A 56,217-nucleotide genomic window follows, 5' to 3' on the forward strand; every position below is an offset into this window, starting at 1 on the left:
GCGCGCAACATGATTCAGACGTTCCCCGTGGACGTCGGTGGTGAGACTCCGGTGGACGTGGGTTTCGTCGGTGTGGTGCCCGTCATCGGCGACGCGTCCGTTCCCATCCGATCGCTCGGACCGGACCTCGGCGAGCACACCGCCGAAGTACTGCGGGAACTGTTGGGACGCACCGAGAGCGAGCACGACGCATGACACGGATTCTGGTCACCCTGCCGATTCCCGAACCACGTATGGAGATTCTGCGCCGCGCCGCCGACGTCGACGTGATCGCGCTCGATCACGTCGCGCTGGCGGAGCGATGCGCCTCCGGCGACTACGACGTGGTGGTGGCCCAGCTCCGGGACCGGTTCGACAGCGCACTGCTCGCCGGTGCGCGGCTGCGTGGGATCTCCAACTACGCGGTGGGTGTCGACAACATCGACGTCGGCGCCGCCACCGTCCGAGGCATCGTCGTCGGGAACACTCCGGGCGTCCTGACGGACTCCACGGCGGACATCGCTCTCCTGCTGATGCTGGCCACCGCGCGTCGGGCGCTCGAGGCGGACCGGACGGTGCGCGCCGGTGAGTTCACCGGATGGGCACCGGACCTGATGCTCGGCACGGACGTGTCCGGACGGGTGCTGGGACTGGCAGGATTCGGGCGCATCGCCCGCGCGACGGCGCGGCGCGCTCTCGGATTCGGTATGACGGTGCGGTTCTGCCCACGGCCCCCGTCCGACAGGCCCGTCGACGATGCGGAGCTCGACGAGTTCGGCGGTCGCGTCGAGCACGTCTCGTGGGACGAGTTGGTGGCGACGAGCGACTTCCTGTCCCTGCACGTTCCGCTGACCGAGGCGACGTACCACCTCGTCGATGCTCGGGTTCTCGGCGCGATGAAGACCTCCGCGATTCTGGTGAACACCGCGCGCGGGCCGGTGGTCGACGAGTCCGCTCTGGTGGAGGCGTTGCGGGACGGCGTGATCGCCGGTGCGGGGCTCGACGTCTACGAGGACGAACCGGCCACGGCACCCGGCCTGTCGGAGCTGGCCAACACCGTGCTGCTGCCGCACGTCGGGAGCGCGACGGTGTCGGTGCGGAGCGAGATGGCGCGTCTGTGCGCGGAGAACGCCGTCGCGATGGCCGCCGGCACGATGCCGCCCCACGCCGTCAATCCGGAGGCATGGGCGGACCTGTGAGAACTAGGTCGCGAGTGCGGCGTTGACCGCGTTCTCCGTTCGGGTCGGATCGTCCACCGTCAGGACGAGTCGATCGAACCGTCCGGTGCCGTCGAGCTCGATCACAATGTTGCGCACCGGGTCCCCGACGTTCCAGAACACTTTCTCGCCGTCACGATGGAAGGTGCCGGCGTACTTTCCCGGTATCGAGAGGCCCGGAGCCCTGATGCCCCTGGGCTCACGCCGTACACCGGTGTCGACGGTGGCGCCCTTCACCTCGGACAGCGGAATGTCGAGTCGGCGCGTGAAGCTCCAGAGCTTGTCGAGGCCGCGTGGTTCGACGACCAGTCGGCCGTCGACGATGGTCACGGTGTTCATGCTGTGCCCTTTCTCTCGATGCAGGCGCGCGTGAGTATCGCGTCGCCCAGTGCCCGTGCGTCGATGTTCTCGGCAACCAACTTCTCGCGGATCTCCTGCCTCACCGAGGGATCGGAGGGGGCCAGATCCATGAGAGCGACGAGAAGCAGAGGCATCGTGGAGTGCGTCGAGCGCAGTGCGGTGAGGAACAGTCCGCGCTTGCTTCCGAACGCGTTGTAGAGGCTCGCCCGTCGGATGCCGACGGCGTCGAGGATCTGATCGACGGACGCGCCGGTGTAACCGTGACGGACGAACGTGTCGACGGCGGCCGCGAGCACAGTGTCCGTGTCGAACTCGCGCGGTCTCGGCATGCACCCATTCTAGACTGATCAGTCAATAATGGCGAGCGCCCGCACGGCATCGACGAACGCGTCCACGTCGCGCGCAGTGTGCGCGAACGACGTCACGAGACGCACGACCCCCGGCTCCCACCGGTCGTCGTAGAACGTGAATCCGCGGTCGTGCAGTGCCTGTGTCAGAGCAGCGGGGAAGCGGAAGTAGGACATGTTCGCCGACGCGTCGCCCACGACCTCGATGCCCCCGATCTGTCGGAGCCCGTCTCGGAGCCGCGCGGCCATCGCGTTGGCGTTCCGCGCATGACGCATCCAGAGGTCGTTCTCCAGGTACGCGACCAGTTGCGCGCTCTGGAACCGCATCTTGGACGTCAGCTGGCCACCGCGCTTGTGTCGGAACGCCAGTTCGGTGGACAACGAGGGATCGAACGACACGATGGCCTCGGCGGTCATCGTGCCGTTCTTCGTCGCGCCGAAGGACAGGATGTCCACGCCTGCTCGCCAGGTCATCTCGGCCGGCGTGCACTCGAGGGCCACGAGCGCGTTGGCGAACCGGGCGCCGTCCATGTGCACGCGGAGTCCGGCATCGTGCGCGATGGTCGACACCTCACGCACCTCGTCCAGGGTGTGGACGCTGCCCGTCTCGGTGACCTGCGTGAGGCTCACCACCGACGGCTGGACACTGTGGACGTCGCCGCGTCGTCGCACGACCGCGGCGCGCAGTGCGGTGGGATCCATCGTCGAACGGGGGCCGTCCACGAGGACGATCTTGGCGCCGTCGGTGAAGAACTCCGGAGCGCCGGCCTCGTCGTTGGTGATGTGGCCGTCGGGATGAGTGAGGATGCTGCCCCACGGCGGTGTACACGCGGCCAGCGCCAGTCCGTTGGCCGCCGAACCGGTTCCGACAACGAACACGTCGACGGGACGCTCGAAGACGTCGGCCATCAGCGTCGTGAGACGAGCGGACGTCGGATCGTTGCCGTACGGGGCTGCGAGCCCGGTCGATGCCTCCGCCATGGCCGCGAGGATCTCCGGGGCGGTGCCCGCGGCGTTGTCGCTGAGATATCCGGTGAGTGGGGCAGTGGTGCTCGTGGCCATACCCCCATGGTGGCAGAACCTCGACCGGCTACCGCAGCTCCGCCGCCAGCCGAGGGAGCAGCGCGAGGGGATTGGCGCGTTCCACCCGTGCCCGGCCGTCGCCGTCGAACACGTCGGACAGGCCGGGGGCCGGGTCGTCCGTGTCCGAGGCGGAGTAGGTGAGTCCGCTGAAGGGCCAGTCGGTTCCGAAGACGATGTGGTCGACGTCGGTCACTTCGAGCACCGATCGCAGCGACGACGCCGAGGCGGACAGTGCGGTGTCGTAATGGAAGCGTCGCAGTGCACCCTCGAGGCCGAGCAGCGACACGGACGGGATCTGATCCGGTGCGACGGCGCGGGGCGCATTCAGCCGCGTGGCGAGGTACGGCAGGCAACCACCCGCGTGAGCGAGGACGAAGCGGATGTTCGGATACCGGTCGAGGGTGCCGGCCGCGATCATCTCGACCGCGGTCCGTGTGGTCTCGAACGGGAACTCGAGGAGGAAGCTCGGAAGCGGCAGTGGGGGAGCCGAACCCGCGGGGAGCTCGCCGGGGTGCACGAAGACGAGCGCGGACCGCGCGTCGAGCAACGCCATGATCGGCTCGAAGCGTGGGTCACCGAGGTAGATGCCGTCGTACGACGACAGCAGTGCCACCCCGTCCATTCCCAGCACGTCCAGGCCGTACGCGATCTCGGCGAGGGACGCCGGCACGTCCGGAAGTGGCACGGTGACCAGGGAGCCGAAACGAGTGGGATGCAGTCGAACCTGGTCGGCCGCGTAGTCGTTGCAGGAGCGCGCGAGGCGCACCGCCTCGAGGCCGCGCACGAACCGCACTCCGGGGTCGGAGATCGAGAGCACCTGGGCCGCGATGCCGAACTCGTCCATGAACGCGAGAGCGGACTCCGGCGACCACGCGGGCAGCGGTAGGCCGCCCGGAACCAGAAGCCCGGCGCGCAGCACGGCCTCCCGATACATCGGCGGGATCATGTGCGCGTGTAGGTCCACTCGATACGCGCCTGTGGGAGCGGCCGAGGCCGTCGGTCCCGTGGCCGCGAGCAGCCCCGTGCCGAGCACGCCTCCGCCGATCAGAGTCTGCAGAGCCTGTCGTCGTGTCGCCATCGTCGTTCCCCCCGTGTGCGGAAGCCGTCCCCCCGGCTCTGCGGCAACGTAACAGGCGTCGGTGCCACTCCTGATGTTTTCATCGGAATTCGGGACCGGTCACGAGTCGACGTGGTCCTGCGTGTCGTCCAGTCGGCCGGCAGCTGCGCGTCGACGAAGGACCTCGCGGTGTCCGAACGTCGCACGGAGAATCTGCTCCCGGTCGGCCACGGTGCTGCCGACGGCGCCCGCCACGGTGCCGAGTGATGCCGAGAGCCAGGCCAGGCGAACGTAATCGGAGAGGTTCGCCGCACGCCCGATCTGTTCGGACAGGAACGACGGAGAGATCACCACCGCGGCCGCCGCGCCGACCACCGCGAACAGGACCGCGTACATGACGGCCACCCCGGACACGACCGTACCGAGGGTGGCGAGGTTGTACATCGTGCGATCGAACCCACGCTCGCGTCGAGCGCGCCTCTCCCACAGTCCGTTCGGCACGATGAGCCATGTCGTCACGGCCACGAGGGCGGTGGCGGACACCGCTGACAGACGCACGATCGACATCGAGGCCGCCATCTGCCAGATGCTCGAGTAGAAGAGGCCGAACGCGGACGTCGCGGTCGCCGCGGCGAGTGCGCCGGACAACGTCGGCATCAACCGCCACGGGCGGTTGGTGCGGATCATGCCCGCGACCACTCGCGCTCGTCCCGCCAGGGCGGGCGCCACCAGGGCGTCGTGGCCGGAGACGGTGGACCAGTGCGCGAGACCCGTGGCGGGATCGGGCCTGTCGACACCGGTGGCGTCGCGTAGCGCTTCCAGCGCGGCCAGCGTGACGGCGCGCGCCCGCGGCGCGACTCGGTGGGTCCCGAACGACGGAACGTAGACGACCACCATCGACGGCCCGACGATCTCGGCGAGTACGGGGCGGGACCGCACGCGCCGCGGTATCTCGGACACGCACACGGTGAGGATGTCCTCGCTGCCCCCGGTATGGCCGAGCAGGGACGCCCAGGTGTCCAGGTCGGGGCTGCCGCTCTGTACCGGTGGCAACGGGATCGCGACCTGGTCGACGGTGAGCACGTCGCCGTCGCGCGTGGCCGATCCGTCGAGATCGGCCGCGACGGAGTCGGCGACGGCGGCGGCGAAGCCGGGATCGGACGCGACTCTGACGACGGGCATCCTGGTCGGCTACCCGTGTCGGTCGTTCGGAAACGGCGCGGCGGCGACTCCAGCCCTTGCGTCGCGGCCTCTCTCGCGCGAGACCGCGCTCGCTAGCGTTCGGCCCGAAGTAGTTCCACGTCGGAGACCAGGCGGATGTGATCGGCCATCGCACGTCCGGCTTCCACGGTGTCCTCGCGCCGGATGGCCTCGGCGATACGCCGATGACCTTCGAGAGACGATCGTGGGCGATCCGATTGCGACAGCGACTCGATGCGGGTCTCGCGAATCAGTTCGGCGATCTCGCCCATCAACCGGGCGAGGAGCGGGGAATGCGCCGCGGCCGTCACGGCCCGGTGGAACAGTTCGTCCCCCGACACTCCTCGCTCACCGCCGGAGATCTCCGCCTCCATGACGTCCAGGGCGTGGTCGATGGCGCGCATCTCGTCGTCACTGCGCCGGGCCGCGGCCAGTTCGGCCAGTTTGACCTCGAGTGCCTCACGCGCCTCGATGACCTCGGGAAGGCGATCGGCGTGCTCGCGGAGCGCCCGAATGGCCATGTCGCCCACCGGTCTACGAACCAGTACTGCTCCGTCGCCGTGCCGCACGGACAGGATGCCCTGCACCTCGAGAGCCACCAGGGCCTGGCTGAGGGACGCGCGACTGACGCCGAGCTGGCCGGCGAGTTCGCGCTCGGCCGGCAATCGTTCGCCGACCTGCATGTCGCGCGCCGCGATGTGGTCGCACAACTGCTCGACGATCACCTCGTACAACCGCGGGCGGTTCACCGGACGGATCTGGTCGGCCACTGGGTCACCCGTTCTCTGCGTCACTCGTGCTCTGCTCCACTCACCCACAGAGTAGCGCCACCACGGCGTCGTTACTCCGCCCACAGTGAGGGTTGACAGTGACTCAGTTCACTGCCAGAGTCATCGGTGTCTCAGTGGCTAGTCCACTTCGCCACTGACGCTCTCGGGCAGACGCCCGCGAGACACTCACACGGACCGGAGACCATCGATGTCGACCGAGTTGATACCCATTCTCGCGCTGGTCGTCATGTTCCTCGCAGCCACGGTGCTGCCGGTGAACATGGGCGCCCTGGGCTTCGTCGCAGCGTTCCTCGTCGGCACGCTCGCCGTCGGCATGGACACGGACCAGATCATCGGGGGATTCCCGAGCAGTCTCTTCCTCACCCTCGTCGGCATCACGTATCTCTTCGCGATCGCCCAGAACAACGGCACCGTCGACCTCCTGGTCCGTGGCGCCGTACGACTCGTCGGGGGGAGGGTCGCGCTCATTCCGTGGGTGATGTTCGGTATCACCGGCGTTCTCACGGCGATCGGGGCACTGGGCCCCGCAGCCGTGGCGATCGTGGCACCCATCGCCCTCGGCTTCGCGGCGCGCTACAAGATCAATGCGCTGCTCATGGGCATGATGGTCATCCACGGTGCCCAGGCGGGCGGGTTCTCGCCGATCAGCATCTACGGAGTCACCGTCAACCGCATCGCGGCCGACGCCGGGCTCACCAACAGTCCGCTGACTCTGTTCCTCGGAAGTCTGCTGTTCAACGCGGCCATCGGAGCACTGCTCTTCACGTTCCTGGGCGGACGGTCGCTCATCGGGCGCAGCGTCCACGACGACGACGGTCTCAGGCCGGACGGCGATCCGGGTTCCGTGGGCGGCGGCACCACGCGGACGACCGTGATGCGCGGTTTCGGTGCGACGACGACCAAGCGTCCGTCCCAGACTGTCACCGTGGAGAACGCGCCTCCGCTGGCCACGGCGGTCAAGGCGATCACGCCCGATCAGATTCTCACCCTCGTGGGACTCGTGTCGCTGGCAGTCCTGTCGCTGATCCTCGATCTCGACGTGGGCTTCGTGTCCATGACGGTCGCGGTGGTGCTGGCACTGGCGTCGCCGAAGGCGCAGAAGGGTGCGATCAACCAGATCAGTTGGTCCACCGTCCTTCTGATCGGAGGAATTCTGACCTTCGTCGGGGTGCTGCAGGAAGCGGGCACGGTCGAGTACGTCGGTAACGCCGTCGCCGGCATCGGCATCCCGCTGCTCGTCGCCGTCCTGCTCTGCTACATCGGTGCGATCGTGTCCGCCTTCGCATCCTCCACCGCGATCCTGGGCGTCACCATTCCGCTGGCAGTGCCGTTCCTGCTGGCAGGTGAGGTGGGTGCCGTCGGCGTGATCGTCGCGCTCGCCATCTCGTCCACCATCGTCGACGTCAGCCCGTTCTCGACGAACGGCGCGTTGGTGCTCGCCAACGCGCAGGGCGTCGATCGCGACGTCTTCTACCGGCAGATTCTGAAGTACAGCGCGCTGGTCGTGGCCATCGGACCACTGGTGGCCTGGGCCGTGCTCGTCGTCCCCGGCTGGATGTAACCGCTCCGCCGACGCTCCGTTGACATCACGTGGGCGTCGTGGTCTCCTTAATTGGCTAGGCCACTAGGTCACCGAACCAAAGCCACGCTCTCCGACAGGATCGAGAAACGCCATGCCTCTCAACACCACGGGCAGGACCGGCCCCCTCGACGGCACCGTCGTCGTCGATCTCACCCGCGCCCTCGCAGGACCGCACGCCGCGATGATGCTCGGCGATCTCGGTGCGGACGTCATCAAGATCGAATCGCCCAAGGGTGGTGACGACACCCGCGTGTGGGGCCCGCCCTTCGTCACACCGGAGCCGGGTGACGGTCACGCCGACCGCGAATCGACCTACTTCCTCTCCGCCAATCGGAACAAGCGGTCGATCGCCCTCGACCTCAAGACGGACGACGGTCGCGACGCCCTCGAGGCGATGATCGCCAAGGCCGACGTTCTGCTCGAGAACTTCCGCACCGGTGTTCTCGACCGGTTGGGATTCACGACCGAGCGACTGGCCGAGCTCAATCCCGGCCTGGTCGTGTTGTCCATCAGCGGTTTCGGCCACGACGGTCCGGAGGGCGGCCGCTCCGGCTACGACCAGATCGCACAGGGGGAGGCCGGCCTCATGTCCTTCACGGGCTCCGGGCCGGACGACGTCCAACGCGTGGGCGTTCCCATCGCCGACCTCCTGGCGGGCATGTACGGAGCTTTCGGAGTGCTCGCCGCACTTCGGGAACGAGATCGCACGGGGCGCGGAAAGGTGGTGCGCACCTCGCTTCTCGCGAGCGTCGTGGGAGTGCACGCCTTCCAGGGCACGAAGTGGACCGTCGCGGGGGAGATCGGACAGGCGCAGGGCAATCACCACCCCTCCATCTGCCCGTACGGGCTGTTCCCGACCTCCGACGGCGCGGTGCAGATCTCGGTGGGCAGCGAGGGTCTGTGGCATCGCTTCTGCGACGGCTTCGGCATCGATCCGGACCTCGAGGGCATGGCCACCAACCCGCAGCGCGTCGGTAGCCGGGACGACGTCGTCGAGCTGGTGTCGAAGATCTTCCGCACGTACGAGACCGAGCCGCTGCTCGCTCTTCTCGACGAGATCGGCGTCCCGGCCGGCAAGGTGCGCAACGTCCAGGAAGTCTACGAATGGGAGCAGACCCGGTCGCAGGGTCTTCTCGTCGACGTCGAGCACGAGACGCTCGGGAAGGTGACACTCCCCGGACCGCCGTTGCGCTTCTTCGACGCCGACGGAGCGGAGACCACCGAGACCCGGCATCTCGCTCCGCCCGTTCTGGGCGCCGACGAGAATCTGGTCCGCGCATGGTTGGCGGAGAGCGTCTGATGGCCGGCATCGGTGCCCTCGCTCTGCTCGACATCGTGGTCGACGCGGGAAGTTTCGAGTCGTGGGACTCCACCCCGCACGATCATCCGGTCGACGAGGCGTACACCGCGGAACTCGCGGCGGCGCGGGAGAAGACCGGACTCGACGAGTCGGTGATCACCGGTGTCGCCACCATCTCCGGTCGGCGGGTGGCGATCCTGTTGTGCGAGTTCCGTTTCCTCGGCGGTTCCATCGGGGTCGCGGCCGGGGAACGTCTGACGACGGCAGTACGCCGGGCGACCGCCGAGCGCCTTCCGCTGTTGGCGCTCCCGACGTCGGGCGGCACGCGAATGCAGGAGGGCACGGTGGCGTTCCTGCAGATGGTCAAGATCACGGCTGCGGTCACTGCCCACAAAGCGGCACATCTTCCGTACATCGTCTATCTCCGGCACCCCACCACGGGCGGAGTGTTCGCGTCCTGGGGATCGCTCGGTCACGTCACCATCGCCGAACCCGGTGCGCTGGTGGGGTTCCTCGGCCCGCGGGTGTACGAGGCCCTCTACGACACGCCGTTCCCGACGGGGGTGCAGACATCGGAGAACCTGCAGGCGCACGGACTCGTGGACGCGGTGAAGCGACCGGATCAACTCGGCGAGGTGGTGGATCGCGCTCTGCGCATCATGACGCTTCCGGCGGGGACACGCCCGCGGCCGGCGCCGGCGCCGGAGTGGTCGATCGACGACGTCCCGGCCTGGGACTCCATCGTGGCGTCCCGGCGGGCCGACCGCCCGGGTGTCCGCGAGCTGCTCTACAACGCGGCCTCGGACGTGCTGCCGCTCAACGGGACCGGGCAGGGTGAGACGGACCCCGGACTGATTCTCGCGCTGGTGCGTTTCGGCGACATGCCCTGTGTGCTGCTGGGGCAGGATCGCCGGGGCCAGACGCCGTTGACCCCGCTGGGTCCGGCAGCACTGCGTGAGGCGAGGCGGGGAATGCGCCTGGCTGCGGAACTACGACTGCCGTTGGTGACCGTGATCGACACCGCGGGCGCCGCGCTGTCGAAGGAGGCCGAGGAAGGTGGGCTCGGCGCGGAGATCGCGCGCTCCATCGCGGACATGGTCGATCTGGACACGCCGACCATCTCGGTACTGCTCGGCCAGGGCACCGGTGGTGGCGCCCTCGCGCTGGTTCCGGCGGACCGCGTCCTGGCTGCACAGCACGCGTGGCTCTCTCCGTTGCCACCCGAAGGTGCGAGCGCCATCGTGCATCGCGACACCGCTCATGCCCCCGACATGGCTGTGCGCCAGGGTGTCCGGTCGCTCGACCTCCGTGGCGCCGGCATCGTGGATCTGATCGTGCCGGAGTACCCCGACGCCGCCGACGAGGTCCAGCCGTTCTGCGATCGCGTGGGTTCGGTGCTGCACCGGGAGCTGGCCGATCTGCTGGCAGAAGATCCGGACATGCGCAGGATCGCCCGGGAGAAGCGCTTCGACCGGATCGGTTCCGCCATGACGGCGGTGTGACGAGGAACCCTGTCAGCGCCTCCGGAGGGAGCGCACGATCGTGGTGGCCGCCACGCCCGCCAGAACCCACGGACCGCCGACGATGATCGGATCGATCCACGCGTGGTGCATGTCGACGCGGGTGGTTCCCCGCCTCGACCGCATCCCGTGGTGGGTGATCTCGGTGCGGATCCCGGTCTGCGTGATCGGGTTGTCGGGGTGCACGGTGGTCAGCGAACGCAGGTGGGATTCGACGGCGTCCACGCGGTCGCCCGCCAGGAGTAGCAGCCAGTGCGCCGCCCGGCCCTCGCTGTAGCGATAAGCGAACCGGCGCACGGCGCCGGACACCCCGCGCAGAGGTGCCGTCGTGCCGAAGACCGGCGGAAGAGTTCCGTGTTCGATGGATCGTTCGCGGGGACGCAGCTCGGGTTGACGCTCCGGGAAGTCCCAGTGCGCACCGGTCGCGCCGGGGTCGAATCGTTCTCGCGGCACGGACGGACGGTCTGCGGGATCGAGGTCGACACCCCATCCGGGAATTCGTGCGCGCAACTCGTCGTGGTCGGGTACGGGTGGGTGATCGGCACGGTAGACCATGGGTGGTCCTCTCAGCTCGCGTTCGGCAGCACGATCGGCTTGATGCAGCCGTCGAGCTTGGACGAGAAGATGTGGTAACCGTCGGCGATGTGCTCCAACGGAATTCGATGGGTGATGATCTCGCTGGGCTTGATGTAGCCGTTACGAATGTGCGAGAACAAGCGTGGCCATTGGCGCTTGACGGGGCACTGGTTCATGCGCAGGGTCAGCCCCTTGTTCATCGCGTCGCCGAACTTGACCGCACTGAACATGGGCCCGTACGCGCCCACGACCGAGACCGTCCCGCCCTTGCGGACACTGTCGATGGCCCAATTGAGGGCGATGGGGGACCCGCCCTGGAGTGTGAACTTCGCGGCGGTGACGTGCTGGAGGAAGTTCCCGTCGGCTTCGGCGCCCACCGCGTCGATCACGCGGTCCGCACCGAGATGGTCGGTGGCCCTCTTCATGGTCACCACGAGGTCGTCGTGCTCCGCGAAGTTGATCGTCTCGGCGTGGGCGAAGGTGCGGGCCTTGGCGAGACGGTTCTCGAGGTGGTCGACGACGATCACCCTGCCGGCGCCCATCAGCCACGCAGACGTGGCGGCGAACAGCCCGACGGGACCGGCTCCGAACACCGCCACGGTGTCACCCTCGACGATGTCCGCGAGCTGCGCGCCGAAGTATCCGGTGGCGAGGGCATCGGTGCACAGAAGCGCGTCCTCGTCGTCCATCCAGTCCGGAATGATCGAGGGCCCGACGTCGGCGAACGGTACCCGGACGTACTGTGCCTGACCTCCGTCGTACCCGCCGCACGTGTGGGAGTACCCGTAGATGCCGCCGACGGCCGTCGCATTCGGATTGACGTTGTGGCAGTTGGAGTACAGGCCGCGTGCGCAGAAGAAACACGACCCGCAGTACACGTTGAACGGCACCATGACCCGATCGCCCGGTGTCAGGTTCCGGACCGACGGCCCGACCTCCTCGACCACGCCGATGAACTCGTGACCGAACGTCGTCCCGACCCTGGTGTCCGGCATCATGCCGTGATACAGGTGGAGATCGGATCCACAGATGGCCGCCATCTCGACCCGGACGACGGCGTCGTTCGGATGCTCGATGGTCGGCATGTCCTTGTTCTGCACTCGGACCTTGTACGGGCCTCGATAAGTCATGGCTTTCACGCGGTGCGATCTACCCGGCCCGCGTGCGGGGAAACACCGAACAGGTGGGTGAATCTCGATTCGGTGCCCGCCGATCACTCAGTCGTCGAGTTTGAAGCCGACCTTCAGCGTCACCTGGAAGTGCGCGACCGCGCCGTTCTCGATGTGTCCGCGGGTCTCGGTGACCTCGAACCAGTCGAGCTCCCGCAGTGTGCTGCTCGCGCGGGAGATGGCCTTGCGGATGGCGTCGTCGACACCCTCCGTCGAGGTTCCGACGATCTCGGTGACGCGGTAGACGTTGTCGCTCATGGTGTGCCCTTCACTCGGTGACAGTTCCCCGTCATCGTGCGTCCTCGGGTGTCGTCCGGTCCAGGGTTCCGATCATCGCGGTTCGACGCGGTCGAGCACCTGTGTCCGTTTCGGAAGTGGGTGGCTCGGGTAGAAGACGTGCGGCGGCAGCGGCGGCGCGTGCGTCGGCGTGGACGCCCGGTGAGGTTGAGACCACAGCCTGCCGATGGAACGGCCTTCCCGCACGGACCACGCGGGCGGGGAGGCCGTTTCCGTCTTCTATTCGGAGTCGGGCGGAGGTCGGATCTACTCAGTCCGAGACGGTGAGACCGTGCGCGTGCACGTAGGCGAGTGCCTGGACCGTGTCGATGCGAGCTCCGTCGAGCACGGCCGACGTCCAGAACGTGGCATCGGCGATGCTGCCCCGCAGATCCGCATCGTTCAACCGGAGCCCGGAGGTGCGGGCACCGCCGAAGTCGACACCGCGCAGCGTGGCCTTGCGGAGATCGGTCCCGACGAGGTTGGCGTCACGCAGGCGCGCCCCGGTGAGGTCGAGTCCGCGGAGGTCGAGACCGCCGAGCGAGGTGAGCATGAGATCGACCTCGTCGAAGACCGCGGGCGTGATGCGCGAGTCCGCGATGGCGGAACCGAGAAACGATGTACTGCGGAAGGTGCTGTGCCACAACCGGCTCCGCCGGAACTCGCAGTTGCGAAAGGCCGACCCGACGTGCGTCGAGTCCGTCAGATCCACGCCGGAGAAGTCGCAGTCGGTGAAGACGACACCGTGGGTGGTCAGACCGCCGAGGTCCGCGTCGATGAAGCTGCAGGACGTGTACGAACGCCTGTCCCACCGCTGGCCGTGTGCGTCGATCTCGTTGTAGTTCTCGTCCTCGAACGACCGGTCGGCGAATTCGTCCTCCACACGGGGGACTCTAGCGGGAAGGCCGGAGGCCGGTCGGGGTGTGGCGGGAAGGCCGGAGGCCGGTCGGAATGCAGGCGGTCAGGCGGTCGGGCGGGCGGTGGGGCCCATCCGCGGCACGCTGGCGGGGAGCACGGCGTCGACGAGAGCCGCCGCTCGCGGGTCCACGTCGGCATCGGTCCGGGCGATGAACGTCGTGGTGCTGGTGCACACGTCCTCGCCGTGCGACGTCAGATGGTTCTGGACCACCAGGATGTCGTTGCCCGCGAACTGGCGGATCGACAGCACCTGGAGAGTGGACACCAGCTGATCTCCCTGCATGACCGGGCGATGCAGAACGAAGCTCTGATCGGTCTGCATGACTGCCGTGATCTCGTACTCCACGAGGATGTGCGCGAAGAGATAGTCGATGGCGATGGATCCGACGACGCTCACGAAGGTCGCGGGCGCGACGAGTCCCTCGTATCCCAACTCGGCCGCAGCGGCCTCCTTGTGGTGCGCCGGATGTTCGTTCTGGATGGCGCGGGAGAGTTCGCGGATCTTCTCGCGGCCGACCTCGTAGTAGTCGGGGATGACGTAGGCGTGTCCGACCAGGCGGGAGCTGCGTTCGAACCGGTGATCGGGCTCGTGCGGAACGAGCGGGCGAGTCTCGTGAGCACTTGTCACGGAGTCGTCGGTCACCGAATTGCTGGTCACGTGGAGCCTTCCCCTGGGACGCGCCCACCCCCATCGGCACACGCGTATGTGAACAAATCCTACTTCGCGTGTGAATATCCACAAATGCGGCAGTCGAACCCCGTCGGTCGGGTGCGCGGGTGCGCGGGTGCGCGGGTGCGCGGGTGCGCGGGTGCGTGGTCGCCGCCGGCGTGCACGGTTCTCGTGAGGTGTGGGCGCGAGATCGGTCAGGGAACCTGAGTCGGTCGCATTCAGGTCAGGTGTCGGACCGGCCGCGCCGACTGTCGAGGTAGGCCCTCGCCCTGAGGGACCGCAACCATTCCGGACCGGGCCGGACACTGTCGGGAGTGCGCCGGATCGGGTCGAACGACAGGTCGCCACCGGACTGGTCGACCGAGCCGAGCGTCAGTTCGGCCAACGGGACGTACGCCCCGGTGCCCTCGGCCTGCTCGAACTCGAAGACCAGCGGCCTCGCACGTACAGCGTCGACGATGGAGTCCAGGGTGGGCAGCGGCGGCGCGGCGACGGCCCGCGCGCGGACCCACCACTGACCACCCTCGAACTGCAGCGGCATCAGCGTCGAGAAGGAGGCCGTCTCGAACGCGAGCACCGGGAGCGGAACGCACCGCGTCACGACCTCCCGCCCGGCGCTGGCAAGGAGGATGTCCCAGGCACCGTCGGCCCGGTCGGTCGGCGGGAGACGCAACGCGAGACCCGCGACGTCGGGAACCCGTCGGGGCAGCCCGAGCGCGGTGGACAGGCGCACCGTCACCTCGCACGTGCCCACAGGCAGTCCGGCGTCGCCCTCGGCGGTACGGCGCAGTGTGCCCGTCAGAACCTTCCCGTGGGGATGGAACAGCTTGGCGTGGCGCAGCGCCGACCCCAGCCCGAACGGCAGGGCGAGCGCGCGCACGGGCATCGACGTCTCGTTCACGCTCGGGGATTGCCCGGTGTGTGACGTGAGGAAACGTCGCCGCTCAGGCTCCGTCGTGGGCCTTCTGCAGGTCGGCGACCACGATCTTCGACATCGACAGCATGGCCTGCACGACGCGCTGGGACGCCGCCGGATCCGGGGTGCTCATCAGCTGCATCAGCTGGACCGGGACGATCTGCCAGGAGACCCCGAACTTGTCCTTGCACCAGGCGCACCGGCCCTCGGATCCACCGTCGGACGTGAGCGCGTTCCAGTAGCGGTCGACCTCTTCCTGCCCGTCGCAGCTGACAGCCATGGAGATCGCTTCGGTGAACGGGAACTGTGGCCCCCCGTTCAGGGCGTTGAATCGCTGACCGAAGAGCTCGAAGTCGACCATCATCGCGCGGCCCGGGGCGCCGGGTCCACCGTCCCCGTAGCGGCTGACGTTCAGTATCGCTCCCGTGCCGAACGTCGCGAGGTAGAACTCCGCGGCCTCCTCGGCCCGGTCGTCGAACCACAGTGTGGGGGTGATCTTCTGCATCGTGAGGTCCTTCGTCTTCGGATGGCGGAGCGAACTCGACCCGTCAGCCGTGTCGACTCCGGCCGACGGCGAAAGTCATCGCGCGATGCCGGCAGTCAGCAGTGTGGCCAGCTCCCGGTAGGCGGCGGCGTCGTCCAGACCCGTGCGACGGGCGAGGGCACGGCTCTGGATCGAGACCATCACCGACGCGGCGACGTCGGCGACGAACGCGGCGTGGACGTCCCGCACGTCGCCGGCGCGGACCCCGTCGTCGATGATGCCGCGGACTCGCTCGGCCGCGATGGCGGTGTTGCGTTCGTAGACGAGCCTCGACGGCTCGAAGTCGGCGAGGTCGGTCATGAACCGTTCCGACGCCGGCGCGAGTGCTTCACCGACCGCGCCCAGATACGCCGCGAGGCGCTCGCGGGTGCCCGTCGCGGCGTCGGAGGCCGCGTCCACGCGGACCGCTGCCGAGGTGAAGAAGTGCACCGCGGCGGAGCGGACGAGGTCGTCCTTGCTCGCGGCGAGGGTGTACAGCGTGCTCTTCGAGCACCGAAGGCGGCCGGCGATGTCGTTGAGAGTGAGGTGCGCGAAGCCTTCGGCCAGGAACAGGGCCACCACGGAATCGAAGAGCTGCGCGCGCCGCGCCGTCGCGTGAGCTGCTGTCATGGTGAGCGACAGTACTGCAGAACGCCATGCAGTACTGTCGTAGTACTGAGGGGCCCGCTGCAGTACTGGTGCCGCCTCATCCGATCCGCGACCGAGACGAGGACCCATGGCTGTCGAACGACTGCTGCCGAACGACGACGCACGTGACCTTCTCCAGTTGACCCGCGACATCGCGGACAAGGTCCTCGACCCCATCGTCGACGAACACGAGAAGGCCGAGACCTATCCCGACGGCGTCTTCGCCACGCTCGGCGAGGCGGGGCTGCTCAGCCTGCCGTATCCGGAGGAGTGGGGCGGCGGCGGTCAGTCCTACGAGGTCTATCTGCAGGTGCTCGAGGAACTGGCGTCGCGCTGGGCCGCGGTGGCCGTCGCCGTGAGCGTGCACGGGCTCTCGTGCCACCCGCTGATGTCCTTCGGGTCGGAGGACCAGAAGTCGCGGTGGCTGCCGGACATGCTCGGTGGGCGCACGATCGGCGCCTACAGCCTCTCGGAGCCACAGGCCGGCAGCGACGCGGCCGCCCTCTCCTGCAAGGCCGTGGCCGGTCCGGAGGGGTACACCGTCACCGGGTCGAAGGCCTGGATCACGCACGGCGGCAAGGCGGACTTCTACACGCTATTCGCGCGCACCGGCGAGGGCTCGCGGGGCATCTCCTGCTTCCTCGTGCCCGCCGACCTCGAGGGGCTCTCCTTCGGAGCTCCGGAGGAGAAGATGGGGCTGCACGCGATACCCACGACGGCCGCCCACTACGACGGCGCGGTGCTGTCGGCCGATCGCCGCATCGGCGAGGAGGGGCAGGGGCTCGGCATCGCGTTCAGTGCCCTCGACGCCGGGAGGCTGGGCATCGCCGCCGTCGCCGTCGGCATCGCCCAGGCCGCGCTCGACGATGCCGTGGCCTATGCGCAGGAGCGAACGACGTTCGGCCGCAAGATCATCGATCATCAAGGGCTCGGGTTCGTGCTGGCCGACATGGCAGCGGCGGTGGACTCGGCCCGGGCGACGTACATCGACGCGGCACGCCGCAAGGATGCCGGACTGCCGTTCTCACGTCAGGCCTCCGTGGCCAAGCTCGTGGCGACGGACGCGGCGATGAAGGTGACGACCGACGGCGTGCAGGTGTTCGGAGGCTACGGGTACACCCGAGACTTCCGGGTCGAGCGGTACATGCGCGACGCCAAGATCACGCAGATCTTCGAGGGCACCAACCAGATCCAGCGTCTGGTGATCAGCCGGTCGCTGGCCTGACCCCCCGTGCGCACTATGCGCATCCAGCGGTACGCACAGGGCGCACGGGGCGATAGCCTCCCGCTATGAGCTCGTTCACCGGAATCCCGGAGGCCGCCCTCGATTTCTACGAGGATCTCGAGGTCGACAACAGCAAGACCTGGTGGGCCGAACACAAGCACGTCTACGACGAATCGGTCCGCGCGCCCATGACCGCGCTCACGGAGTTACTGGCCGAGGAGTTCGGGACGGCCAAGCTCTTCCGGCCGCACCGCGACGTCCGCTTCTCCAAGGACAAGGTGCCGTACAAGACGCACCAGGGTGCCTACGTGCAGGTGGCCCCGTCCACGGGGTGGTACGTGCAGGTCGACGCCTCCGGCCTCATGGTCGCCGGCGGGTTCTACGCGTCCACGTCCGACTCCATCGCCCAGTTCCGCGCCGTCGTCGACGACGAGGTCCGCGGGTCGGAGCTCGCGCGAATCGTGGCCGATCTCGAGAGCCGCGGCTACGACCGCGGCGGTGACCGGCTGAAGACCTCGCCGCGCGGCTACGACGCGGATCATCCCCGCATCGATCTGCTGCGCCACAAGTCCCTGACGGCAGGACGGTCCTTCGGCTGCCCGCCGTGGCTCGACACAGCAGAGTGCGCCGATCACATCCGTGGCGCCTGGCGTGATCTCACACCACTTCTCGAATGGTGCCGTCAGGTACTGGCCTGACGTGCCAGCACGGCCAACTGGAGTTCCATCAGCAGTCGCGCGGCGGGATCCGACAGGTCCGTCTCGGTGATCTCCTCGGCCCGTCGGACCCGATAGCGCAACGTGTTCGGGTGCACGTGCAGGTCGGCCGCGGCCCGGCGCACGTCGGACGGGTGCCGCAGATACGTCGCGATGCTCTCGCGTAGCGACGAGGACGTGCGTGCGTCGTACTCGACGAGCGCCGCCATGCGCGGATCGTGCAGCGAGGGGTGCGCGAGGAGCAGATCGACGATCTCACCGAGCAGCACGGACGTCCGCGAATCGGCGAGTGTGGTCACCCTGTCGTCTGCTCCGGCGGTCCCGTCCAGGACGCGATCGACCTCGCGGCGAGCGGCGGCGACCTCGGACAGGGCGGCCACCGGCGAAGCCACCGCGGCCCGCAACCGGATCCCCGTGCGTCCCTCGATGCCCTCGAGCAACCGGCGAGTCCACGACGGCACCGAGGCCTCCGCGCGGGTCCGTGGAACGAGGACGTAGATGCGGTCGCCGAGAGTGGTGACCAGGGACAGTCGGTGAAAGGAACTGGCGTGCAGTCGGATCGCGCCGGACAGATCGGCCATCGTGGCCGACGAGGGGGCATCGGGCGCGGCGCCGTCCACCGCGGCGAGACCGATCACCGCCGCCGGCCCGTCCGTCGGGATGGACAGCGCCGCGGCGAGTGAGGGCACGTCGACCCCACCGCCACGAGCGCCGAGCAGTCGCTGGATCTGCACCGCCTCGTTAGTGGGTGCCTCGAGGATGCGCGTGATCAACCGTGCCGCCACCGCGGCCGCGCCCTGCAGCACGCTCGGAGCATCGTCGGTGAGCCGGCGACGACCTTCCTGGATCCACAGCGTGCCGACCAGTCGTGGTGTGCCCGAACCATCCTGGGTGGCAGTCGTTCTGATGCCGGCGACCAGTCGCCGTCGGATACCCAGATCGGAGTGCGCCGGCACCTCGACGACCTCGTCGGAACGGCGGACCGCGTCGTAGACACCCCACTGCTCGAGTCGCCGGAGATACTCCGCGGGGCCTTCTCGTCCGAGAATGGACAGGGTCCGCAGCTCGTCCGCCTGATCGTCCGACGCCGAGTACGCCAACACGTGCGACCGCTGGTCCTCGATGCTCACCATCCCGCGCGTGAGCACCGCGACGGTGTGCGCCAGCCCGAAGAGATCGGTGTCCGCGCCCACCAGTCCCGCCAGTTCGGACGGTTCCGCGGACGACGGTTGAGGTGTGGTGATCGACGGCGAGGAATGGTCGAGCACGCCGCGCACCATCGACAGGAGGCGGTCCCAGCGGGTCTGCGTGTGCACCGCGACGAGAGCGACGCCGGCCGTGCGAGCCGCGTGCTGCATCAGCGAGGACGCGGCGGCGATCTTCGACATCACCGCGGTGGGTCGAAGGTCGCTGCTCCGCGTCGCCAGGTCGTCGAACCACGCAACGGCGTCCGCTTCCCGCACACCCGCCAGCAGATAGAGGTCCGCCGCGGCGGCGGTCGTGTAGAGCTCGGCGGCCAGATCGTCGGCGTCGACGAGCGTCACCGACCCGATCGGCACGTCCGACCCTGCCGGTGCCACGAGCACCTCGACGAAGGCGGAGTGCAGCGCACGCACGATCGAGTCGAGGGTCGACGAGGTGCGGGTCATGCCGTGCACTCTAAATGTCCTTCGTCCGATCGGACAGGGGTCGGTGTGTTTCTTTGGACGCTGGGCCGAATATCGAGGATGCCGCGTCCGCTTGGCTGAACCCACCGACCCGGCACGAAGACCCGACACCGAGGACCGACATGGACGCCGTCACCGCAGTACCCACCCCCCTGAACGAGCCGGTGCACACGTACGCACCCGGCAGCGCCGAGCGAGCGCGGCTCACGCACCATCTGGACCGACTCGCCGCCACGCCCACCGAGATCACCCAGGTCATCGGCGGAAACCACCGCGACGCGACGGGCTCACGCGAGAACGTCGTGCAACCGCACCGGCACGCGTCCGTCATCGGATCGTTCGCGAATGCCACCCACCAGGACGTGCGCGACGCCATCGACGCGGCGACCGCCGCCGCACCTGCGTGGCGATCGCTGCCCTTCGACGAGCGCGCCGCAGTCTTCCTCCGCGCCGCCGATCTCCTCGCCGGGCCGTGGCGCGAGACCATCGCGGCTGCCACCATGCTGGGGCAGTCGAAGAGCGCGTACCAGGCCGAGATCGACGCACCCTGCGAGCTGATCGACTTCTGGCGCTTCAACGTCTCGTTCGCCCGACAGATCATGGCCGAACAACCGATCTCCGCGCCCGGCGTCTGGAACCGCGTCGAATACCGCCCCCTCGAGGGCTTCGTCTACGCCATCACCCCGTTCAACTTCACCGCCATCGCGGGAAACCTCCCCACGGCGCCGGCGCTCATGGGCAACACCGTGCTGTGGAAGCCGTCGCCCACCCAGGCCGTCGCCGCGTACCTGACGATGCAGCTTCTCGAGGCCGCCGGACTGCCCCCCGGCGTCATCAACCTCGTGCTCGGTGACGGCCCCCTCGTCTCCGAGGTCGCACTCGCCGATCGTCGTCTCGCCGGCATCCACTTCACCGGCTCCACACCGACGTTCCAGCGGCTGTGGCGCGAGGTGGGCGAGAACATCGCCGGCTACGACACCTACCCGCGACTGGTCGGTGAGACCGGTGGCAAGGACTTCGTCGTCGCCCACAGTTCCGCCGACCCGGACGTGCTCACCACGGCGCTGATCCGCGGTGCCTTCGACTTCCAGGGTCAGAAGTGCTCCGCGGCGTCGAGGGCCTTCGTGCCGTCGTCGGTGTGGAAGAGGATGGGGGACAAGCTCGTCGACACCGCGTCGTCGCTGCGTTACGGCGACGTCACCGATCTGTCGAACTTCGGTGGGGCGGTCATCGACCGGAAGGCCTTCGACCGCAACGCGGCTGCACTCGAGCGCGCGAAGTCCACCCCGGGCATCACCATCGCCGCCGGCGGCACCTGCGACGATTCCGTCGGCTACTTCGTGGACCCGACGATCCTGCTCGGTGACGACGCGGGCGACGAGGCGTTCCACACCGAGTACTTCGGCCCGATCCTCGCCGTGCACGTCTACGACGACTCGAAGCCCGGTGCGTTCGAGAACACGCTCGCCATGGTCGACAGCGGGTCGAAGTACGCCCTGACCGGATCGATCATCGCCGACGATCGCGCCGCCGTCACGCAGGCCACCGAGGCCCTGCGCTTCGCCGCCGGCAACTTCTACGTCAACGACAAGCCGACCGGCGCCGTCGTCGGACAGCAGCCGTTCGGCGGTGCTCGCGCGTCGGGCACCAACGACAAGGCCGGATCACCGCAGAACCTGCTCCGGTGGGCCTCCGCGCGCACCATCAAGGAGACTTTCGTGCCGGCCGTGGACCACACCTACCCTCACCAGGGAGTCTGACCGATGGCCACCAACCCGCTCCGCCCCGTCCTGCTCGCCGCCGGGCGATCGCGCCGCCTCGAACGCGTCGTCGCGCGGTCCGTCCTGACCAGGTCGCTCGTCGAACGCTTCATCGCCGGGAGCACCGAACCGGAGGTGGTCGGTGCCGTCGCCGACCTGCTCGGGTCCGGCCGCGTCGTCAGCGTCGATCACCTGGGTGAGGACACCACCGACGCGGCGCAGGCCACCGCGACCGTCGACGCGTATCTGTCCCTACTGCAGGCATACTCACGCCTCCACACCCCACAGCCTCCAGCTTCCCCGTCCACTTCCGGCCGGCCTCCGGCCTGCCCGCCCACCTCCGTCCGGCCTCCGGCCTTCCCGCTGGAGATCTCGCTGAAGCTCTCGGCGCTAGGACAGTCGCTCCCCGACGACGGCCACGCCGTGGCCCTCGCCAACGCCCACAAGGTGTGCGCCGCCGCGGACGCCGCGGGAGTGTGGGTCACCGTCGACGCCGAGGACCACACCACCACCGACTCGACTCTCGCGATCGTGCGGGAGCTCCGCAAGGACTTCCCGACTCTCGGCACCGTCCTGCAGGCGTACCTGCACCGCACCGAACAGGACTGCCGCGAGCTCTCCGGTCCCGGATCGCGAATCCGGTTGTGCAAGGGCGCATATCGCGAACCGGCCAGTGTGGCCTTCCAGAAGAAGGCGGACGTGGACGCCTCGTACGAGCGGTGCCTGCGGGTGCTCATGGAGGGGGAGGGCTACCCCATGGTGGCGTCCCACGATCCCCGCATTATCGAGGCGGCGCGACGAGACGCGGCCGAACTGGGACGTGGACCGGACGACATGGAGTACCAGATGCTCTACGGCATCCGCGACGGTGAGCAGACACGCCTGGTGTCGGAGGGGTACCGCGTCCGCGTGTACGTGCCCTTCGGTACGCAATGGTACGGATACTTCATGCGGCGGTTGGCGGAGCGTCCGGCGAACCTGACGTTCTTCCTCCGGTCACTGCTGACCCGCTCCTGACCCCTCGCCGCGCGCGCGATTCGCGCGTCCGTCGAAACTCCCGTCCCGGCACCCCTCGCCGAGGGCGGGAGTGAAGACGGTGTCACCGCAGGTGCGGCAGTGGTGCGTGCGATGGTGACCGATGCCGCACGAGCACGACCTGGCTCCCACGAGAACCGAACGCGCTTGCAGCACATGACCGTTACCGCAGGTGGCCGGTGCCTCCTCGTGCCAGACCCCGTTCATCAGGTGCAGTCGGCGCCGACGGTTCATCACGGACGTCTCCTCGGGAATCACACGTCACGAGGGAAGGTCTGACGTCGGGTGGTGCAGTGACACCCACCCTACACGGGTGTCGAACACATGTTCGACTTCGAGTGGATCCGATCCGGGACGGAATCAGACGAGCGCGACGCGGGCCACGGCGCCCGAGGTGGGGAACGGTGATCCGCCCGCGGGTTCCACGGTCACCGACAGTGCGGTGGCGCCGTCGACGGGCACGGATGCCGGCTGGGAGAGGTCGTCGGCATCCATCGTCCCGACGGACACGGGCGAGCCCTCGATGAGCCAGACCTGGTAGACCGACCCGGCGGGAGGTGCTGCGACACCCGTCATGCGGAGCACGGCGCGCTCGTCACCGGGGGTGTACTGCACGCTCATGGTGCCGCCTCCGGCCACCGGGGATTCGAGCGGTGCCGCGACGGTCGCGGTGGGAGCCGACGGAGTCGCGCTCTGCTGAACGGCCACCGCCCCGCCCACACCGACGACCACCGCAGCGGCGGCCGCCATCGCGGCGATGCGCCATCCGCGTCGGCGGCTGGGACGCAGGGGGAGGACTGTCGCGCCGTCGGGGTCGACCTGCGCCGTGTCCTCCACGGCCCCCAGGATGCGGACCCGGAGATCGGCGGGGGCGGGAGTGCGTGTCGCGTCCGACGTCACTGCCATCGTCTCGCGGACGTCACGCACGATCGCGTCGAACCTCCGCCTGGTGTGGGCGTCCGTGTCGTCGAGGCGAGTCATGGTCTCGTACTGCTCCGAGGCTGCCATGGCGTCGAGGGCACACAGGTACGCGAGCTCGAGAAGGTCCCGATCCGGCAGCTGCACGGGTCGTTCGGGCGAACCGTGATCGCTCATCTCGGGCTGCCTCCATGCGTGTGGTCGGTGGGTCAGTAAGAGTGGGCGAAAAGTACCCCCGTCACATCCACGGCCGTGCTCTCCTGGCTGATACACCGGGTATTCGGTGCGCTCGCCGCACCGGATGGGCGGAGGGCGTCAGCTCGGTCCGCCCTCGTCGACCAGTCGCGGCCGCAGGTGCTCGAAGATCAGTGTGGTCTCGGTCGCGGCCACCGACGGATGAGCACTGAGGTTCTGGACGACGAAGTCCCTCAGGTGCGCAGAGTCCGTCATCGCGACGTGGATCAGGTAGTCGTCGGCACCGGCGATGAAGTAGACGTCGAGCACCTCGGGGAACGTCGTGAAGGACTCCGCGAACTCGCCCAGGTGGCGCCGGGCACCCGCCAGCAGCCGCACCGCGATCATGGCCTGCAGGCCCTGCCCCAGTGCCGCCGGATCGATGTCGGCGTGGAAGCCGCGGACGACCCCGCGCTCGACCAGTGATCGGACACGTCCCAGACACGTCGACGGGGCGATCCCGGCGCGGACGGCCAGGGTGTTGTTGGGGATGCGGGCGTCGTTCGCCAGTTCGCGCAGGATGACGCGATCGATGCGGTCCAGAGATGCCGCCCGAAGATTGTTCGGTCGCACCGGGGCGGACAGACCCGTATTCGACGATTCGATGTCCATGAGGCCAGTCTACGAAATTATCGTCACTTCGATTGCGGCTCGGTCGAACGAAGTTCACGATTATCGGACATGACGAGTCATCCGGTAGAGGCGAAGGGCGCACCATGAGAATCGGCATACCTCGGGAACTGAAGAACCACGAGTACCGGGTGGCGGCGAGCCCGGCGGGAGTGCACGACATGGTCGTGCACGGTCATCGCGTCGTCGTCGAGACCGAGGCGGGCGCGGGATCGTCGTTCTCGGACAACGACTTCAAGGCTGCCGGCGCGGAGATCTCGAACTCGGCCGACGAGGTGTGGGCGCGGGCCGAGTTGCTGCTCAAGGTGAAGGAGCCGATCGAGGCCGAATACCACCGGCTGCGGTCGGGCCAGGTCCTGTTCGCCTATCTCCATCTCGCCGCGTCGGCCGCATGCACCGATGCCCTCGTCGCGTCCGGCACCACGGCGATCGCCTACGAGACGGTGACCGGCGCGGGCGGCAGTCTGCCGTTGCTCGCACCGATGAGCGAGGTCGCCGGCCGGCTCGCGACCCAGGCCGGGGCGTATCACCTGATGGCGCAGACGGGCGGCCGCGGCGTGCTGATGGGCGGCGTTCCGGGAGTGAGTCCGGCCAAGGTGGTGGTGATCGGCGGTGGGGTGTCGGGATCCAACGCCGTGGCGATGGCACACGGGCTCGGTGCGGACGTGACGGTGTTCGACCTCGACATCGCCAAGCTGCGAACCATCGACGCGCAGTACCGCGGCCAGGTCAAGACCGTGGTGTCGAACAGGTGGGAGCTCGAGCAGGCCGTCGTGGCCGCCGACCTCGTCATCGGGGCGGTCCTCGTCCCGGGTGCCAAGGCCCCGACGGTGGTGTCCAATGCACTGGTCGCACGGATGAAGGCGGGGTCCGTGCTCGTCGACATCGCCATCGATCAGGGCGGGTGTTTCGAGGACTCGCGTCCCACCACGCACGACGATCCCACCTTCCCGGTGCACGATTCGATCTTCTACTGCGTGGCCAACATGCCGGGCTCGGTTCCCCGCACGTCGACGCAGGCGCTGACCAACGCGACGCTCCCGTTCGTTCTCGCTCTCGCCGACCAGGGCTGGGAGCAGGCGTGCGCCACCGTTCCCGGGCTCGCAGACGGTCTCAGCGTGCACGCCGGCAACCTGCTGTCGGACACCGTGAGAACGGCGCTGGGTCGCTAGAGTCGGCCGGTATGACTGTCATCGAGGTCGACACCGGAACAGATCGCATCGAGGCGACACTCGAGATCCCCTCAGGGGAGGGGCCCTGGCCCGCCGTCGTGATCGTGCACGACGTGTTCGGCATGACCGACGACATCAGGTCCATCGCCCGGCGCTTCGCCGACCAGGGCTACGTCGCGTTGGTGCCGGATCTCTACGCCCGCGGTGGTCGCGCCAAGTGTGTGACAGGAGTGTTCCGGTCGCTTCTCGCGCGCTCGGGCCGGGCGGTGGACGACCTGCTGGCGTGCCGCGACATCCTCACCGCGCGCGCCGACACCACCGGCGCGGTGGGCATCGTCGGGTTCTGCATGGGTGGAGGCTTCGCTCTGGCGCTGGCGCCCCGGGGGTTCGAGGCGAGCGCGCCGTTCTACGGCATCCTGCCCCGGCACATCGAGTCGGCCCTCGACGGCACGTGCCCGATGGTCGCGAGTTTCGGTAAGCGCGATCCGATGCTGCCGGGCGCGGGCCCGAAGCTCGAGAAGGTGTTGCAGGACAAGGGCGTTGCCCACGACGTCGTGACCTATCCCGGTGCCGGCCACAGTTTCGCGAACGACTTCGGATCGGGTCCGGGTGCACTGGTCATGCGCGTCACCGGATTCGGCTATCAGCACGAGCAGGCCGAGGACGCCTTCGCTCGGGTCTTCACCTTCTTCGGCGAGCACGTCCGGTCGCGCTGACGCCCACGAGGCTCAGCGGCCGACGGCCGGACCCTGCAGCGCCCCGCGCACCTCGCCCGTCTTGGGCTCGACCGCGCCGCGACTCTTGACCCAGCGGCTCGGCAGCTTGCCCACCAGCTCGCCGAGCGGGTTCACCGCAGCGGCGAGGACGTCCACGGTGTCCTGCAGAATCTCCACGCTGACGCTCATGCGCTCGAGGTTGGGCGCCAGCGAACTCAGCGACTCGGCGACGGTCACGAGCTGATCCAGCGGACCGTTGCGTGCCGTCAGCCGCTGGATCGCGCCTTCCTCACCGAGCAGCGTCTCGACGAGCCCGCCCTTGGCGAGGGCGTTGTCGATGACCCCGTTCTCACGGGTCAGCGCCTCGATCACGCCGCCCTCCTTGGTCAGGAGTTCGACAGGGCCGTCCTTCGCGGTGAGGCGCTCGATGGGTCCGTCGACGGCCGTGAGTCGATCGAGCAGACCGCCCTCGGCGAGGAGGCGATCCAGCGCACCGTCCTCCGCGAGGACTCGGGTGAGGGGGCCGTCGTCCGCCAGGATGCGTTCGAGAGGACCGCCGGGCTCGAGCAGTCGATCGAGGGTGCCGCCCTTGCTCGTCAACCTGTCGACGGCGCCACCGGGCTCGAGCAGTCGGTCCAGCGGGCCACCGGGCCGCAGCGCGTGACCCAGTGCGCGGTCGTCGGAAGTGAGCTCGGCCAACTGTCCGAGAAGCTGCAGCGGGCCGCTCCGAGGATTGGCCAGGGTGATGGCGTCGAGTGACCCGGAAGCGCCTGCGGCCAGCGCCATCCGGGTGGTCGCGACGGCCGACTCGGCCACCCCGACCGCCGACTCGGCGACAGCCAATCCGACACGCACCGGCAGTGTGACCGCGGACACCCAGTTCATGGGGTCACTCTAACCCGCGGCGGGAAGGCCGGAGGCCGGTCGGGACGGGACGGCGGGACGGCCGGGGGCGCGGTCAGTGGGCGAGCTTGAGTCCGATGACGCACCCGACGAGCCCTGCGATGAGGGCGATGCGGATCGGCGTCGCGGACTCGGTGCCGGACACCATCGCGTAGACGACGGTGAGCGAGGCGCCGATGCCCACCCACACCGCGTAGGCGGTGCCGGTCGGGATGGTCCGCATGGCGAAGGCGAGACCGCCCATGCTGACGACGAGCGCCGTACCGAAGACGATGGTGGCGACGGGCTTCGTGAAGCCCTCGGACTTGCCGAGTGCGGTGGCCCAGACGGCCTCGAACACGCCCGACAACACCAGAATGATCCATGCCATGAGTAGTCGACTCTCCTGGCACCGTCTTGTCGCTGGCCGGGTACGGTGCGCTCGTCCGGGTCTGTGTCGCAGTCTGTCCTCCACGGTAGCAAAGCGGACACGACGCCGGATCGGGGCTCACAGGAACCTCACAGCGACACCCCGGGCAGGAACCAGCAACGCCGGACACCATGGCACTCGTGAGCGAGAATTCCGTCATGACGACTCCCCGACCGCAGACCACCGCCGAGGCGAAGGTACTGGTGGTCGACGACGAGCCGACCATCGTCGAACTGCTGTCGGTCAGTCTGAAGTTCCAGGGTTTCGAGGTCCGCACGGCGCTGGGTGGGCCCGCGGCTCTGGACGTCGCCCGGACCTTCCGGCCGGACGCGTTGATCCTGGACGTGATGATGCCCGACATGGACGGCTTCGGGCTGCTCCGCCGACTGCGCGCCGACGGTATCGACGCGCCCGCACTGTTCCTCACGGCACGGGACTCGGTGGAGGACAAGGTGACCGGTCTGACCATGGGTGCGGACGACTACGTCACCAAGCCGTTCAGCCTCGAGGAGGTGGTGGCGCGCCTGCGCGTGATCCTGCGCCGGTCGGTGCGCGGTCCGGAGGCGCAGCCGTCACGCCTGACGTTCGCCGACATCGAGCTCGACGACGACACCCACGAGGTGTGGAAGGCGGGCGAACCCGTCTCGTTGTCCCCGACGGAGTTCACGCTCCTGCGCTACCTCATGGTCAATTCCGGGACGGTGCTGTCCAAGCCCCGGATCCTGGACCACGTGTGGCACTACGACTTCGGGGGTGAGGTCGGTGTCGTGGAGTCCTACGTGTCGTACCTGCGCAGGAAGGTCGACACGACGGAACCCCGGCTGATCCACACACTGCGAGGCGTCGGCTACGTCCTGCGGGAACCGCGAAGGTGAAGCGGCACCTACGTGCCGTCCCGCTCCGCGTCACCCTGGTGTCGGTGCTGCTGCTTCTCGTCGCCCTCGGTCTCGTCGGTTCGGGTGTGGCCGTGACCTCGGCACTGCAGAACACGCTGACCCAACGTGTCGACGAACAGCTCATGGAGGCGGCGTCCGGCTGGGCCAGGCCTCGTGGGGAGCGGTTCCTCGGACCGCCCCCGGAGGAGGCGAACCCGCAGCGTCCGCCCACGGCGTTCTACGTCCGCTCGGTGGCGGCGGACGGCACCGTGCGTACTCCCGTGAACGATGTCGGGGACGATCAGCCCGATCTGACCGGCGTCCTGACCGCCACGCCGACCACTGTCGGATCGGTCGGCGATCCCGACGAGTCGTGGCGCACGGTGACCGTCTCGAACGAGGACGGCCAGACGACGGTCGCGATTCCGCTGGCGGGCAACGAGGCCATCGTCTCCAGGCTCGTGACTCTGCAACTGTCCATCGGTCTCGCAGTGCTGGTGGTGCTGGGTGTCGCCGCGTACTTCCTGGTGCGCCGGAGCCTGCGGCCGCTGCAGGAAGTGGAGGTGACGGCCGCGGCCATCGCGTCCGGGGATCTGCATCGACGCGTTCCCGAGTGGAACGAACGCACCGAGGTGGGGCGACTGTCCGCGGCACTCAACGGAATGCTCGCCCAGATCCAGCACGCCTTCGCTGCGACGGAGGCGTCCGAGAACGCCGCGCGCGAGTCCGAGAACGCGGCACGTGCGTCGGAGGACCGGATGCGCCGTTTCGTGGCCGACGCCTCCCACGAGCTCCGGACCCCGCTGACGACGATCCGCGGCTTCGCCGAGCTCTACCGGCAGGGGGCCATGACCGACACCGAGTTGCTGATGACCCGTATCGGGGGAGAGTCGGCGCGGATGGGTCTGCTCGTCGAAGATCTGCTGATGTTGGCGCGGCTGGACGCCCAGCGTCCGCTCGATCGGAGCCCCGTGGACCTCCTCGTGATCGCAGCGGACGCGGTGCACGATGCGGCCGCCACGGCTCCGGAACGAGCCGTGAGTCTGCAGGTGCTCGAGGGCAGCGGCGTGCCGGAGGTGCTGGGGGACGACGCGCGTCTGCGCCAGGTGCTCGGCAACCTGGTGGGCAACGCGCTCCGGCACACCCCGCCGACGGCGTCGATCACCGTGGCGGTCGGAACCGTCGGTGAGACAGCTGTTCTGGAGGTTCGTGACACTGGGCCGGGACTTACCGAGGACGATGCCGAGCGCGTCTTCGAGCGGTTCTATCGGGCGGATCGTTCGCGCACGAGAGAGAGTGGCGGGAGTGGTCTGGGTCTGTCGATCGTGTCCGCGCTGGTCGCGGCCCACAGCGGTCGGGTCTCGGTGGCGAGCGCGCCCGGCCGGGGTGCGACGTTCCGCGTGGAGCTGCCCCTGGCGGGCCGGCGTCCGGGTGGACGGGTGGAGTCAGCCGGAGACGAGCCCCTCGACCAGGACGACGGCGATGAGGAGCATGACCACACCGATCAGGACGTCGAGCACACGCCACGCGACGGGTCTGGCGAAGATCGGCGTCATGAATCGCGCGCCGAATCCGAGGGCCGTGAACCAGACGATGCTGCCCAGCGTCGCGCCGAGGGCGAACCACCAGCGCGCTGACCCGGTCTCGCGATTGGCGACGGAGCCGAGGAAGACGACGGTGTCCAGATAGACGTGCGGGTTGAGCCACGTCAGTGCCAGGCAGGTGAGGACCGCGGACCGCAGCGACACACTCGCTCCGTTCCCGCCGACGGTCAGACTCGTCGGGCGCAGTGCCCGTCGGAAGGCCATGAGTCCGTACACGGTGAGGAAGACGGCGCCGGCGACCGTGACGACGGTGACAGCCGTGGGGTAGGTCTCGACGACCACGCCGATGCCCGAGACTCCCGCGAGGATGAGGACCGCGTCGGACAGAGCGCACACCAGGACGACGGCGAGCACGTGCTGTCGCGCGATGCCCTGACGGAGAACGAAGGCGTTCTGTGCGCCGATCGCGACGATGAGGGAGAGGCCGACACCGAAGCCGACGAACAGGGAGGACATGACCGGAACGCTAGGTCGAACCAGACGATGTAGTCCAGCTCATGTTTTTCAGGACTGATGAGCGTAGCTTCACATCATGCAGTCGGACCAGCTCGAGGCTCTGCGTGCCGTCGTCGACGACGGCACGTTCGAAGCGGCTGCGCGGTCGCTGCACATCACACCGTCGGCGGTGAGTCAGCGCATCAAAGCGCTGGAACTGCGGGTCGGTGCCGTTCTCGTCTCGCGCACGAAGCCCGTGATGCCGACCGAGTCCGGCGTCGTGCTGCTCCGGCTCGCCCGGCAGATCCAGACTCTGACCGACGGCGCCGTGCGGGAGTTGCGCACCGCGGACGACGTCGCTCGGGTGTCGCTGGCCGTCAACTCGGATTCCCTGGCCACGTGGGTGTTGCCGGCGCTCGCGCCACTGGCGGGCTCCGTGATCCTCGACATCCATCGAGAGGATCAGGACCACACCGCCGAACTCCTCCGCGGTGGAACGGTGACGGCGGCGATCACGTCCGTGGACACACCTGTCCGCGGCTGTACCTCGACCAGGCTCGGCTCGATGCGGTACCGCCCCTGCGCGTCTCCGTCGTTCGTGACTCGATTCCTGGACGACGGCGTCACTCCGGACGCCCTGGCCCGAGCCCACGTCGTGGTGTTCGACGAGAAGGACGCGCTGCAGGATCGCTACCTCTCGCGACACGGCGTGTCCGCGTCGGTGCCGCCGCGACACCTGGTGCCGTCGTCCACCGAGTACGCGCGTGCCGTGCATCTGGGCTTCGGCTGGGGCATGCTGCCGGACCAGCAGCGCGGCGGACTCGACGTCGTCGAACTCGACGACACCGTGATCGACGTGGCGCTTCACTGGCAGCAATGGACGCTGTCGTCGCCGGCGCTCGACACCGTGGCCGCGGCGATCGTCGGAGCCGCGCGGGCGGTTCTCGGACGACCGATCAGCGACGGGGGACGTGCTGCCCGTGGCCGAGTGCCGTGAGCGCTGCGGTGATCTTCTCCTGCGCCTCGTCCAACGACTCGGGCGACGGGGAGGTGTCGGCGCCGGAGATGTCGAAGTCCGCCATGTCGAAGGCCGGGAACACGTGCAGATGCAGGTGCGGCACCTCGAGACCGGCGATCAGCAGACCCGCCCGAGGGGCGTCGAACGCCGACCGGACGGCCTTGCCGACGGTCTGAGCGACCGACGTGAGCGATCCGAAGGTCGTCGGATCGACGTCCTGCCACTGATCGATCTCGGCTCGCGGGACGATCAGGGTGTGACCCTGCGTGACCGGGGCGATGGTGAGGAACCCGACGACGTCGTCGTCCTCCCACACGAAGCGGCCCGGGATGTCGCCGGCGATGATTGCGCTGAACACGGATGCCATGGGCCGACTCTATTCGTCGGCTCCGCACCGGCTCCCGGGTACTTCCCGGGTCCGCCCCGGGTCGGTCCCGGGGCGGCGCACGAGTGTTCGGTGCATGACAACCAACTCAGTGGTGGAGCGGGAAGGCCGGAGGCCGGCCGGTGACGGGCGGGAAGGCCGGAGGCCGGCCGGTGACGGGCGGGAAGGCCGTGGGCCCGGGCCCGGGCCCGGGCGCGGGCGCGGGCCGGAGCCGGGGCCGAGTGGGGGTGCGGCGCGGACGGTGACCGTCGAGCTCGTGGTGCCCGTGTACAACGAGGAGGCCGCGCTCGAAGCCTGTGTCCGCAGGCTGCACGCCTTCCTGCGGGCCGACGTTCCCTGGTCGACGGTGATCACCGTCGCCGACAATGCGAGCACGGACGCGACACGGTCGATCGCCGAGCGCCTCGCCCGGGAGCTCGACGGTGTCTCGGTGCGACATCTGGACGACAAGGGTCGCGGTCGCGCGCTCAAGGCGGCGTGGACGGAGTCGGAGGCCGACATCGTCGCGTACATGGACGTCGACCTGTCGACGGATCTCGGTGCACTCGTGCCCCTCCTGGCTCCGCTGGCATCGGGCCATTCCGATCTCGCGATCGGGTCCCGGCTCGCCTCGTCCTCGCGGGTGGTGCGAGGGGCGAAGCGAGAGTTCATCTCCCGCACCTACAACGTCCTCCTCCGCACGGGTCTGCGGACCAGATTCTCCGACGCTCAGTGCGGGTTCAAGGCCGCGCGCACCGAGGTCGTCCGGGAACTGCTTCCGCTGATCGAGGACACCGGGTGGTTCTTCGACACCGAACTGCTCGTCCTCGCGGAGCGGGTCGGTCTCCGCATTCACGAGGTGCCCGTCGATTGGGTCGACGATCCCGACTCGAGCGTTGACATCGTCGACACCGCACTGGCCGATCTGAAGGGCTGCTGGCGCGTCGGGCGTGCGCTCGCGACCGGCGCCCTCCCGATCGCGGACCTGCGTCTCAGCCTGGGTCGTGGACCCCTGTCGTCCACCGCCTCCACCACCGAGGTCTCCGAACTGAGGGGAGTGCCCGTCGGCATGATCGGTCAACTGGTGCGGTTCGCGCTCGTCGGCGTCGCCAGCACTGTCGCCTACGCGGTGCTGTACCTGATCCTGCACACGATCCTCGGCGCGCAGGGCGCCAACTTCGTCGCGCTCCTCGTCACCGCAGTGCTGAACACCGCCGCCAACAGAGCCTTCACATTCGGGGTCCGAGGCTCCGACGGGGCTGCGGCGCATCATCTTCAGGGTCTCGCGGTGTTCGCCTTCGGGTGGCTCGTCACCGCCGGTTCTCTCGTCGCCCTGCACGAGTGGGCTCCGGGTGCGTCCAAGCACGTCGAGCTCCTCGTTCTCGTTCTCGCCAACCTGGTCGCCACCGTGACGCGCTTCGTCGCGCTGCGCTGGGTCTTCCGGGCCGCATCCTCCGCCCGCACTCGTCAGATGGAGTCCACCTCGTGACCACCCTCCTCACCGCCCCGGAAGATCGCATGCACGACGGGGCTCCGCGCCCGGTCCGTACTCGTTGGGAACCATGGGCCGCTGCGGCCCTGATCCTGGGAACTGCTGTCGCCTACCTCGTGAACCTGAGCAGCAACGGATGGGCCAACTCCTTCTACTCCGCTGCGGTGCAGGCGGGTTCGCAGTCCTGGGAGGCGTTCTTCTTCGGCTCCTCCGATGCCGCGAACTCCATCACCGTCGACAAGCCGCCGATGTCGCTGTGGCTCATGGAACTGTCCGTCCGGGTGTTCGGGCTGAACTCGTGGGCGATCCTCGTGCCTCAGGTCCTGCTGGGTGTCGCCTCCGTGACGCTGCTGTGGCGCACCGTACGGCGACAGTGGGGACCGGCCGCCGGACTGCTCGCAGGACTGGTTCTCGCGCTGACTCCCGTGGCGGCACTGATGTTCCGTTTCAACAACCCCGATGCGCTGCTGGTGCTGCTCATGATCGCGGCGGTGTGGGCGATGATGCGGGCTGTCGAGAGCGGTCGCACCCGGTGGCTCGTGGTCGTCGGCACGATGGTCGGACTCGGCTTCCTGACCAAGCAGCTGCAGGTCATGCTGGTGGTTCCCCCTCTGGCGCTGACGTACCTCCTGGCCGGGCCTGTGTCGCTGCGACGGCGCATCCTGCAGTTGTGTGCCGCGCTGGGCGCGATGATCGTGTCGGCCGGATGGTGGATCGCCGTCGTGGAACTCTGGCCGGCGTCGTCGCGGCCGTGGATCGGTGGGTCGCAGAACAACTCGATCCTCGAACTGACGCTGGGATACAACGGTCTCGGTCGGCTCAACGGTGAGGAGACCGGTTCGGTCACGCCCGGCGGCGGCGGTGGTGGCGGCGGAATGTGGGGGGAGACGGGCATCCTGCGGATGTTCGACGCCTCGCAGGGCGGTCAGATCGCCTGGCTCGTTCCCGCTGCGCTGATTCTGGGAATCGCGGCGATCGTGCTGCGCGGCAGGGCTCCTCGTACCGACCAGCGGCGCGCTGCGCTGATCGTCTGGGGACTGTGGCTCCTGGTCACCGGGCTGACGTTCAGCTTCATGGCCGGCATCTTCCACTCGTACTACACCGTGGCGCTGGCGCCGGCGGTCGCGGCGCTGGTGGGCATGGGCAGCGTGGCGCTCTGGCGGGCCCGCGAGCGCCTCGTCGCACGCATCGTTCTCGCCGCGACGGTGGTCGCGACCGTGGTGACGTCCTGGATCCTGTTGTCCCGCAGCGCATCTTTCGTTCCGTGGCTGAAGGTCGTCGTCGTGCTGGTCGGTGTGCTCGCGGTCGTGGGGCTGCTCGTTCCGCGGCTGACTCGCGGCAGGCTCGCCGCGGTCACGGTTCTGGCGGCGGTGATCGCGGGACTCACAGGACCGACCGCCTACGCCGCGAACACCATCGCGACACCGCATCAGGGCTCCATCGTCACGGCCGGGCCGAATACCGGTGGCGGCTTCGGGCGTGGCGGCATGGACGGCGGGCGCGGCATGCGCGACGGCGGTGCCGGCCGGATGCCCGCCGGGGGACAGGCGCCGACGGGTGCGCCCGGTCAGCTCCCGGGTGGCGCCGCGCAGATGCCGGGTGGCGCGGACGGTGGCGGCGGCATGGGCGGGTTGCTCGATGGCAGTACTCCGAGCGCCGAGATGGTCGCCCTGCTCGAGGAGAACTCGGACTCGTACACCTGGGTCGCCGCGGCGATCGGGTCCAATGCCGCGTCGGGCTACCAGTTGGCGACCGAGGACCCGGTGATGCCGATCGGTGGTTTCAACGGCAGCGATCCCTCCCCGACGCTGGCCGAGTTCCAGCAGTACGTCGCTGACGGTGAGATCCACTGGTTCATCGCGGGCGGCGGTATGGGAGGCGGTGCGTCCGGTACCTCGGCGGAGATCAGCGAGTGGGTCACCGCGACCTTCACCGCCCAGACCGTGGACGGCGTGACACTGTACGACCTCACCGCCTGACCCGGATCCGGTGCAGTGAACCGTGCTGACCACGGTCCACTGCACCGGATCTCACATCAGCGAAGTTCTCCGGCGATGTCGGCCGAGGCGAGCATCAGCACCAGCGCGGGGACGACGGTGCGTGCGGCGAGCCGGTAGTCGCCCCGGCCGTGCTGCTCGACGATCCGCGCCGACGTGAGGGTCTTCAGATGGTGATAGAGCTGACCGACGGACGACAGTCCCACCGCCGCCTGCAGATCGGCGGCGACCGCGGGACCGCGCAACAGTGCGCGGACCACGGCGAGCCTCACAGGGTGGCCGAGCGCCGCCAGCACCTCGACCGCCCGGTCGGGGGGAAGATCGAGCACGGCGTCGGGCACGTACTCGATGGACCAGGTGACGTCGCCGGCCAGATGGACGTCACCCGAGTAGGACACGAGGCCCCCGGTGGACGCCGCCGTCTGTCGGGGGTCCCCCTCGAGCGCCGCGACCCGAGCCTCCAGGGCTGCGACGCGTGCCTCCAGCTCGCTCACGAGATGCAGGCTAGCCGCCCCACTGTCGCCGGATCCGCCGCGGCCTCGAGGAGCAGCGTCTGATGCTGGGTCAGGTTCGTCGTCGCGGACTCGTACTCGGCTGCGGTCAGACCATGGTTCAGCCACACCACCACGGCGGGGGCGCCGTCCGCGCGGCGGAACTCGAAGCCGTGCGTGAGAACTCCGGGCAGATTTCCGCCCTTGAACCCCATGGCCACGAACCCGGCGTCCGCAGGCGGGTCCTGCCATTCGAGGTGGCGCCTGACGGTGCCGACCCCCGAGCCGTAGGAACCGTCGGCGACGGCGGTGTGGAATCGCGCGAGCTCGGCGGCCGTCCCGGTCGGGCCGAACCGATCGAAGTACGTGAGGAGTTTTGTCTCGTCGCGCGGTCGCGCAGTTGTTCCGTACGTCGCGCGGAAGTCGGCGTCGAAGGCGAACCGCTGTGCGAGCGACCACAGATCGTCCGTGTCGACGGTCGCGTCGAGGGCGCCGAGCGTGACGCCGACGAGGGTGGGTGGTGTGAAGTCGCTCCACCCGCCCGCTGCGGCGGCGTCCCGCAACGCGTCGTCGCCCAGGCGGTACCGGAGGTAATCGGGCACTCCGTTGTCGCTCTCACGCACCATCGCGGTGACCATGTCGTCGAGCCGCACCGTTGCGGCCGGATCCGTCGGCGATGTTCCGTCGTTCGCGATGCCGAGGCGATTCAGAGCCGCGATGTGGGCACCGCCGTCCGTGCCGGGTGCGTACCACCGCTGCCAGTCGGCGACAGGGATGCGTTCGTCCGGGTTCAGCGTGCCGTCGGCCACGGCGCGGGCGTAGGCACCGAGGTGTACGACCTTCACGGCGGAGGCGAGGGGGTGCGGCGTGTCCGCGTCGTGCTCGGCGGTGTGTCCGAGCCCGTCGTCCACCGCGAAGGACACCGATTCGGGGTGCTCGGCGGCGAAGCCGATCCAGCCGTCGGGTGTGGTCATGTCCGCAACGGGGGCCGGTGCGCACGTCGTGGTGGACGTCGGCTCGGCCGTGCTCGGCGGTGCGGACGAGCACCCGGCCAGCAGAATCGACGTCGCGGTCACGGCGGTGAGTGTGCGCATCATCGGTTCTCCTCGAATCGCATCGTTCGGTTATTCCGTAATTCCGGAATTACCGTAGCGCGAACGGGTGCGCTGGTCCAGAGGTCGTGGCCAGTACGCTGCTCTCGTGCGAGTACTCGTCATCGGTTCCGGAGCCCGTGAACATGCCCTGCTGATCGCCCTGGCGGCGGACCCCGAGGTGAGCGCGGTGATGTGCGCCCCCGGCAACGCCGGCATCGAGACCGTCGCCCAGACGTACCCCGTCGACGTGGCCTCCGGGGAGGCCGTCGTATCGCTCGCTCGCGAGCGCGGCGCCGATCTGGTCGTCATCGGCCCCGAGGTACCGCTGGTGCTCGGCGTCGCCGACGCGGTGCGCGAGGCCGGGATCGCCTGCTTCGGTCCGTCCGCCGCCGCCGCCCGGATCGAGGGTTCCAAGGCGTTCGCGAAGGACGTCATGGCGTCGGCCGGGGTCCGCACCGCGACCAGCGAGGTGGTGGACACGCCTGCACTGCTCGATGCCGCCCTCAACCGCTTCGGGCCGACGTGGGTGGTGAAGGACGACGGACTGGCCGCGGGCAAGGGAGTCGTCGTCACGCAGGACCGCCTCACCGCGCGCGCTCACGCCGCCGAGCTCCTCGAACTCGGCCATCCCGTGTTGCTCGAATCGTTCCTGTCCGGCCCGGAGGTGTCGCTGTTCTGTCTCGTCGACGGCGAGACCGTGGTGCCGCTCCTGCCCGCTCAGGACCACAAGCGCGTCGGAGACGGCGACACCGGGCCCAACACCGGCGGGATGGGCGCCTACACACCGTTGCCGTGGTTGCCCGACTCGATGGTCCAGCGCATCGTCGACGAGGTGGTAGCGCCCGTGGCAGCGGAGATGGTGGCACGGGGTTGCCCGTTCACCGGCCTGCTCTACGCGGGCCTCGCGGTGGACGGTGAGGGCCCCGCGGTCATCGAATTCAACTGTCGCTTCGGTGATCCCGAGACCCAGGCCGTGCTCGCACTGCTCGACTCACCGCTCGGTGCGGCGCTGTACGCGGCATCCACCGGAACATTGGCGGACCTGCCGCCGCTGCAGTGGAAGCAGGGTTCGGCGGTCACCGTCGTGCTCGCCGCCGAGAACTATCCCGGCCGACCGCGCACCGGAGACGCCATCACCGGCGCCGAGAACCCCGGCGTGCTGCACGCGGGGACGGCGCACGGCAGGAACGGGGGCCTCGTGTCGGCCGGGGGCCGGGTGCTCAGCGTCGTCGGCACCGGGGCGGATCTCGCCGCCGCCCGCACCGAGGCGTACGACATCATGGCGCGAGTGTCGTTGACCGGCGGCCACTTCCGCACCGACATCGGACTCTCGGCCGTCGAGGGCCGGATCTCGATCCCCTCCTGACGATGGTCGAGGAATCCGCGCGCTCGCGTATCGAGCCGTTCCGCGTCATGGACGTGTTCGCCGCTGCGGCGCGCCGCCAGGAGACTCACGGCGACGTCGTGTCCCTCGCGGCCGGACAGCCGTCCACGCGTGCGCCCGGGCCGGTCCTCGCTGCCATGCGCACGGCGCTCGACGACGACGTGATCGGCTACTCCGAGACGTTGGGTACCGCGCGGCTGAGGGCGACGATCGCCGCCTACCTGTCGAGGCGATCGCAGGTCGTCATCGAGGCCGAGGACGTCGTGGTGACCACCGGGTCGTCGGGTGCGTTCACGTTGCTGTTCCTCGCGGCGTTCGACGCCGGCGACACCGTGGTGATGGCGCGACCCGGTTATCCCGCGTATCGCAACACGTTGTCCGCGTTGGGGTGTCGCGTGGTCGAGCTGGACTGCGGCGAGGACGTGCGCTTCCAGCCGACGGTCGCGATGCTCGATGCGCTCCCCGAACCTCCGAAGGGACTGATCATCGCCAGTCCGGCCAATCCGACCGGCACGATCATCGATCCCGACGAGTTGGCCGCGCTCGCGCGATGGTGCGACGAGCACGGCACGCTGCTGATCTCCGACGAGATCTACCACGGCATCTCCTACGGCGACGTCGAGTGCCGGAGCGCTCGGGAGTTCTCGGACGGCGCCGTCTCGATCGGGTCGGTCTCGAAGTACTTCTCCATGACCGGCTGGCGTCTCGGCTGGATGGTGCTCCCGCGTTCGCTCACCCGAGCGGTCCAGCGGCTGGCCTCGAACATGACGGTGTGTCCGCCGACCGTCTCGCAGCTCGCCGCGGTCGCCGCCTTCACGGACGAGTCCCTCGCCGAGTTGGACGGTCACGTGCGGCGGTACGCCCGCAACCGCGAGGAACTGCTCGGCGGTCTCCGTGATGCCGGCGTCACCCGGCTCGCTCCCGCGGACGGCGCCTTCTACGCGTACGCCGACATCGGGCACCTGACGGACGATTCGTTCCGATGGTGCGCCGACACCCTGAACGAGACCGGCGTGGCCGTCGTCCCGGGTGCGGACTTCGACACGGTGCACGGTCACCACACGGTGCGCTTCTCCTTCGCCGGTGCGACCGAGGACATCACCGAGGCGCTGCGTCGGCTCACCCCGCGACTGCGGTAGTGGGCTGCGCCCCCGTGCGCCTTCTGCGCATCCAGGGATACGCAAAAGGCGCACGGGGGAGAAGCGCCGGTGGCAGCATGTGTACGCATGTCGACCGGCTCCGCTCCCCGCTCGACGCCCAAGGGTCGGCGTCGGCGCGAGGCCCTCATCTCGGCCGCAGCGGACCTTCTGCTGGCCGGAGGGTACGACGCCGTGCGGCACCGGAGCGTCGCGGCGAGGGCCAGGCTTCCGCTGGCGTCGACGACCTACTACTTCGACTCCCTGGACGACCTCGTCACGCACGCCGCGGAACTGAACGGGGTCCGCGAGATCGCGATGATCCGCGACCGGATGACCGCATTCGCGCCGGCTGCGTTGGACACCGCGGACACGGTGGACCTGGTGGTCGACCTGCTCGTGGGTCCGGACGACGGCGACGAGGTCCGGCGGGACCTGATGGTGGCGCGCTACGAGCGGGTGCTGGCTGCGGCGCGGCATCCGCAGCTGCAGGAACTGCACTGCCGGCTGCGTGGTGAGCTGGAGGACATGCTGTCCGACGTGCTGTCCGCCGCGGGTCGGCCCACCGACCGTGACCACGTCCGCCCGCTCCTGGCCCTCGTCGACGGTGTCGTGATGGGCGCGTTGGGTGAGAATGGGGCGGACCTGCGGTCACGCGTGCGGGACGTCCTGCTGGATGCGGTGGACCGTCACGCGCCGTTGTCGCGGGAAGTCCGGAGGACGGTCGCGCAGTAGAGGCGCAGTCCGGAGGACGGTCGCGCAGTGGAGGGACCGTAAACTGGCCGCTCGTGAGCCGTATCCCGAATGTCCTCGCCCACCGTTACGCCAGTCCCGACATGACCCGTCTGTGGTCACCCGAGCACAAGATCGTGCTCGAGCGTCAGCTGTGGATCGCCGTGCTGCGAGCGCAGGCCGATCTCGGTGTCGACGTCCCGGCGGAGGCCATCGCGGACTACGAGCGCGTGGCCGACCGGGTCGATCTCGAGTCGATCGCGGATCGAGAGCGGGTCACTCGTCACGACGTGAAGGCGCGGATCGAGGAGTTCAACGCCCTTGCCGGCCACGAGCACGTGCACAAGGGTCTGACCAGCCGCGATCTGACGGAGAACGTCGAGCAGCTGCAGATCCTGCGGTCGATGGAACACGTGTACGGGCACGGCGTGGCTGTCGCGGCGCGTCTGGCCGAGCGCGCGGCCGAGAACACCGAGGTGGTCATGGCCGGCCGCAGCCACAACGTCGCGGCGCAGGCCACGACGCTGGGCAAGCGGTTCGCGTCGGCTGCCGACGAGTTGATGGTGGCGTCGACCCGGCTCCGGGAGCTGATCGACCGGTACCCGCTGCGCGGCATCAAGGGTCCGATGGGGACGGCCCAGGACATGCTCGATCTGCTCGGCGGCGACGCCGACAAGCTCGAGACCCTCGAACGCGCAGTGGCGCAGCATCTCGGTTTCGCCCACGTCTTCACGAGTGTCGGCCAGGTCTACCCTCGTTCCCTCGACCACGACGTGGTGTCGGCGCTGGTGCAGGTGGGTGCGGCGCAGTCCTCCTTCGCCCACACGGTGCGCCTGATGGCCGGACACGAGCTGGTGACCGAGGGTTTCCAGCCGGGTCAGGTGGGCTCGTCGGCCATGCCGCACAAGATGAACACCCGGTCCTGCGAACGCGTCAACGGCCTGCAGGTGATTCTGCGCGGCTACGGGTCCATGGCCGCGGAGCTGGCCGGCGCACAGTGGAACGAGGGCGACGTCTTCTGTTCCGTCGTGCGTCGTGTCGCGCTGCCGGACGCATTCTTCGCCATCGACGGGATGATGGAGACCTTCCTGACCGTGCTCGCAGAGTTCGGTGCCTATCCCGCGGTGATCGCCCGCGAGCTCGATCGCTATCTGCCCTTCCTGGCGACGACCAAGGTGCTCATGGCCGCCGTACGTGCGGGAGTCGGTCGGGAAACAGCCCACGAGGCCATCAAGGAGCATGCCGTGGCCGTCGCTCTCGCGATGCGGGAGCAGGGGAGGGAACCGGACCTCCTCGACCGACTCGCGGCCGACGAGCGGTTGCCGCTCGACCGCGCGGCACTCGACACGGCGCTGGCGGATCGGTCGGCGTTCATCGGCGCCGCGCACGCGCAGGTCGCTGCGGTCGTCGCCGCGGTGCAGACACTGGTCGACGCGAACCCGGAGGCGGCTCGGTACACACCGGCTCCCATTCTGTGATGTGAACCGTGACGACGGGGCGGTCTCCCGGTGGAAGTGACGGCCGTCAGACCCTACGGTTCGTCATGTGAGCAAAGTTGTCGTCATCGGAACGGGTTACCTGGGCGCCACGCACGCTGCGTGCATGGCCGAGATCGGACACGACGTCCTCGGGGTCGATGTCGACCCGAGCAAGCTGGCCAAGCTCGAGGCGGGGGAGGTGCCCTTCTGGGAGCCCGGCCTCGAGGAAGTGTTGCAGCGCAACATCGCAGCGGGCCGCCTGCGCTTCACCGCGTCGTACGCGGACGCTGCAGCGTTCGGTGACATCTTCTTCCTCGCGGTGGGCACGCCGCAGAAGAAGGGCGAGTACGCCGCTGACGTGACGTACGTGAACTCCGTGGTGGAGAACCTCGCACCGCTGATCACCGGACCCGCTGTCCTCTTCGGCAAGTCCACGGTCCCCGTGGGCACGGCGGAGCGACTCGGCACGATGGCCCATGCGCTCTCGCCGGCAGGCGAGGACCTCGAGGTGGCCTGGAACCCGGAGTTCCTGCGCGAGGGTCACGCCGTGGAGGACACGCTGCACCCGGACCGGCTGGTGCTCGGGGTCGACCGGAACCGTCCTCGGCGCGCGGAGGAGGTCGCGCGCGAGGTCTACGCGCCCCTGCTCGCCGAGGGAATCCCTTTCATCGTGACCGATCTGGCCACCGCCGAATTGGTCAAGACCTCGGCCAACGCATTTCTCGCAACGAAGATCTCGTTCATCAATGCTATTTCCGAGGTCTGTGACGCGGCAGGCGCCGATATCACCGTTCTGGCCGACGCAATCGGTCACGACGATCGAATCGGGCGCAAGTTTCTGAACGCCGGGATCGGTTTCGGCGGAGGTTGCCTACCGAAGGACATCCGCGCATTCATGGCTCGTGCCGGTGAGCTGGGAGCCGATCAGGCGCTGACGTTCCTGCGCGAGGTCGACAACATCAACATGCGTCGCCGCACCGGCATGGTCGAGGTCGTGCGCGACACCGTGGGAACTCTGCTGGGAGCTCAGGTCGCGGTGCTGGGTGCAGCCTTCAAGCCCGACTCCGACGACGTCCGCGATTCACCGGCACTCAATGTCGCTGGCCAACTGCAACTTCAGGGTGCCGGTGTGACCGTGTACGACCCGAAGGCCAACGACAACTCACGCGCGCTGTTCCCCACGCTGGGGTACGCGAGCTCTGCGCTGGAGGCGTGCGCGAAGGCCGACGTGGTACTCGTGCTCACCGAATGGCGTGAATTCCGCGAGCTGGTTCCCGCCGATCTGGAGGGCGTGGTGCGAGAACGCAGAATCATCGACGGACGCAATTGCCTCGACGTGAATGTGTGGCGGTCCGCGGGATGGCTGTATCGGGGACTCGGCAGGCCGTGACCCGGTGAATGCGCGACGCCACGCGTGCCCGTAAAACGATTGATACACTTCTGCCCGAATCCCGATCCATGAACGAGCAGAGGAATTTCGTGTCGACTGAGCTCGAGGGAACCACGGCAGTGCGACGACGGCGACGTGTACCGATCTGGGTATGGGTTGTCGTCATCGTGCTACTGGGGCTCGTCGCATGGTTCGGATGGACCGTCTTCACTGCGTACAAGGGACTGAGCTCGGCGCGCGACGACGCGCTCGCGGCGCGGTCGGCGATCCTGGCCGGCAACGCGGACGAAGGCCGCGAGCACGTCGCGGACGCCACCGCGGCGTCGTCGGATGCGCTGGACGCCACCGAGTCGCCCATCTGGAAAGCCGTCGCCGCTATCCCTGGCGTCGGCTCCCCACTCGAGGTCGTGGGGCCCCTCACCGGGCTCGTCCACGACCTCACGACCGAGGTCCTGCAGCCCGCCGTCGAAGTCGGTGCCGTCCTGAACCCGAGTGAACTGCGCGCGGACGACGGCACGATCGACCTGGGTGCCCTCCGCGATGCATCGCCGACGCTGGAGCAGGTGTCGGTGTCGGCCGGCGAGTTGAACGATCGTGCCGAGTCCATCGACACCGAGAGCTACCTGCCCCAGGTCACCGAGGCCGGCGACTCGTTGAAAGCACAGCTGGACGACCTGTCAGGACTCCTGACCAATACCAGTCTCGCATCGAAGATCCTCCCGGACATGCTCGGCGAGAATGCGCCCAAGAGTTACTTCTTGGCCTTTCAGACGAACGCGGAATCGCGTGGTACCGGTGGGCTGATGGGTGGATTCGCCATCATCGATGCCGACCGGGGAAAGATTGAGCTGGACGAACTCGCGAAGAACAATGAATTGCGGCGCAATTACGATCCCATCGACCTGGGCCCAGATTTCGCCAAGAACTATGGGAACCAATACGACGCGACGTCTAACTGGCAGAATGCCAACGTCAGTCCTCATTTCCCGTACACGGGTGAGATTCTTCGGTCGATCTGGCAACAGGAGTCCGGTCAGTCCGTCGACGGCGTACTGGCGACGGACCCAGTGGCGCTGAGCTACATTCTTGGTGTCGTCGGCCCCGTGACGCTCGCCGACGGCGAACAGGTCACCGCAGACAACGTGGTGGACCTGACCCAGTCGGAGGCGTATTTCCGTTTCGCAGACGACAACGCCGCACGCAAGGAGTACCTGCAGCAGATCGCAGCCCGCGTCTTCTCGAAGGTGGAGGGCAAGATAAGTAATCCCGCGAAGCTCCTCGACGCCATCGGACGAGGAGTCAGCGAGGGTCACACTGCCGTGTGGAGCGCGGATCCCGCCATACAGTCCGTTCTGTCCGGTACGAAGATCGCCCACGAAGTGCCGGACGATCCGGCTCCGTTCGCATCGGCGGTGGTGAACAACGGGGCGGGCGGCAAATTGGATTATTACCTGGAGCGCGACATCACCTATTCCGCGTCGTCATGCCAAGGCGAGACAAGGGCATCGACGATCTCTGTGAGTGTCACCAACACTGCACCACCGCAGGATTACCCGAGATACATCGCGGGCCGACAGAACGAGACGACCGCGTACGAAGGCCCGCCGGGAACCAATCGATCAGTGCTGTCTGTTTTCACCACGACAGGTTCCGTCTTGTCGAAAGCGAGTATCGACGGACAGCAAGTGTTCTTGCTGACGGCTCAGGAGCGGAATCACCCGGTGTTCTACACGCCCCTCGTCGTCGAGCCGGGGCAGACCAAGACCCTCGTCCTCGACCTCGTGGAGCCGACGGCGCCGGGTGCTGCGCGGGTGCCGCTCCAGCCTGCGACGCTCCTCGGCACCGCCACCGTCGACGTGCCGGACTGCTCGGGATCCTGACGCGGCTCTCGTGAGATCGTGACGCGCTGGTCACAGCTGTCTGTGACCGGCCCCATTGCACTCCACGCCAGGCATGGTTAGGCTCGCCTTACAGTCGCTCGATCCCCCGAGCGTGCCGCAGGCGAGGAGGTCCGATGTCGACAGCGTTCGAGCTCGACGCCGCGACGCTCGATGCGGAACCCGGCTTCTATCCGGCGTCGGTGCTGTCCACGACGGCGATCTCACCCAGCATGGTGCGCATCGTTCTCGGCGGCCCGTGGGTGGAACGGTACGTCGGCGTCGAGGCACCGGACGAGTGCGTGACCGTGTACTTCCCGTCCGCCGTCGACGACGTCCTGCCGCCGATGACCTGCTGTAAGGGCGTGTGGGGCTACCACGACGCGGCGACGCGGCCGGAGTGCCGCAACTACACCGTCCGCATGCGCGACGACGACACGCTGACCATCGACTTCGTCCTGCACGAGAGCGGCGTCGCGTCGAACTGGGCGCGGCTGGCGCGCCCTGGCCACAGCGTCGTCCTCTCGCGCCCCCGCTCCTGGTACCGGTGTCCCGAGGACGCCGCGTGGCAACTGCTCGTGGCGGACCAGACGGGTCTGCCGGCCATCGCCCGAGCACTCGAGCAGGCACCTGCCGGGCTGCGGACCCACGTCGTGCTCGAGGTCCTCGACCCCGCCGACATCCAGTCGTTCGACACGGCGGCGGACGTCACCGTCGACTGGCGCGTGGGTACCGGCAACGGTGTGATGCCGAGTGTTCTCCCCGATGCGGTCGCGTCGTACGAGCGTCCCGCGGGCTCCGGATACGTGTGGTTCGCCGGTGAGGCGGGCGCGTCCCGCGCGGTGCGCTCCCACGTGCGCAAGCAGTGGGGCATGAGCACCCGTGAGTGCTCGGTCATCGGATACTGGCGCGAGCGCGCCGAGGAGTGGCTGGCCTCCTACAAGCGGTACGAGGCGATGGCACTCGCGGGCTACAAGCGCGCTCTGCGCGAGGGCAAGTCGGAAGCGCAGGCGCAGGACGAGTTCGAGGCACTCCTCGAGCGCGTCGGCCTCTAGCTCTTCTCGGGATCGGCGATACGGCCACCGGGCATCGCGAGCGCGGCGATCAGCAGCAGGACCGCTCCGCCGATCACCGTGTAGAACACGATGTGCAGACCGTCGCCGAGTTCGGCCGGCGATGCGTCGTCCCCGACAGTGGCATTGACGATGGCCCCGCACACCGCGATGCCGACGGCGCTGCCGAGGTTGCGGGCGAACGTGTTGGTGGAGGTGACCACTCCGCGCTCGGACCAGTCGACACTCGACTGCGCCGCGATGAGCGCAGGGCCCGCGATCAGCCCCATCCCGGCTCCGATCACGAGGCATCCGACGCAGATCTCCCACACCGACGACGTCGTGGTCCATCCCAGTGTGAGCAGCGAACCGGCCGTGACGATCGACCCACCGATGACCGCGGTGCGCCGGAACCCGATGCGCAGATACACCCGACCCGACTGTGACGACATCAGCGGCCACGACAGCAGGAGCGGTGCGAGGGTGAAGCCGCCCGCCAGTGCGCTCAGCCCCAGTACGCCCTGGACGAACGTCGGGACGTACGTGGTGAGCGTGAGCACGACGGCGCCGATGACGGCGCCCACGGCGCTCGTGGCGACCAGGACGCGACGCGTCAGCACCCACAGTGGCAGCACGGGGGACGCGACGCGTCTCTCGACGAGCACGAAGGCGGCGAGCCCGGCCACTCCGACGGCGAAGACCGCGACACTCGCTCCCGACGTCCACGCCCACGACTGACCACCCTCGAGCAGCCCGAGGATGAGGGCGCCCGCGCCGACGGTGAGCAGCGCGGCGCCGACGTAGTCGATGCTCTGCCGCGTCGACGGCCTCGCCGTCTCGTCGAACTTGCGGATCAGCATCACCGCCGCGACCAGGCACAGCGGGATGTTGACGAAGAAGATCCAGCGCCACGACAGGAACTCGGAGAAGATGCCGCCGAGACTGGGACCCACGATGGACGACATCGCCCACACGCTGGCCAGGTAGCCCTGCGCCTTCGCGCGCTCGCGCACGGTGTAGATGTCGCCGGCGATCGTCTGCACCATCGGTTGGATCGCGCCCGCGCCGATGCCCTGGATCGCCCGGGCGACGATGAGGGCGGGCATGCTCCAGGCAATCCCGCACAGCACCGAGCCGATCGCGAAGACGGCGATGCCGAACAGGACGAGACGCTTGCGGCCGAAGAGATCCGCCAGCTTGCCGTAGACCGGCACGGTGACGGCCTGTGCGAGCAGGTAGATCGAGAAGAGCCACGGGAACTGGGAGAAGCCGCCCAAATCGTCGACGATGGTGAGGACGGACGTGGCGATGATCGTCGAGTCGAGGGCGACGAGCGAGTTGCAGAGCATCAGCGCCGCCAGGATCGGGCCTCGTTCGGACCGGAATCCGACCTGCACCCTGTCCGTCGTCGTCACCCGCCACGCTCCTTCGTTCGCCTCGGTACCGAGGGTCCCTCCGAACACTGCCAGACACCGCCACCACCGCGATGCGCGGCACGACTACGCTCGAACGTCGTGCGCCCCTCTCTCTCGCAGTATCCCCATCTGGCGGCCGGCAAGGTCCGCGACCTGTATCGCATCGACGACGACCATCTGCTCCTGGTGGCGAGCGACCGCATCTCCGCGTACGACCACGTGCTGTCGACGCCCATTCCTGACAAGGGTCGCGTGCTCACCGCGATGAGCGTGTTCTTCTTCGACACTCTCGGCGTGCGAGATCACCTCGCCGGAGACGCGGAGGATCCGCGGATCCCGCAGGAGGTGCTCGGCCGCGCGCTGGTGGTGCGCGCGCTGCGCATGGCACCGGTCGAGTGTGTCGCCCGTGGCTACCTCACCGGGTCCGGGCTGCTCGACTATCGGGAGACGGGTGCGGTGTGCGGCGTTCCGCTCCCGGACGGTCTCACCGAGGCGAGCAAGCTCCCGGAGCCGATCTTCACCCCCGCCAGCAAGGCGGCGATCGGCGATCACGACGAGAACATCGACTTCGATTCCGTGGTCGCCCTGGTCGGAGCCGACACGGCGGACAAGCTGCGCTCGGCGACGCTCGACATCTACGCGCGCGCCGCGGAGTTCGCCGCCGGACGCGGAATCATCCTCGCCGACACCAAGTTCGAGTTCGGTGTCGACGAAGACGGCGAGGTGGTCCTCGCCGACGAGGTGCTGACTCCCGACTCGTCCCGGTACTGGCCGCTCGACGGCTACACCGAGGGGCAGGCGCAGCCGAGTTTCGACAAGCAGTTCGTCCGGGACTGGCTGACCGGTGAGTCCGGATGGGACCGCCACGGCGACGCACCGCCCCCGCCGCTGCCCGACGACATCGCCGACCGCACCCGGTCGCGTTACGTCGAGGCGTACGAACGACTCTCGGGTCTCTCCTTCGACGATTGGGTACGACCGTGACCGACATGCAGACGCACGATGCACAGCAGACGACACCACCGATCGCCAAGACCGTTCCGCACACGCGCACCCACCACGGTGACGTCGTCGTCGACCCGTACGAGTGGTTGCGGGAGAAGTCGGATCCCGAGGTCGTCGCGTACCTCGAGGCGGAGAACGCCTACACCGAGGCACAGACGGCCCACCTGGAGCCGCTGCGCACGGCGATCTTCGACGAGATCAAGTCGCGCACACAGGAGACCGATCTGTCGGTGCCCACGCGCCGCGGACTCTGGTGGTACTACGGGCGCACGCTGGAGGGCAAGAGTTACGGCATGCAGTGCCGCTGCCCGGTCGCCTCGGTGGACGACTGGACGCCGCCCGCGCTCGAACCGGGTGTCGAGGTCCCCGGCGAGGAGATCGTCCTCGACGCCAACGTGCTGGCAGAAGGACACGATTTCTTCTCGCTCGGCGCATTCTCCCTGAGCGACGACGGACACCTGCTCGCGTACTCCGTCGACACCGCCGGCGACGAGCGGTACACGTTGCGCATCAAGGATCTTCGTACCGGAGAGCTGTTCCCGGACGAGATCGAGCAGACCGCTCCCGGAGCGACCTGGTCCGCCGATCAGCAGTACCTCTTCTATCAGACCGTGGACGACTCGTGGCGTCCGGACAAGGTGTGGCGACACCGGATCGGGTCGCCCACGTCCGAGGACGTGGTGGTCTTCCACGAGCCGGACGAGTCCTACTGGGTCAGTTTCGGATCCACGCGCAGCGAGAAGTACCTCGTGATCTGGGTGGGGTCGAAGGTCACCACCGAGGGCTGGTACCTCGACGCGCAGGATCCGACGGGCGAGTTCCACGTGATCCTGCCGCGCAGGGACGGCGTCGAGTACAGCGCGGAGCACGCCGTGGTCGCCGGCCGCGACCGGTTCCTGATCCTGCACAACGACGTCGTCGACGGAGTGAAGGCGGAGAACTTCGTCCTGGCCGACGCGCCGGTGGAGGACCCGTCGGACATGACGATTCTCCTGGAGCACGCCGACGACGTGCGGCTCGAGGACGTCGACGCGTTCGCGCACCACCTGGTGCTGTCGTACCGCCGGGAAGCCGTGCCGCGCATGGCCTTGTGGCCACTGCTCGACAACGGCTACGGCGAGCGTCACGAGCTCGAGTTCGACGAGGAACTGTTCTCGGTGGGTCTCGGCTCGAATCCGGAGTGGGACGCACCGCTGCTGCGTTTCGGCTACACCTCGTTCATCACGCCCTCGCGCGTCTACGACTACGACCTGGCCTCTGGCGAGCGCATCCTGCGCAAGTCGCAGCCGGTGCTCGGCGATTTCGACCCGACGCGGTACACCCAGACCAGGGAGTGGGCGACGGCGGAGGACGGCACGCGAGTGCCGCTCTCGGTAATCAAGCGCGTCGACGTCGAGGTGTCCGAGGGCGGCGCGCCGACGTTGCTGTACGGGTACGGCTCGTACGAGGCGAGCATGGACCCGGGCTTCTCGGTGTCGAGACTGTCCCTGCTCGATCGGGGCATCGTGTTCGTCATCGCGCACGTGCGCGGCGGCGGGGAGATGGGCCGCCTCTGGTACGAGGACGGCAAGATGCTGCACAAGAAGAACACGTTCACCGACTTCGTCTCGTGCGCACGGCATCTGATCGACACCGGGGTGACGTCTCCCGATCGTCTGGTGGCCGACGGTGGCAGCGCGGGCGGGCTCCTCATGGGAGCGGTGGCCAACCTCGCACCCGAACTGTTCGCGGGCATCCTCGCCAACGTGCCCTTCGTGGATCCGCTCACGTCCATTCTCGACCCGTCGCTGCCGCTCACGGTGATCGAGTGGGACGAGTGGGGAAATCCGCTGGAGGACAAGGACGTCTACGACTACATGAAGTCGTACAGCCCGTACGAGAACGTGGCGGAGAAGGACTATCCGGCCGTCCTGGCCATCACCTCGATCAACGACACGCGCGTGCTCTACGTCGAACCCGCGAAGTGGATCGCCGCTCTGCGGGTGAAGAACACCGGCAGCGAGCCGATTCTGCTGAAGACCGAGATGAGTGCCGGGCACGGCGGGGTCAGCGGGCGATACGAGAAGTGGAAGGAGATCGCCTTCGAGTACGCGTGGGTGATCGAACGCACGGGTGCGATTGCCACGGGTGGCCGCGATACGGCAAGCTGACGGCGTTCGCCGGGGGGTGGACTGCAGCGAATGACGGTCGGGGGCCGCAGTGAGTGAACGTCGTGATGTCGAGTTCGTGTCCGGGGACGCCACCTGTGCGGCGTGGCTGTACCGTCCGGACACACCGAGCGAGCGGCAGCCGATCGTCGTCCTGGCCCACGGTCTGGGCGGTGTCCGCGAGATGCGGCTCGACGCGTACGCCGAGCGCTTCACTGCTGCCGGATACGCGTGCCTGGTGTTCGACTACCGCCACTTCGGCGCCAGTGGCGGCGAGCCACGGCAGCTCCTCGACATCAGGCTCCAACTAGAGGACTGGGCGTCGGCAATCGCGCACGCCCGCACGATCGACGGGATCGATCCGACCCGAGTGGTGCTGTGGGGTTCCTCGTTCGGTGGTGGCCACGTCCTCGAGGCCGCAGCTCGGGACGGTCGGGTCGCCGCGGTGATCTCCCAGTGCCCGTTCACCGACGGGCTCGCGTCGGCCCTGGCCACGCCGCTGAGCACGACGCTCAGGATCACCCCGCTCGCCGTCCGGGACATCGTCGGATCGCTCCGGGGCAAGTCTCCCGTGATGGTGCCGCTCGCCGCGGAACACCGTGGTGTCGCACTGATGGCCAGCACCGATGCGCTCGACGGATACCTCGGTCTGCAGCCGCCCGGTTCCGCCTTCTCCAACGAGGTGGCGGCTCGCTTCGCACTCGCCATCACCCGGTACTTCCCTGGCCGGGCGGCGAAGAAGATCACCGCGCCGGTGCTGTTCTGCGTGTGCGATCCGGACACCGTCGCACCGACGAAGGCGACCCTGCGCCATGCGGCGAAGGCGCCTCGCGGTCAGATCGAGGTGTACCCGTACGGCCACTTCGAAATCTATGTCGGCGACCCGTTCGAGCACGTGGTGGCCGATCAGATCGCGTTCCTGGAGCGCACGGTCCCGCTGGGCTGACTCACCGCCAGCGGTACCGCACCTGGGGTCGTCCGGCCCTGCCGTACTCGGTGTGCCGCTCGACGAGCCCGTCGTCGGCGAGCCGTTCGAGATAGCGCCACGCCGTCACCCGGGAGACGCCGACGGCCTTGGCTGCCTCGGAGGCCCCGAGTCCCTCGGGCTGTGCCCGCACGCTGTTCGAGATCTCGGTGAGTGTCGCCGGAGCGATGCCCTTGGGGGAGGCGGCGCGCTCGTCCGCGGTGCGCAGAGAGGCCATGGCGCGGTCGATGTCGCGTTGACTCACCGCCGACTCGCCGTCGCGCAGGGCGCTGCGAAACTCGCCGTACCGTTCCAGCTTGTCCCGGAACGCCGCGAAGGTGAAGGGCTTGAGCAGGTACAGCACCACCCCGTGCGCGACGGCGTTGCGCACGACGGCGAGGTCGCGCTCGGAGGTGATGGCGATGACGTCGGGTCCGGGGCGCAGTCCACCGAGTGCGGCGGCGACGTCGATGCCGTTGGCGTCCGGCAGCCCGATGTCGAGCAGGACCAGATCGAACGGCGACCCGTCGGCGATGGCCTTGGACGCCGCGCGCATGGCGCCCGACGCGGTGTGCACCATCGCACCCACGGTGAAGCCGGGGACACGACCGACGTAGCTCGAATGGGCCTCCGCGATCAGGGGTTCGTCCTCGACGATCAGCACGCGGATGGTGGTGTCGTCGGGACCGGGTGCCTCACTCATGCGGGATGCTCGCGGTGACGACCGATCCGTAGGTCGTCTCCGACGTCAGGGTCCCGTGATGGCGTTCGACCACCTGGGTGACCAGCGCGAGACCGAGGCCCCGCGAGCCGGACTTGGTGGAGTAACCGCGGGTCCGTGCTCTCGCCAGGGCGTCCGCGTCCATTCCCGGTCCACTGTCCGCCACCTGGATCACGAGGTCCGTCTCGCTCTCGCGCACGGTCACCTCCACCCACGGCTCGTCCGACTGCTTCGCTGCATCGATCGCATTGTCTATCAAATTTCCGGCGAGAGTGACCAATTCGCGTCGGTCGAAGGACTCGGTGTCGGTGAGGGCGGTGTCCTCGGTGACCGTGAGCTCGACGCCCTGCTCGGCGGCCTGGCTCACCTTGCCCAGCAACAGTGCTGCGACCGCGGGTTCCTGCACCGTGCTCATGAGCCGGTCGATGAGGTTCTGCGACAGCTCGAGTTCCTGGGTGGCGAACTCGACCGCCTGCTCGGTGCGGCCGAGTTCGACCATCGTGATGACGGTGTGGAGACGGTTCGCCGACTCGTGCGCTTGCGAGCGCAGCGACTCGGCGAAGGACGTCATCGAGTCGAGTTCGCCCATGACACGCTGCAATTCGGTGTGATCGCGCAGCACGGTCACCGTGCCGAGCCGGCGGGACCCGTGCAGGACGGGGTCCTGGGTCACCACGAGGACACGCGTCGTCGTCAGGTGCATCTCGTCGCGAACGGCGGTGTCGCCCAGTCCGCGCAGCGATTCCGGAAGGCGCTCGCGCGTCACGGGACCCTCGGGCAGGTCCAGCAGCCGCCGCGCCTCGTCGTTGACCAGCTCCGCCTCCGAGTCGTCGCCCCACACCACCAGCCCCTCGCCGATGGAGTGCAGGACGGCGTCGTGGTGCTCGTACATGCTGCGCAGCTCGTCGGGCGCGAGCCCGAGGGTCTGACGACTGAGCCGCCGATTCAGGAGATACGACGCCGCGAGGGCCACGCCGAGTGCCGCCGCGATGATGCCGAGGACTGCCGGGAGCCCGGCGACGAACTGACTGGAGATCTTCTGGCGGGTGACCCCGGCGGAGACGAGCCCCACGACGCGGCCGTCGTCGAGCACGGGCGTGACGGCGCGGATCGACGGTCCCAGAGATCCGCGGTACGTCTCGGTGAACGTCTCGCCGACGAGCGCCCGGTCGATCGTGCCCGTGAACTGCCCGCCGATCAGCTCGGTGGTGGTGTGGGTGAAACGCGTGCGGTCGGGCGACATGACGACGATGAAGTCCATCCCCGTCGCGATGCGCACGCGCTCGGTCACCGGTTGCAGCGCGGCTGTGGGATCCGCACTCGCGAGTGCGGTCACCGTGGACGGGGCAGTCGCGATCGAGACGGCGATGTCGACGACCTCCCGGCGGATGCTCTCGTCGCTGTCCCGGCGGGCGTCGACGAGGGCGAGAGCGCCGCCGAGCGTCACGAGGAGCACCACGACCGCGAGCTGGCCGACGAGGAGCTGCCGCGCCACACTGCGGCGACGCCGGGTGTTCGTGCTGCTCACGGGGTTCCTCCGGGTTCGACTGTTCTGCTCACGACGTGCGCGTGACCGCTGTACACATGAACGAAATGAACTCATTGGTGACTCGGGTCACGCTCATGGACCACCATTCCATTCAGACAAGCGTGATCCACCTCACGCCACGATCGTAAGGACAACCATGACCGCCAGCATCGACGCCGAACCGTACGACGCGACCCCGCCGCCCAAGAAGAAGCGGGACAAGACCCACTGGCTCTACATCGCCGTGATCATCGCCGTGATCGGCGGTGTCATCGTCGGTCTCGTCGCACCCGAGGTCGGGTCGAGCCTCGGCGTGCTGGGCACCATGTTCGTCGATCTGATCAAGATGATGATCAGCCCGGTCATCTTCTGCACCATCGTGCTCGGCATCGGGTCGGTCAAGGCCGCGGCCAGCGTCGGCAAGGTCGGCGGCCTCGCCCTCGGTTACTTCATCACGATGTCCACCTTCGCCCTCGCCATCGGCATGGTGGTCGGCAACCTGATCCAGCCGGGAACCGGCCTGAACATCGAGCCGAACTCCGGCGCTGTCGGCAAGCTCGTCGAGACCGCGGAAGGTGCCGGCGGCACGCTCGACTTCATCCAGGGAATCATCCCGACGTCGCTGCTGTCGTCGCTCACCGAGGGCAGCGTGCTGCAGACCCTCTTCGTCGCGCTGCTCGTCGGCTTCGGCCTGCAGGCCATGGGCAAGCAGGGTGAGGGCATCCTCCGCGGCATCGGCTCGATCCAGAAGCTCGTCTTCCGCATCCTGGCCGGCATCCTGTGGCTCGCCCCGATCGGTGCCTTCGGCGCCATCGCCAAGGTCGTCGGTGACACCGGCTTCGAGGCCGTGGTCCAGCTGGCCACCCTCATGCTGGCCTTCTACCTGACCTGCACCATCTTCGTCTTCGGCATCCTCGGCACGATCCTGCGCTTCGTCTCCGGCGTCTCGATCTTCAAGCTGGTCAAGTACCTGGCCCGTGAGTACCTGCTCATCGTCGCCACCTCGTCCTCCGAGTCGGCCCTGCCGCGCCTCATCGCCAAGATGGAGCACGTCGGAGTGCAGCGCACCACGGTCGGCGTCGTCGTCCCCACCGGCTACTCCTTCAACCTCGACGGCACCGCGATCTACCTGACGATGGCCTCGATCTTCATCGCCGACGCCATGGGCAACCCGCTCGGACTCGGCGAGCAGATCTCGCTGCTCGTCTTCATGATCATCGCCAGCAAGGGCGCGGCCGGCGTCTCCGGCGCCGGACTCGCCACGCTCGCCGGTGGTCTGCAGAGCCACCGCCCCGAGCTGCTCGACGGCATCGGCCTCATCGTCGGCATCGACCGGTTCATGTCCGAGGCTCGCGCCGTCACCAACTTCTCGGGCAACGCCGTCGCCACGATGCTGGTCGGCACCTGGACGAAGACCATCGACAACGAGCGCGTCAAGGACGTCCTCGGTGGCAAGCTCCCGTTCGACGAGACCACGATGGTGGACGACGGACACGGAGAGGCCCGCGATCCGGAGGCCAAGCCCGACCTCGTGAAGAACTAGCACCGCGCGCACCGACCGAGAGCGGGCGCATCCTCCACACAGGGAGGGTGCGCCCGCTCTCGTGCTCACGGGTTACCGGCCGGTACTGTGAGCCCATGACAGAACTGCAGAACGTCGGCATCAGCACTCTCGGCGGCGCTCCCACCTCGCTCGAGGAGTACAGCGGCCGCGCGGTGCTCGTGGTCAACGTCGCCTCGAAGTGTGGCCTGACCCCGCAGTACACGACGCTCGAGAAGCTGGCCCGCGAGTACGCGGACCGCGGACTCTCGGTCGTGGGCGTTCCCTGCAACCAGTTCGGTGGCCAGGAGCCCGGCTCGGCCGAGGAGATCGAGACGTTCTGCTCCACGACGTACGACGTCACCTTCCCGCTGATGGAGAAGGTCGACGTCAACGGCGAGAACAGGCACCCGCTCTACGAGATCCTGACGCAGACCGCGGACTCCGAGGGGAACGCGGGAGACGTGCAGTGGAACTTCGAGAAGTTCCTCGTCTCGCCGGACGGCGAGGTCGTGGGCCGATTCCGCCCCCGCACCGAACCGGACGCCCCCGAGGTTCTCGCGGCGATCGACAAGGTGCTGCCCGTTCCGACTCTCTGACGTCGCCCGGCGTTCACGCGGGACGAGACCGTCGTACACCTCGGTGTGCGACGGTTTCTTCATGAGTGCACGTCTGATCGTGTCCGTGTCCGGTATCCGCGACGAGACCCGCGACGCCGCCGCCGAGTTCGCCGCGGAGATGGATCGCCGCGACATCGAATTGTCGCTTCTCGTGGCCCCGCGGTTGAAGGACAAGTACCGCCTCACGCGCGACACCGAGACGCAGGACTGGCTGCGCATGCGCCGCGATCACGGAGACGCACTGGTCCTGCACGGATACGACCAGGCGGCCACCAAGCGGCGTCGTGCCGAGTTCGCGACCCTCCCGGCTCACGAGGCGCAGCTGCGGTTGCGCGCCGCGG

At 68.4% G+C, this 56,217-nt stretch carries 54 protein-coding genes, 1 pseudogene and 1 riboswitch (2 of these 56 cut by a window edge); of the genes and pseudogenes, 29 read left to right on the top strand and 26 right to left on the bottom strand.

The features are described 5' to 3' along the window. Nucleotides 1–195: the 3' end of a CaiB/BaiF CoA-transferase family protein gene (locus tag HQ308_RS12450; protein WP_222639630.1), read on the top strand. It extends 1,002 nt beyond the left edge of the window; 195 of the gene's 1,197 nt are visible here — the last part of the coding sequence; the start codon falls outside the window, past its left edge; the stop codon is at nt 193–195. Continuing rightward, the gene (locus HQ308_RS12455) at nt 192–1,178 is read left to right on the top strand and encodes a D-glycerate dehydrogenase (protein ID WP_222646561.1); all 987 of its coding nucleotides are present in this window, start codon (nt 192–194) and stop codon (nt 1,176–1,178) included. The genes HQ308_RS12450 and HQ308_RS12455 overlap by 4 nt, the downstream gene beginning before the upstream one ends. A 3-nt stretch (nt 1,179–1,181) precedes the next feature. On the opposite strand, the gene HQ308_RS12460 is transcribed toward HQ308_RS12455, so the two are convergent. The 6 genes from HQ308_RS12460 to HQ308_RS12485 all read right to left on the bottom strand — a co-directional run bounded on the left by HQ308_RS12460 (nt 1,182) and on the right by HQ308_RS12485 (nt 6,013). After that, nucleotides 1,182–1,535, bottom strand: a complete 354-nt coding sequence (locus HQ308_RS12460; protein WP_056446591.1) for a hypothetical protein — start codon at nt 1,533–1,535, stop codon at nt 1,182–1,184. After that, nucleotides 1,532–1,885: a TetR/AcrR family transcriptional regulator gene (locus HQ308_RS12465; protein ID WP_051612997.1), complete on the bottom strand. Its 354-nt coding sequence runs from the start codon at nt 1,883–1,885 to the stop codon at nt 1,532–1,534. The genes HQ308_RS12460 and HQ308_RS12465 overlap by 4 nt, the downstream gene beginning before the upstream one ends. Before the next feature lie 18 nt (nt 1,886–1,903). Continuing rightward, a complete protein-coding gene (locus tag HQ308_RS12470; RefSeq protein ID WP_056446597.1) occupies nt 1,904–2,965 on the bottom strand; it encodes a low specificity L-threonine aldolase in 1,062 nt (353 codons plus the stop codon). A 28-nt stretch (nt 2,966–2,993) separates the two neighbouring features. Further along, a complete protein-coding gene (locus HQ308_RS12475) occupies nt 2,994–4,064 on the bottom strand; it encodes an amidohydrolase family protein (RefSeq protein WP_222646562.1) in 1,071 nt (356 codons plus the stop codon). Between the two features lie 99 nt (nt 4,065–4,163). Next, complete coding sequence (locus tag HQ308_RS12480) at nt 4,164–5,225, bottom strand: hypothetical protein (protein WP_222639621.1); 1,062 nt, start codon at nt 5,223–5,225, stop codon at nt 4,164–4,166. Nucleotides 5,226–5,317: 92 nt separating this feature from the next. Then, nucleotides 5,318–6,013, bottom strand: a complete 696-nt coding sequence (locus HQ308_RS12485; RefSeq protein ID WP_222627962.1) for a FadR/GntR family transcriptional regulator — start codon at nt 6,011–6,013, stop codon at nt 5,318–5,320. Between the two features lie 208 nt (nt 6,014–6,221). On the opposite strand from HQ308_RS12485, the gene HQ308_RS12490 reads away from it, so the two are divergent. The 3 genes from HQ308_RS12490 to HQ308_RS12500 all read left to right on the top strand — a co-directional run bounded on the left by HQ308_RS12490 (nt 6,222) and on the right by HQ308_RS12500 (nt 10,418). Further along, complete coding sequence (locus tag HQ308_RS12490; protein ID WP_222627960.1) at nt 6,222–7,595, top strand: SLC13 family permease; 1,374 nt, start codon at nt 6,222–6,224, stop codon at nt 7,593–7,595. A 112-nt stretch (nt 7,596–7,707) separates the two neighbouring features. After that, nucleotides 7,708–8,916 (top strand): CaiB/BaiF CoA-transferase family protein, encoded by a 1,209-nt coding sequence (locus HQ308_RS12495; protein WP_222646563.1) that lies wholly within the window; start codon nt 7,708–7,710, stop codon nt 8,914–8,916. Next, nucleotides 8,916–10,418, top strand: a complete 1,503-nt coding sequence (locus HQ308_RS12500; RefSeq protein ID WP_222646668.1) for a carboxyl transferase domain-containing protein — start codon at nt 8,916–8,918, stop codon at nt 10,416–10,418. Before HQ308_RS12495 ends, HQ308_RS12500 begins: the two co-directional genes overlap by 1 nt. 12 nt (nt 10,419–10,430) lie before the next feature. On the opposite strand, the gene HQ308_RS12505 is transcribed toward HQ308_RS12500, so the two are convergent. The 8 genes from HQ308_RS12505 to HQ308_RS12540 all read right to left on the bottom strand — a co-directional run bounded on the left by HQ308_RS12505 (nt 10,431) and on the right by HQ308_RS12540 (nt 16,114). After that, the gene (locus HQ308_RS12505) at nt 10,431–10,991 is read right to left on the bottom strand and encodes a hypothetical protein (protein ID WP_222646564.1); all 561 of its coding nucleotides are present in this window, start codon (nt 10,989–10,991) and stop codon (nt 10,431–10,433) included. An 11-nt stretch (nt 10,992–11,002) separates the two neighbouring features. Next, the gene (locus tag HQ308_RS12510; RefSeq protein WP_222627954.1) at nt 11,003–12,151 is read right to left on the bottom strand and encodes a zinc-dependent alcohol dehydrogenase; all 1,149 of its coding nucleotides are present in this window, start codon (nt 12,149–12,151) and stop codon (nt 11,003–11,005) included. Between the two features lie 78 nt (nt 12,152–12,229). After that, nucleotides 12,230–12,439, bottom strand: a complete 210-nt coding sequence (locus tag HQ308_RS12515; RefSeq protein WP_027504346.1) for a dodecin — start codon at nt 12,437–12,439, stop codon at nt 12,230–12,232. A 289-nt stretch (nt 12,440–12,728) separates the two neighbouring features. Beyond that, entirely contained in the window at nt 12,729–13,289 is a 561-nt protein-coding gene (locus tag HQ308_RS12520) for a pentapeptide repeat-containing protein (RefSeq protein ID WP_307109751.1), read from the bottom strand. A gap of 129 nt (nt 13,290–13,418) precedes the next feature. Continuing rightward, on the bottom strand, nt 13,419–14,033 hold the full coding sequence (locus HQ308_RS12525) for a MaoC family dehydratase N-terminal domain-containing protein (protein ID WP_222646566.1): 615 nt from the start codon (nt 14,031–14,033) through the stop codon (nt 13,419–13,421). 235 nt (nt 14,034–14,268) lie between these two features. Next, a complete protein-coding gene (locus HQ308_RS12530; RefSeq protein WP_051612995.1) occupies nt 14,269–14,946 on the bottom strand; it encodes a hypothetical protein in 678 nt (225 codons plus the stop codon). A 43-nt stretch (nt 14,947–14,989) separates the two neighbouring features. Beyond that, nucleotides 14,990–15,466, bottom strand: a complete 477-nt coding sequence (locus HQ308_RS12535; RefSeq protein WP_222646567.1) for a VOC family protein — start codon at nt 15,464–15,466, stop codon at nt 14,990–14,992. 75 nt (nt 15,467–15,541) lie between these two features. Continuing rightward, on the bottom strand, nt 15,542–16,114 hold the full coding sequence (locus HQ308_RS12540; RefSeq protein ID WP_222646568.1) for a TetR/AcrR family transcriptional regulator: 573 nt from the start codon (nt 16,112–16,114) through the stop codon (nt 15,542–15,544). Nucleotides 16,115–16,220: 106 nt separating this feature from the next. Between HQ308_RS12540 and HQ308_RS12545 the strand changes: the two genes are divergently transcribed. Further along, nucleotides 16,221–17,357 (top strand): acyl-CoA dehydrogenase family protein, encoded by a 1,137-nt coding sequence (locus HQ308_RS12545; protein WP_222646569.1) that lies wholly within the window; start codon nt 16,221–16,223, stop codon nt 17,355–17,357. 65 nt (nt 17,358–17,422) lie between these two features. After that, nucleotides 17,423–18,055, top strand: coding sequence for a DUF2461 domain-containing protein (locus tag HQ308_RS12550; protein ID WP_056446613.1), 633 nt, complete (start codon nt 17,423–17,425; stop codon nt 18,053–18,055). Here the strand turns inward: HQ308_RS12550 and HQ308_RS12555 are convergent. Continuing rightward, the gene (locus tag HQ308_RS12555) at nt 18,040–19,722 is read right to left on the bottom strand and encodes a CdaR family transcriptional regulator (RefSeq protein ID WP_222646570.1); all 1,683 of its coding nucleotides are present in this window, start codon (nt 19,720–19,722) and stop codon (nt 18,040–18,042) included. The genes HQ308_RS12550 and HQ308_RS12555 overlap by 16 nt on opposite strands. Nucleotides 19,723–19,862: 140 nt before the next feature. On the opposite strand from HQ308_RS12555, the gene pruA reads away from it, so the two are divergent. Together pruA and HQ308_RS12565 are read left to right on the top strand one after the other, a co-directional pair. Further along, nucleotides 19,863–21,500, top strand: a complete 1,638-nt coding sequence (gene pruA, locus HQ308_RS12560; protein ID WP_222646571.1) for an L-glutamate gamma-semialdehyde dehydrogenase — start codon at nt 19,863–19,865, stop codon at nt 21,498–21,500. A 3-nt stretch (nt 21,501–21,503) separates the two neighbouring features. Then, entirely contained in the window at nt 21,504–22,517 is a 1,014-nt protein-coding gene (locus HQ308_RS12565) for a proline dehydrogenase family protein (RefSeq protein WP_222646572.1), read from the top strand. Nucleotides 22,518–22,895: 378 nt separating this feature from the next. Here the strand turns inward: HQ308_RS12565 and HQ308_RS12570 are convergent, their stop codons facing one another. Together HQ308_RS12570 and HQ308_RS12575 are read right to left on the bottom strand one after the other, a co-directional pair. Beyond that, entirely contained in the window at nt 22,896–23,630 is a 735-nt protein-coding gene (locus HQ308_RS12570; protein ID WP_222646573.1) for an anti-sigma factor, read from the bottom strand. Nucleotides 23,631–23,768: 138 nt separating this feature from the next. Further along, entirely contained in the window at nt 23,769–24,299 is a 531-nt protein-coding gene (locus HQ308_RS12575; RefSeq protein ID WP_222646574.1) for an Lrp/AsnC family transcriptional regulator, read from the bottom strand. Between the two features lie 104 nt (nt 24,300–24,403). Between HQ308_RS12575 and ald the strand changes: the two genes are divergently transcribed. Continuing rightward, complete coding sequence (gene ald / locus HQ308_RS12580; protein ID WP_222646575.1) at nt 24,404–25,489, top strand: alanine dehydrogenase; 1,086 nt, start codon at nt 24,404–24,406, stop codon at nt 25,487–25,489. Between the two features lie 11 nt (nt 25,490–25,500). Beyond that, nucleotides 25,501–26,205, top strand: coding sequence for a dienelactone hydrolase family protein (locus tag HQ308_RS12585; protein ID WP_222646576.1), 705 nt, complete (start codon nt 25,501–25,503; stop codon nt 26,203–26,205). A gap of 12 nt (nt 26,206–26,217) precedes the next feature. Here the strand turns inward: HQ308_RS12585 and HQ308_RS12590 are convergent, their stop codons facing one another. Both HQ308_RS12590 and HQ308_RS12595 read right to left on the bottom strand, forming a co-directional pair. Next, entirely contained in the window at nt 26,218–27,090 is an 873-nt protein-coding gene (locus tag HQ308_RS12590; RefSeq protein WP_051612993.1) for a hypothetical protein, read from the bottom strand. A 73-nt stretch (nt 27,091–27,163) separates the two neighbouring features. After that, the gene (locus HQ308_RS12595; protein ID WP_027504331.1) at nt 27,164–27,478 is read right to left on the bottom strand and encodes a multidrug efflux SMR transporter; all 315 of its coding nucleotides are present in this window, start codon (nt 27,476–27,478) and stop codon (nt 27,164–27,166) included. Between the two features lie 15 nt (nt 27,479–27,493). Continuing rightward, nucleotides 27,494–27,555, bottom strand: a riboswitch (guanidine-III (ykkC-III) riboswitch). Nucleotides 27,556–27,675: 120 nt separating this feature from the next. Between HQ308_RS12595 and HQ308_RS12600 the strand changes: the two genes are divergently transcribed. Together HQ308_RS12600 and HQ308_RS12605 are read left to right on the top strand one after the other, a co-directional pair. After that, the gene (locus tag HQ308_RS12600) at nt 27,676–28,392 is read left to right on the top strand and encodes a response regulator transcription factor (RefSeq protein ID WP_027504330.1); all 717 of its coding nucleotides are present in this window, start codon (nt 27,676–27,678) and stop codon (nt 28,390–28,392) included. Then, nucleotides 28,389–30,029, top strand: a complete 1,641-nt coding sequence (locus HQ308_RS12605) for a HAMP domain-containing sensor histidine kinase (protein WP_308115772.1) — start codon at nt 28,389–28,391, stop codon at nt 30,027–30,029. Before HQ308_RS12600 ends, HQ308_RS12605 begins: the two co-directional genes overlap by 4 nt. Here the strand turns inward: HQ308_RS12605 and HQ308_RS12610 are convergent. Next, a pseudogene (locus HQ308_RS12610) lies at nt 29,919–30,452 on the bottom strand (LysE/ArgO family amino acid transporter); the annotation flags it as partial. The gene HQ308_RS12605 and the pseudogene HQ308_RS12610 sit on opposite strands and share 111 nt — an antisense overlap. Nucleotides 30,453–30,528: 76 nt before the next feature. Here HQ308_RS12610 and HQ308_RS12615 point away from each other — a divergent pair. Next, the gene (locus HQ308_RS12615; protein ID WP_056446641.1) at nt 30,529–31,428 is read left to right on the top strand and encodes a LysR family transcriptional regulator ArgP; all 900 of its coding nucleotides are present in this window, start codon (nt 30,529–30,531) and stop codon (nt 31,426–31,428) included. Here HQ308_RS12615 and HQ308_RS12620 read toward each other — a convergent pair. After that, complete coding sequence (locus tag HQ308_RS12620) at nt 31,388–31,816, bottom strand: HIT family protein (protein WP_027504327.1); 429 nt, start codon at nt 31,814–31,816, stop codon at nt 31,388–31,390. The two genes, HQ308_RS12615 and HQ308_RS12620, sit on opposite strands and share 41 nt — an antisense overlap. A gap of 94 nt (nt 31,817–31,910) precedes the next feature. On the opposite strand from HQ308_RS12620, the gene HQ308_RS12625 reads away from it, so the two are divergent. Both HQ308_RS12625 and HQ308_RS12630 read left to right on the top strand, forming a co-directional pair. Next, a complete protein-coding gene (locus tag HQ308_RS12625) occupies nt 31,911–33,302 on the top strand; it encodes a bifunctional glycosyltransferase family 2/GtrA family protein (RefSeq protein WP_222646577.1) in 1,392 nt (463 codons plus the stop codon). Next, complete coding sequence (locus HQ308_RS12630; RefSeq protein WP_374198534.1) at nt 33,299–35,284, top strand: glycosyltransferase family 39 protein; 1,986 nt, start codon at nt 33,299–33,301, stop codon at nt 35,282–35,284. Before HQ308_RS12625 ends, HQ308_RS12630 begins: the two co-directional genes overlap by 4 nt. A 56-nt stretch (nt 35,285–35,340) precedes the next feature. Here HQ308_RS12630 and HQ308_RS12635 read toward each other — a convergent pair whose 3' ends face one another. Together HQ308_RS12635 and HQ308_RS22620 are read right to left on the bottom strand one after the other, a co-directional pair. Next, complete coding sequence (locus HQ308_RS12635; RefSeq protein ID WP_056446646.1) at nt 35,341–35,796, bottom strand: helix-turn-helix transcriptional regulator; 456 nt, start codon at nt 35,794–35,796, stop codon at nt 35,341–35,343. Continuing rightward, the gene (locus HQ308_RS22620) at nt 35,793–36,890 is read right to left on the bottom strand and encodes a class A beta-lactamase-related serine hydrolase (protein WP_261776064.1); all 1,098 of its coding nucleotides are present in this window, start codon (nt 36,888–36,890) and stop codon (nt 35,793–35,795) included. Before HQ308_RS22620 ends, HQ308_RS12635 begins: the two co-directional genes overlap by 4 nt. A gap of 103 nt (nt 36,891–36,993) precedes the next feature. On the opposite strand from HQ308_RS22620, the gene purD reads away from it, so the two are divergent. The 7 genes from purD to HQ308_RS12670 all read left to right on the top strand — a co-directional run bounded on the left by purD (nt 36,994) and on the right by HQ308_RS12670 (nt 45,939). Further along, on the top strand, nt 36,994–38,253 hold the full coding sequence (purD, locus tag HQ308_RS12640; protein ID WP_056446650.1) for a phosphoribosylamine--glycine ligase: 1,260 nt from the start codon (nt 36,994–36,996) through the stop codon (nt 38,251–38,253). Nucleotides 38,254–38,255: 2 nt separating this feature from the next. Beyond that, nucleotides 38,256–39,410, top strand: a complete 1,155-nt coding sequence (locus tag HQ308_RS12645) for a pyridoxal phosphate-dependent aminotransferase (RefSeq protein WP_222646579.1) — start codon at nt 38,256–38,258, stop codon at nt 39,408–39,410. Nucleotides 39,411–39,497: 87 nt separating this feature from the next. After that, nucleotides 39,498–40,142, top strand: a complete 645-nt coding sequence (locus tag HQ308_RS12650; protein WP_027504321.1) for a TetR/AcrR family transcriptional regulator — start codon at nt 39,498–39,500, stop codon at nt 40,140–40,142. A gap of 53 nt (nt 40,143–40,195) precedes the next feature. Continuing rightward, on the top strand, nt 40,196–41,617 hold the full coding sequence (purB, locus tag HQ308_RS12655) for an adenylosuccinate lyase (RefSeq protein WP_222646580.1): 1,422 nt from the start codon (nt 40,196–40,198) through the stop codon (nt 41,615–41,617). Between the two features lie 67 nt (nt 41,618–41,684). After that, entirely contained in the window at nt 41,685–43,007 is a 1,323-nt protein-coding gene (locus HQ308_RS12660; protein WP_222646581.1) for a UDP-glucose/GDP-mannose dehydrogenase family protein, read from the top strand. An 8-nt stretch (nt 43,008–43,015) separates the two neighbouring features. Further along, complete coding sequence (locus HQ308_RS12665) at nt 43,016–44,887, top strand: DUF4012 domain-containing protein (RefSeq protein ID WP_222646582.1); 1,872 nt, start codon at nt 43,016–43,018, stop codon at nt 44,885–44,887. 134 nt (nt 44,888–45,021) lie between these two features. After that, the gene (locus HQ308_RS12670; protein WP_222646583.1) at nt 45,022–45,939 is read left to right on the top strand and encodes a siderophore-interacting protein; all 918 of its coding nucleotides are present in this window, start codon (nt 45,022–45,024) and stop codon (nt 45,937–45,939) included. Here the strand turns inward: HQ308_RS12670 and HQ308_RS12675 are convergent. Beyond that, nucleotides 45,936–47,351 (bottom strand): MDR family MFS transporter, encoded by a 1,416-nt coding sequence (locus tag HQ308_RS12675; protein ID WP_308115567.1) that lies wholly within the window; start codon nt 47,349–47,351, stop codon nt 45,936–45,938. The two genes, HQ308_RS12670 and HQ308_RS12675, sit on opposite strands and share 4 nt — an antisense overlap. 99 nt (nt 47,352–47,450) lie before the next feature. On the opposite strand from HQ308_RS12675, the gene HQ308_RS12680 reads away from it, so the two are divergent. From HQ308_RS12680 to HQ308_RS12690, 3 genes are read left to right on the top strand one after another with little or no spacing between them, the layout of a single operon-like run. Beyond that, nucleotides 47,451–48,335: a phosphoribosylaminoimidazolesuccinocarboxamide synthase gene (locus HQ308_RS12680; protein ID WP_222641085.1), complete on the top strand. Its 885-nt coding sequence runs from the start codon at nt 47,451–47,453 to the stop codon at nt 48,333–48,335. Nucleotides 48,336–48,340: 5 nt separating this feature from the next. Further along, nucleotides 48,341–50,506, top strand: a complete 2,166-nt coding sequence (locus HQ308_RS12685) for a S9 family peptidase (protein ID WP_222627903.1) — start codon at nt 48,341–48,343, stop codon at nt 50,504–50,506. 49 nt (nt 50,507–50,555) lie between these two features. Then, nucleotides 50,556–51,449 carry an alpha/beta hydrolase gene (locus HQ308_RS12690; protein WP_222646584.1) on the top strand — a complete coding sequence of 298 codons (894 nt, stop codon included), beginning with the start codon at nt 50,556–50,558 and terminating at the stop codon, nt 51,447–51,449. A gap of 1 nt (nt 51,450) precedes the next feature. On the opposite strand, the gene HQ308_RS12695 is transcribed toward HQ308_RS12690, so the two are convergent. Both HQ308_RS12695 and HQ308_RS12700 read right to left on the bottom strand, forming a co-directional pair. Then, nucleotides 51,451–52,170 (bottom strand): response regulator, encoded by a 720-nt coding sequence (locus tag HQ308_RS12695; RefSeq protein WP_037184018.1) that lies wholly within the window; start codon nt 52,168–52,170, stop codon nt 51,451–51,453. After that, nucleotides 52,163–53,716, bottom strand: coding sequence for a sensor histidine kinase (locus HQ308_RS12700; RefSeq protein WP_308115773.1), 1,554 nt, complete (start codon nt 53,714–53,716; stop codon nt 52,163–52,165). The genes HQ308_RS12695 and HQ308_RS12700 overlap by 8 nt, the downstream gene beginning before the upstream one ends. A 157-nt stretch (nt 53,717–53,873) precedes the next feature. Here HQ308_RS12700 and HQ308_RS12705 point away from each other — a divergent pair, with 157 nt between their 5' ends. The 3 genes from HQ308_RS12705 to HQ308_RS12715 all read left to right on the top strand — a co-directional run. Beyond that, nucleotides 53,874–55,259: a cation:dicarboxylate symporter family transporter gene (locus HQ308_RS12705; protein WP_222627095.1), complete on the top strand. Its 1,386-nt coding sequence runs from the start codon at nt 53,874–53,876 to the stop codon at nt 55,257–55,259. 95 nt (nt 55,260–55,354) lie between these two features. Further along, a complete protein-coding gene (locus tag HQ308_RS12710) occupies nt 55,355–55,855 on the top strand; it encodes a glutathione peroxidase (RefSeq protein ID WP_027504309.1) in 501 nt (166 codons plus the stop codon). A gap of 61 nt (nt 55,856–55,916) precedes the next feature. Beyond that, nucleotides 55,917–56,217 carry the 5' portion of a DUF2334 domain-containing protein gene (locus tag HQ308_RS12715; protein WP_027504308.1) on the top strand. The gene runs 437 nt beyond the window's last position, so the window shows 301 of its 738 coding nt (coding positions 1–301); the start codon lies at nt 55,917–55,919; its stop codon lies beyond the right edge, outside the window.

Origin of the sequence: Rhodococcus sp. BP-241, assembly GCF_019836145.1 — a bacterium.
Classification (GTDB): domain Bacteria; phylum Actinomycetota; class Actinomycetes; order Mycobacteriales; family Mycobacteriaceae; genus Rhodococcoides.

What these genes read in the sequence shown, in the direction of transcription:
- HQ308_RS12455 (WP_222646561.1), top strand. Translation starts at nt 192, where the DNA reads ATGACACGGATTCTGGTCACCCTGCCGATTCCCGAACCACGTATGGAG.
- HQ308_RS12460 (WP_056446591.1), bottom strand. Translation starts at nt 1,535, where the DNA reads ATGAACACCGTGACCATCGTCGACGGCCGACTGGTCGTCGAACCACGC.
- HQ308_RS12465 (WP_051612997.1), bottom strand. Translation starts at nt 1,885, where the DNA reads ATGCCGAGACCGCGCGAGTTCGACACGGACACTGTGCTCGCGGCCGCC.
- HQ308_RS12470 (WP_056446597.1), bottom strand. Translation starts at nt 2,965, where the DNA reads ATGGCCACGAGCACCACTGCCCCACTCACCGGATATCTCAGCGACAAC.
- HQ308_RS12475 (WP_222646562.1), bottom strand. Translation starts at nt 4,064, where the DNA reads ATGGCGACACGACGACAGGCTCTGCAGACTCTGATCGGCGGAGGCGTG.
- HQ308_RS12480 (WP_222639621.1), bottom strand. Translation starts at nt 5,225, where the DNA reads ATGCCCGTCGTCAGAGTCGCGTCCGATCCCGGCTTCGCCGCCGCCGTC.
- HQ308_RS12490 (WP_222627960.1), top strand. Translation starts at nt 6,222, where the DNA reads ATGTCGACCGAGTTGATACCCATTCTCGCGCTGGTCGTCATGTTCCTC.
- HQ308_RS12495 (WP_222646563.1), top strand. Translation starts at nt 7,708, where the DNA reads ATGCCTCTCAACACCACGGGCAGGACCGGCCCCCTCGACGGCACCGTC.
- HQ308_RS12500 (WP_222646668.1), top strand. Translation starts at nt 8,916, where the DNA reads ATGGCCGGCATCGGTGCCCTCGCTCTGCTCGACATCGTGGTCGACGCG.
- HQ308_RS12505 (WP_222646564.1), bottom strand. Translation starts at nt 10,991, where the DNA reads ATGGTCTACCGTGCCGATCACCCACCCGTACCCGACCACGACGAGTTG.
- HQ308_RS12515 (WP_027504346.1), bottom strand. Translation starts at nt 12,439, where the DNA reads ATGAGCGACAACGTCTACCGCGTCACCGAGATCGTCGGAACCTCGACG.
- HQ308_RS12535 (WP_222646567.1), bottom strand. Translation starts at nt 15,466, where the DNA reads ATGCAGAAGATCACCCCCACACTGTGGTTCGACGACCGGGCCGAGGAG.
- HQ308_RS12540 (WP_222646568.1), bottom strand. Translation starts at nt 16,114, where the DNA reads ATGACAGCAGCTCACGCGACGGCGCGGCGCGCGCAGCTCTTCGATTCC.
- HQ308_RS12545 (WP_222646569.1), top strand. Translation starts at nt 16,221, where the DNA reads ATGGCTGTCGAACGACTGCTGCCGAACGACGACGCACGTGACCTTCTC.
- HQ308_RS12550 (WP_056446613.1), top strand. Translation starts at nt 17,423, where the DNA reads ATGAGCTCGTTCACCGGAATCCCGGAGGCCGCCCTCGATTTCTACGAG.
- HQ308_RS12555 (WP_222646570.1), bottom strand. Translation starts at nt 19,722, where the DNA reads ATGACCCGCACCTCGTCGACCCTCGACTCGATCGTGCGTGCGCTGCAC.
- pruA (WP_222646571.1), top strand. Translation starts at nt 19,863, where the DNA reads ATGGACGCCGTCACCGCAGTACCCACCCCCCTGAACGAGCCGGTGCAC.
- HQ308_RS12565 (WP_222646572.1), top strand. Translation starts at nt 21,504, where the DNA reads ATGGCCACCAACCCGCTCCGCCCCGTCCTGCTCGCCGCCGGGCGATCG.
- HQ308_RS12570 (WP_222646573.1), bottom strand. Translation starts at nt 23,630, where the DNA reads ATGAGCGATCACGGTTCGCCCGAACGACCCGTGCAGCTGCCGGATCGG.
- HQ308_RS12575 (WP_222646574.1), bottom strand. Translation starts at nt 24,299, where the DNA reads ATGGACATCGAATCGTCGAATACGGGTCTGTCCGCCCCGGTGCGACCG.
- ald (WP_222646575.1), top strand. Translation starts at nt 24,404, where the DNA reads ATGAGAATCGGCATACCTCGGGAACTGAAGAACCACGAGTACCGGGTG.
- HQ308_RS12585 (WP_222646576.1), top strand. Translation starts at nt 25,501, where the DNA reads ATGACTGTCATCGAGGTCGACACCGGAACAGATCGCATCGAGGCGACA.
- HQ308_RS12590 (WP_051612993.1), bottom strand. Translation starts at nt 27,090, where the DNA reads ATGAACTGGGTGTCCGCGGTCACACTGCCGGTGCGTGTCGGATTGGCT.
- HQ308_RS12595 (WP_027504331.1), bottom strand. Translation starts at nt 27,478, where the DNA reads ATGGCATGGATCATTCTGGTGTTGTCGGGCGTGTTCGAGGCCGTCTGG.
- HQ308_RS12600 (WP_027504330.1), top strand. Translation starts at nt 27,676, where the DNA reads ATGACGACTCCCCGACCGCAGACCACCGCCGAGGCGAAGGTACTGGTG.
- HQ308_RS12615 (WP_056446641.1), top strand. Translation starts at nt 30,529, where the DNA reads ATGCAGTCGGACCAGCTCGAGGCTCTGCGTGCCGTCGTCGACGACGGC.
- HQ308_RS12620 (WP_027504327.1), bottom strand. Translation starts at nt 31,816, where the DNA reads ATGGCATCCGTGTTCAGCGCAATCATCGCCGGCGACATCCCGGGCCGC.
- HQ308_RS12625 (WP_222646577.1), top strand. Translation starts at nt 31,911, where the DNA reads ATGACAACCAACTCAGTGGTGGAGCGGGAAGGCCGGAGGCCGGCCGGT.
- HQ308_RS22620 (WP_261776064.1), bottom strand. Translation starts at nt 36,890, where the DNA reads ATGATGCGCACACTCACCGCCGTGACCGCGACGTCGATTCTGCTGGCC.
- HQ308_RS12645 (WP_222646579.1), top strand. Translation starts at nt 38,256, where the DNA reads ATGGTCGAGGAATCCGCGCGCTCGCGTATCGAGCCGTTCCGCGTCATG.
- HQ308_RS12650 (WP_027504321.1), top strand. Translation starts at nt 39,498, where the DNA reads ATGTCGACCGGCTCCGCTCCCCGCTCGACGCCCAAGGGTCGGCGTCGG.
- HQ308_RS12665 (WP_222646582.1), top strand. Translation starts at nt 43,016, where the DNA reads ATGCGCGACGCCACGCGTGCCCGTAAAACGATTGATACACTTCTGCCC.
- HQ308_RS12670 (WP_222646583.1), top strand. Translation starts at nt 45,022, where the DNA reads ATGTCGACAGCGTTCGAGCTCGACGCCGCGACGCTCGATGCGGAACCC.
- HQ308_RS12685 (WP_222627903.1), top strand. Translation starts at nt 48,341, where the DNA reads ATGCAGACGCACGATGCACAGCAGACGACACCACCGATCGCCAAGACC.
- HQ308_RS12695 (WP_037184018.1), bottom strand. Translation starts at nt 52,170, where the DNA reads ATGAGTGAGGCACCCGGTCCCGACGACACCACCATCCGCGTGCTGATC.
- HQ308_RS12705 (WP_222627095.1), top strand. Translation starts at nt 53,874, where the DNA reads ATGACCGCCAGCATCGACGCCGAACCGTACGACGCGACCCCGCCGCCC.
- HQ308_RS12710 (WP_027504309.1), top strand. Translation starts at nt 55,355, where the DNA reads ATGACAGAACTGCAGAACGTCGGCATCAGCACTCTCGGCGGCGCTCCC.